Origin of the sequence: Pediococcus damnosus, assembly GCF_001611155.1 — a bacterium.
Classification (GTDB): Bacteria; Bacillota; Bacilli; order Lactobacillales; family Lactobacillaceae; genus Pediococcus; species Pediococcus damnosus.
Map to the genome: position 1 here is coordinate 1,211,100 of NZ_CP012294.1, position 57,671 is coordinate 1,268,770.

At 38.7% G+C, this 57,671-nt stretch carries 50 protein-coding genes, 2 pseudogenes and 1 CRISPR repeat array (1 of these 53 only partly in view); of the genes and pseudogenes, 25 read left to right on the forward strand and 27 right to left on the reverse strand.

The window, feature by feature from the left end:
* Positions 1-2,067 (forward strand): annotated as a pseudogene (locus tag ADU73_RS10725) (glycoside hydrolase family 31 protein); it begins 132 nt to the left of the window's first position.
* A gap of 46 nt (positions 2,068-2,113) precedes the next feature.
* Here ADU73_RS10725 and ADU73_RS05740 read toward each other — a convergent pair.
* From ADU73_RS05740 to ADU73_RS05780, 10 genes are all read right to left on the reverse strand, one after another.
* On the reverse strand, positions 2,114-3,121 hold the full coding sequence (locus ADU73_RS05740; RefSeq protein ID WP_062913269.1) for an amidohydrolase family protein: 1,008 nt from the start codon (positions 3,119-3,121) through the stop codon (positions 2,114-2,116).
* Between the two features lie 16 nt (positions 3,122-3,137).
* On the reverse strand, positions 3,138-4,094 hold the full coding sequence (locus ADU73_RS05745; RefSeq protein ID WP_056986189.1) for an alcohol dehydrogenase catalytic domain-containing protein: 957 nt from the start codon (positions 4,092-4,094) through the stop codon (positions 3,138-3,140).
* Between the two features lie 332 nt (positions 4,095-4,426).
* The gene (locus ADU73_RS10730; RefSeq protein ID WP_258312931.1) at positions 4,427-4,573 is read right to left on the reverse strand and encodes a type II toxin-antitoxin system CcdA family antitoxin; all 147 of its coding nucleotides are present in this window, start codon (positions 4,571-4,573) and stop codon (positions 4,427-4,429) included.
* A 95-nt stretch (positions 4,574-4,668) separates the two neighbouring features.
* A complete protein-coding gene (locus ADU73_RS10605) occupies positions 4,669-4,824 on the reverse strand; it encodes a type II toxin-antitoxin system HicB family antitoxin (protein WP_226996019.1) in 156 nt (51 codons plus the stop codon).
* A gap of 52 nt (positions 4,825-4,876) precedes the next feature.
* Positions 4,877-5,227 carry a type II toxin-antitoxin system PemK/MazF family toxin gene (locus ADU73_RS05755; RefSeq protein ID WP_046872449.1) on the reverse strand — a complete coding sequence of 117 codons (351 nt, stop codon included), beginning with the start codon at positions 5,225-5,227 and terminating at the stop codon, positions 4,877-4,879.
* A complete protein-coding gene (gene mazE, locus ADU73_RS05760; protein ID WP_226996020.1) occupies positions 5,224-5,460 on the reverse strand; it encodes a type II toxin-antitoxin system PemI/MazE family antitoxin in 237 nt (78 codons plus the stop codon). Before mazE ends, ADU73_RS05755 begins: the two co-directional genes overlap by 4 nt.
* 214 nt (positions 5,461-5,674) lie before the next feature.
* Positions 5,675-7,081, reverse strand: coding sequence for a C69 family dipeptidase (locus ADU73_RS05765; RefSeq protein WP_046872450.1), 1,407 nt, complete (start codon positions 7,079-7,081; stop codon positions 5,675-5,677).
* A gap of 94 nt (positions 7,082-7,175) precedes the next feature.
* Positions 7,176-8,723: a DHA2 family efflux MFS transporter permease subunit gene (locus ADU73_RS05770; protein ID WP_226996021.1), complete on the reverse strand. Its 1,548-nt coding sequence runs from the start codon at positions 8,721-8,723 to the stop codon at positions 7,176-7,178.
* Positions 8,724-8,996: 273 nt separating this feature from the next.
* Entirely contained in the window at positions 8,997-9,155 is a 159-nt protein-coding gene (locus tag ADU73_RS10660) for a putative holin-like toxin (protein WP_081036081.1), read from the reverse strand.
* A 564-nt stretch (positions 9,156-9,719) separates the two neighbouring features.
* Positions 9,720-10,517, reverse strand: coding sequence for an HAD family hydrolase (locus tag ADU73_RS05780; protein WP_052694534.1), 798 nt, complete (start codon positions 10,515-10,517; stop codon positions 9,720-9,722).
* Between the two features lie 169 nt (positions 10,518-10,686).
* Between ADU73_RS05780 and ADU73_RS05785 the strand changes: the two genes are divergently transcribed.
* The 3 genes from ADU73_RS05785 to rbsK all read left to right on the forward strand — a co-directional run bounded on the left by ADU73_RS05785 (position 10,687) and on the right by rbsK (position 14,877).
* The gene (locus tag ADU73_RS05785) at positions 10,687-12,063 is read left to right on the forward strand and encodes an NAD-dependent succinate-semialdehyde dehydrogenase (RefSeq protein ID WP_056986237.1); all 1,377 of its coding nucleotides are present in this window, start codon (positions 10,687-10,689) and stop codon (positions 12,061-12,063) included.
* Positions 12,064-12,321: 258 nt separating this feature from the next.
* Positions 12,322-13,818, forward strand: a complete 1,497-nt coding sequence (locus tag ADU73_RS05790) for a zinc ribbon domain-containing protein (protein WP_046871862.1) — start codon at positions 12,322-12,324, stop codon at positions 13,816-13,818.
* A gap of 141 nt (positions 13,819-13,959) precedes the next feature.
* Positions 13,960-14,877 (forward strand): ribokinase, encoded by a 918-nt coding sequence (gene rbsK / locus ADU73_RS05795; protein WP_062913271.1) that lies wholly within the window; start codon positions 13,960-13,962, stop codon positions 14,875-14,877.
* 103 nt (positions 14,878-14,980) lie between these two features.
* Here the strand turns inward: rbsK and ADU73_RS05800 are convergent, their stop codons facing one another.
* Positions 14,981-15,442 carry a GNAT family N-acetyltransferase gene (locus ADU73_RS05800; RefSeq protein WP_052694533.1) on the reverse strand — a complete coding sequence of 154 codons (462 nt, stop codon included), beginning with the start codon at positions 15,440-15,442 and terminating at the stop codon, positions 14,981-14,983.
* Positions 15,443-15,511: 69 nt separating this feature from the next.
* On the reverse strand, positions 15,512-15,688 hold the full coding sequence (locus ADU73_RS10515; RefSeq protein WP_155386982.1) for a hypothetical protein: 177 nt from the start codon (positions 15,686-15,688) through the stop codon (positions 15,512-15,514).
* Positions 15,689-15,810: 122 nt separating this feature from the next.
* On the opposite strand from ADU73_RS10515, the gene ADU73_RS05805 reads away from it, so the two are divergent.
* The gene (locus ADU73_RS05805; protein ID WP_046871860.1) at positions 15,811-16,659 is read left to right on the forward strand and encodes an aldo/keto reductase; all 849 of its coding nucleotides are present in this window, start codon (positions 15,811-15,813) and stop codon (positions 16,657-16,659) included.
* Between the two features lie 56 nt (positions 16,660-16,715).
* Here the strand turns inward: ADU73_RS05805 and greA are convergent, their stop codons facing one another.
* Positions 16,716-17,186 (reverse strand): transcription elongation factor GreA, encoded by a 471-nt coding sequence (greA, locus tag ADU73_RS05810; protein WP_226996022.1) that lies wholly within the window; start codon positions 17,184-17,186, stop codon positions 16,716-16,718.
* A gap of 270 nt (positions 17,187-17,456) precedes the next feature.
* On the reverse strand, positions 17,457-18,458 hold the full coding sequence (locus ADU73_RS05815; RefSeq protein ID WP_046871859.1) for a quinone oxidoreductase family protein: 1,002 nt from the start codon (positions 18,456-18,458) through the stop codon (positions 17,457-17,459).
* A gap of 116 nt (positions 18,459-18,574) precedes the next feature.
* Between ADU73_RS05815 and ADU73_RS05820 the strand changes: the two genes are divergently transcribed.
* Positions 18,575-19,057, forward strand: a complete 483-nt coding sequence (locus ADU73_RS05820) for a MarR family winged helix-turn-helix transcriptional regulator (RefSeq protein ID WP_062913272.1) — start codon at positions 18,575-18,577, stop codon at positions 19,055-19,057.
* A 57-nt stretch (positions 19,058-19,114) separates the two neighbouring features.
* Here the strand turns inward: ADU73_RS05820 and ADU73_RS05825 are convergent, their stop codons facing one another.
* On the reverse strand, positions 19,115-19,360 hold the full coding sequence (locus ADU73_RS05825; protein ID WP_046871857.1) for a hypothetical protein: 246 nt from the start codon (positions 19,358-19,360) through the stop codon (positions 19,115-19,117).
* Between the two features lie 215 nt (positions 19,361-19,575).
* The gene (locus ADU73_RS05830) at positions 19,576-20,088 is read right to left on the reverse strand and encodes a YbhB/YbcL family Raf kinase inhibitor-like protein (RefSeq protein ID WP_046871856.1); all 513 of its coding nucleotides are present in this window, start codon (positions 20,086-20,088) and stop codon (positions 19,576-19,578) included.
* 194 nt (positions 20,089-20,282) lie between these two features.
* Here ADU73_RS05830 and cas9 point away from each other — a divergent pair, with 194 nt between their 5' ends.
* The 7 genes from cas9 to ADU73_RS05865 all read left to right on the forward strand — a co-directional run bounded on the left by cas9 (position 20,283) and on the right by ADU73_RS05865 (position 30,935).
* The gene (cas9, locus tag ADU73_RS05835; protein WP_062913273.1) at positions 20,283-24,440 is read left to right on the forward strand and encodes a type II CRISPR RNA-guided endonuclease Cas9; all 4,158 of its coding nucleotides are present in this window, start codon (positions 20,283-20,285) and stop codon (positions 24,438-24,440) included.
* A 216-nt stretch (positions 24,441-24,656) separates the two neighbouring features.
* A complete protein-coding gene (cas1, locus tag ADU73_RS05840) occupies positions 24,657-25,559 on the forward strand; it encodes a type II CRISPR-associated endonuclease Cas1 (protein WP_046871854.1) in 903 nt (300 codons plus the stop codon).
* A complete protein-coding gene (gene cas2, locus ADU73_RS05845) occupies positions 25,537-25,842 on the forward strand; it encodes a CRISPR-associated endonuclease Cas2 (RefSeq protein ID WP_046871853.1) in 306 nt (101 codons plus the stop codon). The genes cas1 and cas2 overlap by 23 nt, the downstream gene beginning before the upstream one ends.
* Positions 25,839-26,444, forward strand: coding sequence for a type II-A CRISPR-associated protein Csn2 (csn2, locus tag ADU73_RS05850; protein ID WP_062913274.1), 606 nt, complete (start codon positions 25,839-25,841; stop codon positions 26,442-26,444). The genes cas2 and csn2 overlap by 4 nt, the downstream gene beginning before the upstream one ends.
* Before the next feature lie 97 nt (positions 26,445-26,541).
* Positions 26,542-28,822: direct repeats of the CRISPR family, unit length 36 nt; unit sequence GTTTTAGAAGAGTGTCGAATCAATATAGTTAAGAGC.
* A 129-nt stretch (positions 28,823-28,951) separates the two neighbouring features.
* Complete coding sequence (locus ADU73_RS05855) at positions 28,952-29,413, forward strand: GNAT family N-acetyltransferase (protein WP_046872502.1); 462 nt, start codon at positions 28,952-28,954, stop codon at positions 29,411-29,413.
* Positions 29,414-29,505: 92 nt separating this feature from the next.
* Positions 29,506-29,979: a CinA family protein gene (locus ADU73_RS05860; protein ID WP_046872501.1), complete on the forward strand. Its 474-nt coding sequence runs from the start codon at positions 29,506-29,508 to the stop codon at positions 29,977-29,979.
* A 140-nt stretch (positions 29,980-30,119) separates the two neighbouring features.
* The gene (locus ADU73_RS05865) at positions 30,120-30,935 is read left to right on the forward strand and encodes a YoaK family protein (protein WP_081113859.1); all 816 of its coding nucleotides are present in this window, start codon (positions 30,120-30,122) and stop codon (positions 30,933-30,935) included.
* Between the two features lie 487 nt (positions 30,936-31,422).
* Here ADU73_RS05865 and ADU73_RS05870 read toward each other — a convergent pair whose 3' ends face one another.
* Complete coding sequence (locus tag ADU73_RS05870; RefSeq protein ID WP_046872091.1) at positions 31,423-32,334, reverse strand: LysR family transcriptional regulator; 912 nt, start codon at positions 32,332-32,334, stop codon at positions 31,423-31,425.
* A 147-nt stretch (positions 32,335-32,481) separates the two neighbouring features.
* On the opposite strand from ADU73_RS05870, the pseudogene ADU73_RS05875 reads away from it, so the two are divergent.
* The 8 genes and pseudogenes from ADU73_RS05875 to ADU73_RS05910 all read left to right on the forward strand — a co-directional run bounded on the left by ADU73_RS05875 (position 32,482) and on the right by ADU73_RS05910 (position 42,936).
* Positions 32,482-33,957 (forward strand): annotated as a pseudogene (locus ADU73_RS05875) (UbiD family decarboxylase).
* Between the two features lie 22 nt (positions 33,958-33,979).
* A complete protein-coding gene (locus tag ADU73_RS05880) occupies positions 33,980-34,540 on the forward strand; it encodes a UbiX family flavin prenyltransferase (protein WP_056985954.1) in 561 nt (186 codons plus the stop codon).
* A gap of 310 nt (positions 34,541-34,850) precedes the next feature.
* On the forward strand, positions 34,851-36,206 hold the full coding sequence (locus ADU73_RS05885; protein WP_063510346.1) for an MFS transporter: 1,356 nt from the start codon (positions 34,851-34,853) through the stop codon (positions 36,204-36,206).
* A 221-nt stretch (positions 36,207-36,427) separates the two neighbouring features.
* A complete protein-coding gene (locus ADU73_RS05890) occupies positions 36,428-36,889 on the forward strand; it encodes a universal stress protein (RefSeq protein WP_046870605.1) in 462 nt (153 codons plus the stop codon).
* A gap of 43 nt (positions 36,890-36,932) precedes the next feature.
* On the forward strand, positions 36,933-38,303 hold the full coding sequence (locus tag ADU73_RS05895) for an Nramp family divalent metal transporter (protein ID WP_062913275.1): 1,371 nt from the start codon (positions 36,933-36,935) through the stop codon (positions 38,301-38,303).
* Between the two features lie 576 nt (positions 38,304-38,879).
* Positions 38,880-40,628 carry a pyruvate oxidase gene (gene spxB / locus ADU73_RS05900; RefSeq protein ID WP_062913276.1) on the forward strand — a complete coding sequence of 583 codons (1,749 nt, stop codon included), beginning with the start codon at positions 38,880-38,882 and terminating at the stop codon, positions 40,626-40,628.
* Between the two features lie 179 nt (positions 40,629-40,807).
* Complete coding sequence (locus tag ADU73_RS05905) at positions 40,808-42,154, forward strand: FAD-dependent oxidoreductase (protein ID WP_046870608.1); 1,347 nt, start codon at positions 40,808-40,810, stop codon at positions 42,152-42,154.
* A 299-nt stretch (positions 42,155-42,453) separates the two neighbouring features.
* Positions 42,454-42,936 (forward strand): isochorismatase family protein, encoded by a 483-nt coding sequence (locus tag ADU73_RS05910; protein ID WP_062913277.1) that lies wholly within the window; start codon positions 42,454-42,456, stop codon positions 42,934-42,936.
* A 450-nt stretch (positions 42,937-43,386) separates the two neighbouring features.
* Here ADU73_RS05910 and folP read toward each other — a convergent pair whose 3' ends face one another.
* Genes folP through folB form a run of 6 tightly spaced genes read right to left on the reverse strand, consistent with a single transcriptional unit; the run spans position 43,387 to position 47,863 of the window.
* Complete coding sequence (gene folP / locus ADU73_RS05915; RefSeq protein WP_062913278.1) at positions 43,387-44,526, reverse strand: dihydropteroate synthase; 1,140 nt, start codon at positions 44,524-44,526, stop codon at positions 43,387-43,389.
* Positions 44,513-45,118 carry a non-canonical purine NTP pyrophosphatase gene (locus tag ADU73_RS05920; RefSeq protein WP_046870611.1) on the reverse strand — a complete coding sequence of 202 codons (606 nt, stop codon included), beginning with the start codon at positions 45,116-45,118 and terminating at the stop codon, positions 44,513-44,515. The genes folP and ADU73_RS05920 overlap by 14 nt, the downstream gene beginning before the upstream one ends.
* Positions 45,111-46,427: a bifunctional folylpolyglutamate synthase/dihydrofolate synthase gene (locus ADU73_RS05925; RefSeq protein WP_046870612.1), complete on the reverse strand. Its 1,317-nt coding sequence runs from the start codon at positions 46,425-46,427 to the stop codon at positions 45,111-45,113. The genes ADU73_RS05920 and ADU73_RS05925 overlap by 8 nt, the downstream gene beginning before the upstream one ends.
* Positions 46,428-46,436: 9 nt before the next feature.
* Complete coding sequence (gene folE / locus ADU73_RS05930) at positions 46,437-47,006, reverse strand: GTP cyclohydrolase I FolE (RefSeq protein ID WP_046870613.1); 570 nt, start codon at positions 47,004-47,006, stop codon at positions 46,437-46,439.
* Positions 47,007-47,022: 16 nt separating this feature from the next.
* Positions 47,023-47,502, reverse strand: a complete 480-nt coding sequence (gene folK, locus ADU73_RS05935) for a 2-amino-4-hydroxy-6-hydroxymethyldihydropteridine diphosphokinase (protein ID WP_046870614.1) — start codon at positions 47,500-47,502, stop codon at positions 47,023-47,025.
* Positions 47,495-47,863: a dihydroneopterin aldolase gene (gene folB, locus ADU73_RS05940; RefSeq protein WP_080945465.1), complete on the reverse strand. Its 369-nt coding sequence runs from the start codon at positions 47,861-47,863 to the stop codon at positions 47,495-47,497. The genes folK and folB overlap by 8 nt, the downstream gene beginning before the upstream one ends.
* A 209-nt stretch (positions 47,864-48,072) precedes the next feature.
* Here folB and ADU73_RS05945 point away from each other — a divergent pair, with 209 nt between their 5' ends.
* Together ADU73_RS05945 and ADU73_RS05950 are read left to right on the forward strand one after the other, a co-directional pair.
* A complete protein-coding gene (locus ADU73_RS05945; protein ID WP_046870615.1) occupies positions 48,073-48,531 on the forward strand; it encodes a hypothetical protein in 459 nt (152 codons plus the stop codon).
* Positions 48,532-48,656: 125 nt separating this feature from the next.
* On the forward strand, positions 48,657-49,301 hold the full coding sequence (locus tag ADU73_RS05950) for a hypothetical protein (protein ID WP_056985949.1): 645 nt from the start codon (positions 48,657-48,659) through the stop codon (positions 49,299-49,301).
* 709 nt (positions 49,302-50,010) lie between these two features.
* Here ADU73_RS05950 and ADU73_RS05955 read toward each other — a convergent pair.
* Positions 50,011-51,138, reverse strand: a complete 1,128-nt coding sequence (locus tag ADU73_RS05955) for a vitamin B12 independent methionine synthase (protein WP_062913279.1) — start codon at positions 51,136-51,138, stop codon at positions 50,011-50,013.
* Between the two features lie 1,152 nt (positions 51,139-52,290).
* On the opposite strand from ADU73_RS05955, the gene brnQ reads away from it, so the two are divergent.
* Entirely contained in the window at positions 52,291-53,679 is a 1,389-nt protein-coding gene (brnQ, locus tag ADU73_RS05965) for a branched-chain amino acid transport system II carrier protein (protein WP_062913280.1), read from the forward strand.
* 84 nt (positions 53,680-53,763) lie between these two features.
* Here the strand turns inward: brnQ and pepT are convergent, their stop codons facing one another.
* Together pepT and ADU73_RS05975 are read right to left on the reverse strand one after the other, a co-directional pair.
* Positions 53,764-55,008, reverse strand: coding sequence for a peptidase T (gene pepT, locus ADU73_RS05970; protein WP_056985947.1), 1,245 nt, complete (start codon positions 55,006-55,008; stop codon positions 53,764-53,766).
* A gap of 119 nt (positions 55,009-55,127) precedes the next feature.
* Complete coding sequence (locus tag ADU73_RS05975) at positions 55,128-55,991, reverse strand: ROK family protein (protein WP_062913281.1); 864 nt, start codon at positions 55,989-55,991, stop codon at positions 55,128-55,130.
* A 193-nt stretch (positions 55,992-56,184) separates the two neighbouring features.
* Here ADU73_RS05975 and ADU73_RS05980 point away from each other — a divergent pair, with 193 nt between their 5' ends.
* On the forward strand, positions 56,185-56,733 hold the full coding sequence (locus ADU73_RS05980) for a ferritin-like domain-containing protein (protein ID WP_046871173.1): 549 nt from the start codon (positions 56,185-56,187) through the stop codon (positions 56,731-56,733).
* A gap of 166 nt (positions 56,734-56,899) precedes the next feature.
* Here the strand turns inward: ADU73_RS05980 and ADU73_RS05985 are convergent, their stop codons facing one another.
* Entirely contained in the window at positions 56,900-57,571 is a 672-nt protein-coding gene (locus ADU73_RS05985; protein WP_062913282.1) for a Crp/Fnr family transcriptional regulator, read from the reverse strand.
* Positions 57,572-57,671 lie beyond the last annotated feature (100 nt).

Consider the following 57,671-nt stretch of genomic DNA (forward strand, 5'->3'; position numbering starts at 1 on the left):
ACTAAGTTTATCCATCTTTATTACGATGGTGGTAAGTTTACTGCAGATAATTTGTATTTAGATGCTGCATACAGTTATGGAACCTATATGAGTCGATGGTACTTTGGTGAGCCAATTCAAAATAATCTTAAAGGTACAGCTAGGACTTTGGATAAAGCAGATGGTGTGATTCCATTAGAGGATGGGATCATGTCAAAAGATGGATTCTCATGTATCAACGATTCAGAATCGTTTATTTTAAATAATGAAAAGTTTGAAATTCGTGAGCATCCTGAAATTGACTATTATTATTTTGCTTATGGGCATGATTACGAAGAAACCTTGAAAGATTATTATCGTCTGACGGGTTTCACTCCATTGGTTCCTCGGTACGCATTAGGCAATTAGTGGAGCCGTTACTGGAAGTATACGCAAGAGGAGTATAAAGAATTATTTGAACGTTTTACGGATGAAAAAATCCCAATTTCAGTAGCAGTGATGGACATGGATTGGCATCTTGTCCATGGTATTCCTAAACGTTTTGGAAGTGGTTGGACCGGATATTCTTGGAACAAGAAATTATTTCCTGATCATAAAAAATTATTGAAATGGTTACATAATCAAGGAAAACATGTGACATTAAATGATCATCCGGCTGCCGGTATACGAGCGTTTGAGGATGCTTATCCGGCGGTTGCCAAACGACTTGGTTTAAATCAGGAGAAAGAAGAACCGGCACTGTTTGATTTTCAAAATTCGAAATATCGTGACGCTTATTTTGAAGATGTTCATCATCCATTAGAAAAGGACGGAATTGATTTTTGGTGGATTGATTGGCAACAGGGACAGAATCGCAGCGCAAAAAAAGTTGATCCTCTTTGGTTACTGAATTATTATGTGTACAAAGATAATGAACAGCAACATCCAGGTGAGGCTTTAACTCTGTCACGATATGGTGGTCCTGGTAGTCATCGCTATCCACTGGGATTTTCAGGTGATACAGTTTCTAGCTGGAGTTCATTGAAGTTCCAACCATACTTTACAGCAACAGCTTCAAATATTGGGTATACTTGGTGGAGTCATGATATCGGTGGTCATATGAAAGGATCGTATGATAGCGAGTTAGCTGTTCGTTGGTTACAGTTTGGAGTGTTCAGTCCTATTAATCGCCTTCATAGTTCAAATAATCCATTTAAGGGTAAAGAGCCTTGGAATTTTGATGAAAATGCGCGTCAGGTTATGAATGAATTTTTACGTTTAAGAAGTGTACTTGTGCCTTATATTGATACTGCTAATTATTTGACACATACGCAGGGACTGCCACTGGTTGAACCAATGTATTATAAATATCCTGATGAAAACTCAGCCTACAAAGTTTCAAATGAGTATTATTTTGGTAGTGAAATGATTGTGGTTCCTATCACGGAACCAGCAGATGAAATTAGTGGAGAGGGGCAAGTCAAAGCTTGGCTACCTAAAGGAGACTGGTACGATCTGTTTACGGGGCTTAAGTATGTTGGTGACACATATGTAAATGTTTGTCGATCAGAAAATAATTATCCAGTGTTTGTTAAGGCCGGTGGAATTGTACCGATGAACCCTAATTACATGGAGAATGTTGAGAAGCTTCCAGAAAAATTAGATATTCGCGTTTATCCTGGCCGAGATAACCAATATAAGTTAATAGAACATGCAGGAAATTCTGTTGCAAAAACAACCTTTGATTTTGATGGGATTGATAAAATAAGCATTACAGTAGAAGATGCGGATCATATTATTCCAAAGATAAGAAAAATTAATATTTTTGCTTGTGGTAACGTGGCAAATAAAAATGCGCATGCAAAAGAAATTATTTTTGGCTCAGAAAAAGATTCAAAGATTGAAAAAATTAAATTTCAGACAGACAGTAAATTGTCTAAGTCATTAATTTTTGAAAAACTACAACATGCAAAGATTAGCTTTGATTTAAAGAGTGAAATTTGGAAACAGCTTAATAAGGAATCTAGTGTGATTCAAAAGGTAAGTTTTTTAAATAGTTTAGATGATAAAAATTTGGCTAAAATGTTAATTGAACTTGTAATCGCTTAGTAAATAAAAAATCTTCCTTAAATAAAGGGAAGATTTTTTACTTTATTTACAATTTTAACAGCTTCTCTGCGGTTCCATGAGCAATCATTTCACGATCTGTTTCACTAATCTTTGCATCCCGGATGAATGGTTCAATTTGATCAGTAGGCTCAAACGGGTAATCAGTGGCGTACATGATGTGATCAGCACCCATTTGCTCAATTGCCCAGTTCATCATCGATTTTGTATACAAGCCACTCGGCGTTACGTAGACATTATCCTGGAAGTATTCAGAAATTTTGCGATCCAGATTCTTGGCGACGGGCATCAGAGTTTCATCAAGTCGTTCCTGATAAAATGCCGTTAATTCGCCCCAATGACCCATAATAAGTTTAAGACTTGGATGGCGATCGAGGACACCCGCCAACATCATTCGAACGACCTGTAAACCGGCCTCGGCATGCCAGCCAAAACCTGGTGTCGCCAGTGCACCACCAGCTGCGGGAGAATATTGATCACTCAAGTATTGGGATTTAATGATTTCTGGTTTTGGAACTCCCGGATGGACATAAATGGGCACATCTAGTTTTTCAGCCTCAGCAAAAATTGGTTCGAAAAAAGGATCATCCAAATATTTGTTCAAGGTGCGACCATGAATCATCGTACCCTTCATGCCAAGTTCCTTCACAGCACGTTCTAATTTTTGAGCAGAGCCTTCCGGATCTTGAGTGGCAATCGTTGCAAACCCAGCATAACGATCAGGGTGTTTGGCAACTAATTTAGCAGTTTCATCATTTGCTAGTTTGGCGATTGGCAAAGCGATGTTTCCAGGGATGGTTTCTAAACCTTCTGCGGATAAGACTTGCATGGTGATTCCATGGTCATCCATGAATTTTAAACGAGCATCCATATCTTCAAACTTTTCGTCAGGAAAATTATATTGAGCTAAACCACCGCCAAGTGCCTTACCAATTTCAGGATTGCCGGCTCTTTGTGGTTGGGTTGCTTTGTAGGCCTTGAGTTCGCGTTCCACACTCGGAATATTATAGTGCTCTTCGGTTGTAATTAATTTCATGTATTTGGCTCCTTAACTAAGGTAAAACGACAACTTTACCAAAACTATGTTGGCTATCCAAAAAGGCTTGCGCATCCCCAGTGTGATCCAGATCAAAGGTCTTTGTTGGGGAAACATCTAAGCTATGATCTTCAATTAATTTCAAGAGATTGTTAAATTTAGCTTCAGTAATACTGTTGGAACCGAAGCTTGTCAGATAAGTGCCAGAAGGAATTGCACCCATAGGATCAAAGTCTTTTATTGTCCAAATACCACCAAGTTCGCCAGTTAGGCAGAGAATACCACCTTCATTTAATGCACTTGAAGAATTTGTTAATGTCAAACAGCCAATTAATTCCAGAATTTTATCGAAGTGTTTATCACCAACCTGTAATTCGTTATCTTTATCTTCAAACACGCCATCGAAGCCGACTGATTTAAGTTCATCGCTTTTGGCAAGATTGCGAGTGGTGCCATAAACTTTAATGCTAGGGTCCATCGCCTTAGCTAATTTTACGGCGGCAACGCCCACTCCGCTGGTAGCACCACGAACTAACAGAGTATCATTTTTCTGTAATTTTAAATTTAATAGTGACCCATAAGCCGTGAAATAAGTTTCTGGGATAGCAGCTAAATCAGCCCAATCTAAATTAGTTTTAACAGGATAGATATTGTCATTGGGAATCAAAGCATACTCTGCATAACTGCCATCGAAGGCTCGGCCCATACCACCCATTAAGGTAACCACTTTTTGGCCTTTAGGTAATCGTTTCGCATCAGTTGTATCAGCAATTTTACCGACACCTTCAATTCCTAAAATCCGTGGTAATTTTACATCTGGTGACCAGCCATTACGGGTAAAAATTTCGGATCGGTTAATACCAAATCCCTTAATTTTAATTAATGACCAACCAGGCTTTACTTCCGGGGTGGCAACCTCTTTATATTCAAATGTGTTGGCATCTCCTGGTTTTGTTAAAACAACTGCTTTCATAATTGATTTCTCCTTTTTTGATGATTATTTTGTGTTTGCAAGCTTTTGTTCTCGTTACGGTGTTCAATCTTGCTATGTCAGTTAACTTCTGAGTCGGACTAGTTATTTCATTAGAATTCATCGTTGGTCGAAGCTTAAGTATCTGATGAACCAATTATAGTCACAAACTAGGTTAATTAGGACACGTCTCCGACTCATTTAGCGGGTAGCTCATGACATTAGTCTAGGTTTTATTGCCTAAATTGGCCAATAAAATGCACGGATTTCACGATAATAAAAATGCCACTCTCAATCTCGTCTTGTTAACGACTTTGGAAAGTGGCATTTTCTATTTATACTCCTAGCTTATCTTCTAAAGCCTCAGTTAGTGTTTCACTGAAATTGATGCCCTTTTCCTTAGCTGCATTGGCCAGAGACATCGGAATAGTGACATTTTTACGTACGGTAACGTTTTTGGCTTTCCGACGAGCGGCCTTCATGTCTACGCCAATTAAGTTAACAAGTTTTCCTGGATTTTCTAATTGAACTTGATCTATTGGTGTAGGTTTTGGATACTTTGGATAATCGGGAAGTGCTACAGCAACGCGTCAGGGGCATTTTTGATAGCTTCTACCAAAGTTTTGCCATCGGTGGCTGTGTCAGGAATATCGGGAAAGGTAACTGTATAGTAACCATCATTATCTTCATTATCAAAAATTGCTGGATAAACGACGTAATTAGGTTTTGTCATAGTTTCTCCTTCACAAATTAAGTACACAAGGGTACAGTAGCAGATTTTTTAATTAAAAAGGAAAATCAAAGCTAAAAAGTACGTTTTGAGCCACTTGATAAAAAGTTTCTTCATCAAGTTGGCCAAGCATTTCAACGTTGCGGTTAGCCTGAGGGGTGTAATCGAGAGAGAAAATCTGGTTTGTGTTTACTTTGCTGCTATCTGACAGTGATTTATTGTGTACTGAAACCAAAAATGGCCGCTTTTTATCTGTTGAGGTAATTGGACAAACGATTATTAAATTTGTTGCACGATTATAGGATTCACTACTCATTACTAAGGCTGGGCGACGTTTCTTAATTTCATAACCTTTGGATGGATCGAAATCAATATAAATGAGGCTTCTTTGGGGGATGCTTATCACTTGCTGGCCTCGTCTCCAGATGGTATATAATCCACGTTAATTTCTGGTGTATAAAACTCACCAGGCTTGGCATTCTTAAAATAATTTTCAACCTTCGGGATTAATGTGATTGAACCATTCTCCTTTTTAACAATGATAAATTCTTGACCAACACTTACATTTAATTTCTTGGGTAAAGTAATGGCAACTGAGTTTCCTAATTTTCTAACTTTTGAGACATTTTCATCGTTCAAGCTAATTAGCCTCCTTGTACTTCTGTATAACCTAATTATATATGTTAAATTAATAACTATCAATTTCTTTCACTTCAAAACTATTAATGCAATGGGTACTCAACAATTTTGGCTATATAATTAGAATTACGCGCAAAAACGACGAATAATTTTTTTGCAAAAAAAGAGCCTCAAGAAACAAAACGCGTTCCTGAAGCTCAAGCAATTGATTAGTTTAATCGTTTAAAGTAAATTGTAATTTCATCTGAGGTTCACCTAACGCTAACATTTGACCAAGTAATTTGTTAGCACGTGTCATGGCAACGTCTGACATTTGGTTGTTTACTGATTCCAGATAAGCTGAAACATCAGCCTGTTTGCTGTAGGCAGCATCAGCTTTATGTTGCAAGTTACGACAATCAGCAACTGTATTTTCTTCGAATAAGTTTTCCTGATCTTCATACAACCCAAAGTTATGATCACCCATTAAAGCAAGCACATTTGTTAACCAGTACATGTTAGTTGGATCACATTCGCCAGTTGTGCTTTGGTAAGCAGTAGGCGTGTCATTGACATTAGCGTAGAAAGGAACGGGCGCATTAAATGTGTTAGGACCAAATGCGAGCCAATGAATTGCTGCAATTTCAGCGGGGACATCGTTACGAATTTGGAGAATATGCAATTCCTGATTTCGGTTAATCCCGATTGGTCGGAATTGTTTTTTCTCATCTTCAGTACCAGTACCATAAGGATCATAAGGGGTGTTTTGATAATGAGAACTCAAAACAAACTTCATATCTTCAACACTAATTTTCTTTTGAGTGCGACAAATGAATGGTAAGTCTTGATCGATCGGACTTTCGTTACGTTCTGGGTTAAAGTATTTTTGGCCATACCAAGCACGCGGGTTATTATAACGCGTGTCTTTAACGGTAGCACTGCCAAAAATATGACGTAAGTTAACTTGATCGCGGTCAGGATTTAAGTGATTCTTTTCAATCAAATCAGGTAAGTCTGCGGCAAATAAAGTATCTTCAGAATCAAAATCATATTGATCGATGTTGAAACGGTTGGGGGCAATCACGTATGCATCATCAGGGATGCGAATAGCTGCCCAGTGATGACCGCCGATTGATTCGAAATACCAAACCTCATCTTTATCAGAAAAAGCCATCGCGTTCATTTCGTAGGTCCCATATTTTTCTAATAGGGCACCAAGCCGTTTGACGCCTTCACGAGCAGAATGAATGTAAGGAAGGGTAATGGTGGTAATATCTTCTTCACCAATTCCATCATCTACTAGTGGGTCAACACCAAGAATGCGTGAATTAGAAGTGATGGTTTCAGTAGCGGTCATTGCGACGTTTTCACTATTGATTCCAGCACCCGCCCAAACGCCGCGACCGTCTGTTGCATCAGGAGTTGATGTGTAGCGGAGGGGATTATCAGGAAGATCAATCTCAACAGGACTTAAAACAGATTTGTAATGTGTTGGTTGGTCAGCTGGTTTGATTACAACAAACTTCTGAGGATTGAGTGGACCAGCACCGTCTTCGTTACGGGCGATCATTGTGGAACCGTCAATCGAAGCTTTTTTACCGACTAAAATTGTGGTACATGAACCTTTAATACGTTTTGTCATAAAAATATCATCTCACTTAATTATTTCCTTAATTGTAGGTTATTTGAGCGAAAAATGCGAACCAAAAATCAAAATTAACCATATACCATATGTTTTATGATTTTCGTTGCACAAGGACGGCTAATCCACTCACCACTATACAAACGATGAAGACCAGTATGAATTCTGAAGTGGCCCCATTTGCTGTTTGTTGAATTACACTAATGTGTTGAGTTCCGTGGCCTATTAACATTGCCGAAGCAATCGCGGTTCCCATGGATCCAGCGTATTGTTGCAGCGTATTAAAAGTGGCATTTCCGTCACCGATCAATTGTGGTGGAATATTCTGCAATGCTGATGTTAAAGAATTATTAAACATAAAACTGAATCCAATCGCGTAGAGGGCATATAGAATTGCGATTAATCCGACGTTTAGATTGTTATGAAAAACTACAAAACCTAAAGTAGCCATCAAAATGAAGCCACTACCGATTAATAGTGGTTTGCCAATCCCATATTCATCTAAAATTCTGCCAGTAATAGGTGCCAAAATGGACGATGCCAAACTTCCTGCAAATAACATGAAACCAGAAATAAACGTCCCTTGATGTAAGACAAGTTGCGCGTAATTTGGTAGTAAAAATGTGAGGGAAAGCTGAACAAACTGAATGGAAAAATAAATAATTAGCGGTAATGTGAAAGCCCAGTGCTTAAAAATTGATAGATTAATTAACGGTGTTTGGGATCGTTGTGCCAAGTAAACAAAAAGGCCTAAAAAGAGTATTCCAATAATTACGTATCCATAGAATTGGATCGCGTTCCAACCATAATTTCCAGCGTTATTAACTCCCAAAGTAAGCATAATTAAGGCTAAGACAAAACTAACAAATTGACTCCAAGGAAATTTCGATTTTTGCGGTGCTGATCCTTGTTTGATAAATAAAAGGCCCACAACACTTGCGATTATTGCGATTGGTAGAATTAACCAAAAGATAAATCGCCAGGACAAGTTTTGAGTCACAAGGCCGCCATATGTGGGACCGAGCGATGGCGCTAATGCGATCACCATTCCGCCGATTCCCATGTAGCTTCCTTGTTTAGCCAGCGGAATTTCTTGCATAATTTCGGCGATTAACAGGGGCATGGTAATTCCTGTGCTGATGGCTTGAACAATGCGTCCCACTAGCAACATCGGAAAACTAGTGGCTGATCCACAAATAAAAATACCAATTAATATCATGGCCGCGGCGACAAAGAAAAGCTGTTTGAATAAGTACCGGCGTTCCATAAATGCCGCAACGGAAATCACCGCAGCGACTACTAATAGATACGCCGTCGTGATCCATTGGACGGTGTTTAGCGAAACATCGAACTGTTTCATGAGGGTTGGAAACGTGACGTTCATCGAAGTTTCGATTAAAACACCACAAAATGCTAAACCTGCTAATCCAAAAATGGCAAGTTTAGTTGTAAAAGGAACGTGTGACTGACTTGACTGCATAAAAAAACCTCCAATTTCTGAAGAAACACCAGCGATCGTTGCTAATGACAACGTACTTTTTCTCAGAGTTGGAGTTGATTGAGTTTTTGGAAGTTCAATTTCAGCATTCTCAAGAATATAGAAGTATAAGCAATAAAAATTAATGACCCACATGGGTTTCATGTAACTGACTACTTGAGCAATTGTACCAAGAGGTAAAAAAAAATTCAAAGCGTCATTTACAAAAAAATTGGGTTAATTGAGCAAAAAATGCGAATTTAAAAAAATTTGGGATATTTTTCCGATTTCATTGTTTTATTTTTAAAAATGAACATGCTATAATTAACTTACAAAAAGAAGCACTGATTGTAGTCAGTGCTTCTCATGCAGAACCGTTAAAGACGGTGGCACAGACTTAGTTATTTGAAGTAACCGTTACTGGCTAAAGTAAGACGGTTACTTTTTTTGTTGATTTTTAATCAACTCAACAATAAATGTTAACAGAGATAATAAAAATATCCCAAACGTCAACATCAATTGTAACGCATCGATCACCGACACGAGGCTACTCCTTTCGTCAGGATTAGAAACCGAGATTCTTAATCTCATAGGCATCACACCTTTCAGAAAAAGTCGCCACCGTCTTAACTTTTCTACAAATTAAATTATATCATATGAATCTATATGATTCCTTTAGTATCAATGGATAGACAACTTTATAAATGCATAAAAACACAGATAGTTATAATAGTCTGATAAAAAATCTAAGATAAAAACAAACAAGTAATAATTCCTGAATCTTAATTCACCAAAAATAATAACAACATCAAAGGACTCTTGAACGACTAACTCATACAAGTTGGTTTCAAGCGTCCTTTTATTAATTCATTTTTGCTTCCGATAGTGAACAATATTTCTAATGAATATAATTGCAATAGCAATCCATAAAATATCACTAAATTGCCAAAGAATGGCATGAGGATACTCAGAATATATAAATACAGGGGCTGAGGTGAAAACAAGCAGAAAAATAGTTGCGATTAGTCTCCATTTGTTTATCCGCAAAGCTTTGATTTTGAGTAAGGAAAAACCAATTAAAATTGGGATACCAAAAAGGATTATGAAAAATAAGGCATCTCTCAAATCTGACATATAATTCCTCGTTTTGCAGGCGTAAGGTTATTTATTAAAAACGTGTTGCTGCATGCCATTGGCCACGCCATCGTCACTATTACTTGTAGAAATGAATTTGGCATATTGTTTTACGTCTTCAGTAGCATTGGCCACGGCGATTGGGAGGCCAACCTTTTTAAACATGGGGATGTCATTTTCACCGTCACCAAAGGCAGCTAACTGATCACTTTGAAGATGTTCTTCAGCCTGAATTTGAGCGATTGCATTTGCCTTTGTAGCACTAGTATCGGTGACTTCAATATAGGAATCCCCAGAAGTCATGATGTTTACATTGGCCAGATTGAGTTGCTTTAGATAATCTACCAATTGACTAAATAAGACGGGGTCAAAACTAATGAGCATAAATTTATAGATCGTTTGATTTGCATCAGGCAAGTCACTGATCACTGGTTTTTCATGGGTAATGGAAGTTTCAAAATCAGTTTCTTTACAGTTCTTATCAGTATACCAGGCCGTGTCTGAATACCAGTTTAATGAAGAAGCTGGAAATTGTTGGTGAACGACATCAATAATTTTTTGAGCAGTTTGTGGGTCAATCGCCTTTGAATAGACCTGTTGATAGGCTGTTGAAGTTGGTTTATAAATTAGGCCGCCATTAAACGCAACCTGAGTGGTGTGTAAATCTAAATCCTGAATGGCAAATTGCATTTCAAATGGTGCGCGCGCGGATACTAGTGAAACCGGAATTGGACTGTTTTTGATGACGGAAATATTTTTAGTGCTGATTGATCCGTCCGGACTTAACAAGGTATTATCCATGTCTAAAAAAATATGTTGAATCATAATGATTTTCTCCCTCTTTTAGTTGATACTTAGAGTGTAGCATTAAAACGCTACCAGTGGAATGAATTCTATATCCTTTTAATGGGCAAATCGTTCGCATTAACCGATTTGCGCTCGTTATAATTGAGCTACAAATGAATTTAACTCAACTCAAAATAAGGAGACTATTATGGCTTACAAATCAGTTAATCCCTACACGAACGAGACGTTAAACGAATATGAAAACGCAACGAGTAATGAAATTGAAGCTGCTCTTCAAACGGCGACGGATTTGGCCCAATCTTGGGAAACTGTTTCTATCAGTGAACGGGCAACCGTGCTCCATGCAGTAGCCAGCCAATTACGTGATGAAAAACAAGCGATGGCCGAAACAATGACCCGTGAAATGGGAAAATTGATTGGTGAATCTGAAGATGAAGTCGATTCATGCGCCTCAATTGCCGATTATTTTGCGGATCATGCAGAAGAATTCATGCAACCAACTGAAATTGAAACGAAGGACGCCAAGGCAACCGTTTTAAAACAGGCTTTTGGCCCAATTTTGGCGTGTGAGCCTTGGAATTTTCCGTTGTATCAAGTAATGCGGATTTTTGCCCCTAACTTTATGGTCGGCAACCCAGTTATTTTAAAACATGCGTCGATTGTACCGGGTTCGGCACGAAAGATTTCGCAAATTGTGGATGATGCCGGTGCTCCTGAAGGCAGTTTGATTAATCTTTTTTTAGACTATGATCAAATTGCTGATATGATTGCTGACCCAAGAATCGCAGGAGTAGCCTTAACGGGATCCGAGCGGGGTGGTAAATCAGTGGCCAAGGCGGCTGGTGAAAATTTGAAAAAGTCGACATTGGAGTTAGGCGGTAATGACGCGTTTGTCGTTTTAGAAGATGTGGATCGAGAACTTTTATATAAAGTGGCACCAGCGGCTCGTCTTGCCAACTCTGGCCAAACTTGTACAGCATCTAAACGATTTATTGTCCCCGATGCACTTTACGACGATTTTATGGATGCGTTAATTGTGAGCTTTTCTGAAATGAAGATGGGAGACCCACTGGATCGCACCACAACCTTAGCTCCGATGTCGTCTGAACATGGGAAAGAAAAGCTTCAAAAACAAGTTGATGAAGCAATTGCCAATGGTGCAGAAGTTGTCTATGGTAATGAATCCGTGCAAGCGGAAGGGCAATTCTTTATGCCGACGATTTTGACGGATATAACTCCAGAAAATCCCATTTTTGATCAAGAACTGTTTGGACCGGTTGCCCAAGTTTTCCGAGTTCACTCAGAAAAAGAAGCAATTCAGCTCGCTAACAATTCGCAGTATGGCTTGGGAAGTGTGGTCATGTCCTCTGATTTGAAACATGCCGAAGAAGTTGCCAGTCAAATTAAGGCCGGCATGACGTTTGTAAATCACGGTTGGACCAGTTTACCAGAATTACCATTTGGCGGAATCCGCAATTCAGGTTATGGGCGTGAGTTAAGCAAACAAGGATTGATGACTTTTGTAAATGAACATTTAATTTATACAGCAGAAAATAAAGAATAGGATATGGACGATTGCAATAGGTAAACTCGAAGAAAGTAGAGTTTGCCTATTTTTTATTCGAATAATTTAAAAATTACAAATTAATTAATATAACCATAATTAAAATCAATGATCATAACATAAAATTGATGATACTATGATATAATATTTTTAGCTACAGTCATGCAGGCAGTGAGTTAGCCAACTTAAAATGAATTTTTTTGAGTGTGAATAAATTTACTGTGGCAGTAAAGATGTGAAATATAGAGGAGACTAATTATGGATGACAAAAAAATGTTTTGTCCAAATTGTGGCGCAGAAACCGCAAAGAGTGCTCATTTTTGTAAGCAGTGTGGATTCAATATTGCAGATTATCTTGCTAAACAAACAAGTGAAGTACATACACAACCAGAACAATCTGGTGAAACACCAACCAATAAAACTAATGCTGGTACTGACAATGATTCTGTAGGTCAGAAATATAATGAAAATGAGGAACAGACCCGGGCGGCTGCAAATTATCAGACAAAACCGCAAAAAAAATTACCAAAATGGGCAACGATTCTAATTGCGTGTGTTGTGGTTCTCTTAATCGGAGGATATATGTTTGGGTCTGATTACTATCAAAAATCCAAACAATTAGATCGGACAATTTCTGCAATTCAGGGCGACAAAAATGTGGCTCATTACTTTACGACCACGGATCCTAATTTAAAAATCACAAATAAAAACATGGAACCCTTTGTCAAAAGCATGACTGATAACAAACAAAAATTAAGTATCTTAAAGTCCCAATTAGGTAGTATAAGCGGGATGACCACCAATCAGAAATTTATTTTTAAGTTGGACGGAAAAGCATGGTTACTATTTCCAAAGTATCAGGTGTTTGTAAAGCCAGTCTATCCAATCGTCTCAACGAATCACACTGATGTAACTTTATCAGTTGATAAAAAGAAAGTGCTCAACACAACTGCGACAAAATTGTCTAAAAAAATCGGGCCGCTTGTGCCCGGATTGTATAATCTAAAATCAACCGGGACAGTAAATGGGCATGCAATGACCAACAGTGCAGACTATGAAGTTGATAGTAATAAGGCCTATGATCTGTCGTTAAAGACGATTTCTTTTGATGTAAAAGGATATGCAAATTCCAAAATATACTTAAACGATAAATATAAGGGAACGATTGATAGTTCAGGCGTTTACTCTTTTAATAATATTCCTTGGTCCAGTGTGATGAAACTGCAATTGAGGTATAAGACGGGTCAGGGAACAATTTCGTCAACCACAAAATCAATCAGTGAAAGCGATGATGGAACGGAAATTAGTGTTGATTTTCCGGGAATTATGACTAAGTCTGATGCCAGCGATGAGCTGGATAGTATTTTCTCTGGATTTGAAGCAGTAGCTGCAGATGGCGAGGAAAGTGACGCGACTGATTATAATGGGAACAAACTTTCCGAAAGTTTTATAAATGGGTCTTCAAATTCGCAATATCAAGATCTGTTGAAAATGTCTAAAGGCTATTACAAAGATGATGATATTAACAGTGTTAGTTATGATCCTGAAGTGAAGAGTATTGTGCCAAGTGGCCGAAATAGCGCGGATGTAACTTACGATGTAACTTTTGATTTCGATGATTCCGATAATGAACGAGTTCAAATTTATCGGTATGTCGCAACGTTTGTACAAAATTCTGATACAGACGAGGGCTATCAGGTTAAAACAATTACGCCTTCGAAATTGATTAGTGATAAAAAAGAAGACAATGATTAACAGATAGATAATCTTAAAGTGTTGGAAGGGTTTAAACAAACCTTTCAATTCTTTTTTATTAACTTGGGATTATTAATTGACTAATGATTTGTTTTTTGGTTTCATTAGGTTAAATACAAATCAATATTTTAAGGAGTAGCCATGACAAATCAAGTGACGGTTGTTGGCAGTTTGAATATGGATATCCACATTCCGGTTGACCATATCCCTTTGCAGGGAGAAACATTGAGTTTATTAAGGCCAAGTAGTCAAGCTGCCGGAGGAAAAGGAGCTAATCAGGCTGTCGCAGCCCAACGATTAGGTGCTTCGGTTCACTTCATTGGAACAATTGGTAAAGACGATGCTGGTCAGTTCTTGTTGAAAAAATGTCAAAATGAAGGCATTGATATTAGTGGCGTTCGGGAATTATCAGCGGCCAATACAGGTCAGGCGTTTATCATTTTAGAACCAGACGGACATAACTCCATTATGGTGGAGGGCGGTGCCAATAAACTGGGAACGGTTGAAAATGTGACCGATGACCGCGCAAATATTCAAAGCTCACAAATTTTGATTGCCCAATTGGAAACAAATTTGGAACCAGTCATTGCGGCGTTTTCCATGGCTAAAAAAGCTGGCGTCCTGACAATTTTAAATCCAGCACCGGCTTTGCCAAAGTTACCAGAAGAGTTAATCAAGTTAACGGATGTCATCACGCCAAACGAAACGGAAGCGGGGACTTTGACTAATTTGAAGGTGGAAACCAAAGCGGATTGTGAGGAATCTGCAGAAAAGTTTCGTGAAATGGGGATTGCCAATACGGTGATTACCCTCGGATCACGCGGCGTCTTCTATCAAGTTAACGGTAAATCGGATTTGATTCATGCTCACAAAGTAAAACCGGTGGATACAACGGCCGCCGGTGATACTTTTATCGGCGCTTTGGCTGCCAAAATGGTCCCGGACCTAAGCAATATTGCCGAGGCGATTGAGTTTGCCAATTTGGCCTCATCACTAACGGTCCAAAGGGCGGGCGCTATGGATTCAATTCCGGATTTAGCGAGCGTAGAAAACCAGTGAGTAAATTTTGATTTCACGTCAATAACCGTTTTTAAAAATCGAGATAAAAATAGCTAGAGAAAACTGATTTAGTATAATCAAGTTTCCTCTAGCTTTTTAAATTTTATTGAATGCGTGACATTTTGACAAAGGTCACGGGTTTGCCAAATGATTGGCCTTCTCGTTCGCCTGTTTTGTTAAAACCTAGGATATGAAAAAGATGAATAGCACGCTGATTGAAAGAGGCAACTTCTAGCGTGACTTTCCCAAAGTAATGATAATGTTGCTGGGCAAACGCAAGACACTGTTGAACAAATTGGGTACCAAATCCTTTTCCAGTATCTTTCGGGCGAATACCTAAACCAATTTCTAAAATGCCATTATGAAATTGATATTCATAAATTCCAAATAACTGATCAGCATCATCTAAAATGGCATAGTAATCGCTGATCCCTGCGAGCAGTTCGTTAAGAAGATCTATGCGATTAACAGAAGTCGGAAAATTATAAAATGTGTAAGGTTCTGAATATTGCCAATCAAGATATTCATTTGCTTGTTGGGTGGTCATTTTTACAATGCGAGCCATTGCTATCAATCCCTCTTTACACGACAAGCATACGCCATATTTATGGATTTTAATAGCGTTAACGGGTGCTTATACGTGTTCTTGATTACTTTTATGTTGGCCAATTATAATTGTTAGAACAATTAAAGCTGCACCTAAAATAAGACAGAGTGTGTTAGCCCATTGCATTGGAAACGGCCGGCTGATCCCAATAACGATAATTAAGATAGCTGCAGCAATCATACGTTGATACATTTTGCTAGACATTAAATCACAATCCCTTCTAATACTTATATTTTAACAGGTTGAAGCTTATTAATCGACCCATCTAAAGAAAACGCGTACAATTTATTTGAGTGCAATAAAATTAATAGAAATGAGGAAAAACAATGTCAGTTTTAACAGATACATTTGAATTAGCAAACGGCGTCAAAATTCCTAAAGTTGGATTTGGAACTTGGCAAACCCCAGCCGGCGATGTGGCGTATCAAGCAGTACGGAATGCGTTAAAAGTTGGGTATCGGCACATTGATACAGCGAAGGCCTATGGGAACGAAGAGGATGTGGGTCGTGCAGTTCGCGATTCTGGAATTGCCCGGGATCAAATTTTTGTCACATCAAAACTTCCTGCACATAGTAAAACGTATGATGAGGCAATGGCAGATTTTGAAAGTACGTTCAAAAAGCTGAATATTGATTATGTTGATCTTTATTTGGTCCATGCACCATGGCCATGGGATGAGATTGGTAAAGATTGTGATAAAGGAAATGTTGAAGTTTGGCGGGCAATGCAAGATATTTATGCTAGTGGCCGAGTTAAGGCAATTGGGGTTTCAAACTTTAATGTGCATGATCTTAAAAATGTGCTGGCTGATGCAAAAGTAAAGCCAATGGTTAATCAAATTCAGTATTATGTTGGGTATACTGAGCCTAAGATTACAAGCTTTGCGAAACAAAACGGAATCCTAGTTGAAGCTTATTCACCATTGGCAACTGGTGGTTTGCTGAAGAACGATCAAATGTTAGCTTTAGCAAAGGAAAACAAGGTTAGCGTCGCTCAATTGGCGTTACGTTTCTGTTTACAAAATAATATCTTGCCGTTACCAAAAGCGGTTGGTCAATCACATATTGAGGATAATGCCAAATTAGACTTTGAAATTAGTGATGAAGATATGGAGAAGCTTAATGGAATGCCAGATACAGCACCTGAACATTCTCATAATAAAACCCAAGGATAATAGTAAAATCCACGCAGACTTGTTAGCTTGCGTGGATTTTTGTATGAATTGGAAAATTATAAATTAACGGATAAAATTTTCACTTGATAAGTTTCCTCTGGGGCATGGATTGTAACGATATCGCCAACGGTTTTATTTAATAATGCTGATCCCAATGGTGAAACCAGGGAGATTTTGTTTGTCTTGATATCTGCTTCCTGTTTTCCCACTAGTTGATAGTCCATTTGGTCATGATCATCCACAAATTCAATGGTAACTTTTTTACCAATTTCGACAATTTGATTATTAGTTGGTTGGACAATCTTGGAATATTGCAGTTGTTTATTTAAAAAATGAAGTCGACTTTCCAGTTGACGAAGGTCTCGTTTTGAAAAAGTATACTCAGCATTTTCGGAACGATCGCCCAAAGCAGCTGCAGCGGCCAGGCGTTTAGTTAACGCAGGACGTTTAGCTTTTAATTCTTCAATTTCTTTTTCAATTTCATGATATCCAGTTGCAGTAATTTTATTAAAATAAGGTTCTGACATAGTTGCCTCTCTTACTAGTTTAATTGCCTCCATTCTACTATTTTGAGGAGTGAAGAGCTGGTTTTTGGGCAGTTTCTTGAAACAAGCTTAGAGATGTAAACACGTCTAACCGCGGGATGCGATTCCGCTACCGACGCTCTTATAGCTCTATAGCTCCCGTTTCAATCCACTCACTGTTTTTAGGACAGCTTGGCAAAACAAGAGGCCGATCATAAGCACGACTCCTGTGGGATTGCGATCTCGCTTCCGTCACACTTATTTATCACCTTTTTAACGCTTTATCTCACTCACTTTAATTACCGTTCGCACTCCACTTGGAACTGGTTTTTGCCAGTCAATATCTTTGGCCGCGTCTTCTAACGAAATCGTTTTGACAGTCGTTTTAATTTTGCCCGTGCCCAATAATTTCCAGACGGCTTGATAGACAGCTTGTTGATTTTGCATCACTTTTGGTGTTTGCATACCGATGATTTGCAAGCCTGATGTGCGCAAAGCGGTCGACGGTAAGGTGATGTTTTGGCCGGCAATTGCTCCAATGGAAACAAGCGAGGTTGCCCTTTTCATCTCTAAACTAGTGGGGACGATTGATTTTAGAATCAGTTCAATGGGATGGCCCCACAAGTAATCTAAAATAATTAAATCACCTTTGATTTTCATGTTAGACAGGTTATTTAAAATTGTTTCGTCATCGTCAGCTAATGAAATTGTTTGAGTGGCTCCGAGATCTTTCAATGCGGCCAATCGTTCTGGGTTTCGACCAGTGCCAATGATTTCTGCGGCGCCCAACGCTTTGGCGGCCTGAATTGCCAATTGTCCTGCAAATCCAGTTGCACCGTTGATTAAAACGGTGTTTCCAGGTTTCATTTCTAAGCTAAATTGCAGAGGAGCAATGCTGGTTGTTAGTGAAGAAGCTGCGGCCGTGCTTGAATAAATATCAGTATCTTCAGGAATTTCAAAAAGTAATTTTGAATTGGCAACTGTCTGTTCTGCAAATGAGCCGAAGCGTGGTTTCAATGTACGAGCGGGAAAGGCCACTAGCTTACCATTATCCACGCGGCGCCCGATACCACTTGCGCCAGGGATACTTGGAAATGCAGGATGCCAATAGGTACTTGAATAATGGCGGCCAGTCGCATTGGCCTTGTCAAAATTTTCAATTGGCGCTGCTAGGACATCAATTAAGGTATCAAATTTGGTGTCAGCGACGGGAGTAGGAACGTTCAAATCAATCATTGGGGCTGTTTTAAAATCTTTTATTATTAATGCTTTCATAGTTTATTATCCTTTTTTATTTTTTATATTACCGGTAATCAATATTTTAAATATAAAGCAAACCTTTCCTGTTGTCAACTATTAATTACTGGTAATATATAAGTGGAGGTGTAATTATGGACGAAAAGCAGTATCAAACAATTACACAGTTATTAAAACAACTTAGTGCAACCGAAAATCATAATCAACATGAAGTGTGGATTGCCAAACAAGCAGCAATTAAGGAAAATCCACAAAAAAACCATCTGACCCATAATGATTTGGATATTTTGGGTGTTCTGTTACAAGGAGAAAAAACGGTCAGTGAAGTAGTTGAGGCGGTTCAAATCACGCAGGGAGGAACTTCACGACGGATTAATCATTTGGAAAAATTAGACCTGCTAGAAAAATTTAAGCGGCCCACTAATAAAAAAACGGTTTATTTGAAACTGACGGCTGATGGTCAAAAATTGGCAACGGCCCACATTGCCCTTCATAAACATTTGCATGAAGAGACTGTGCAAGCATTGGCAGAGTTTTCGGATTCGGAGCTGGCAGTAGTGACGCGGTTTTTGCGCAAACTGGCGGATGCACAAAAGGATTTTGAGACACGTTACTAAAAACGATAACTATTAGTGGTTCTTAAATTATCGTTCTTATAATCGTTTTTGAAATGTTTAAGTGTTTAAAGGGACTAACCAATCTGAATCGATCAATTGGTTTAACGTTTTGTTGATGGGTAACCAGAGTTTTGCTTTAATAATATCCTTAAGTGATTGCCAAAATAAGGGATCATCTTTTTGAGTTTGAGTGGGATAGACGAAGAGACATTTGCCAGAAATGGTTTTGACCTCAATTTTTGCTTGATAAATACCCAATACTTGAACTTCTAAAACGGATAAGTTTTTACTGTTTAATAACATAATCATCGCTCCTTACTTTCTTTTGAATGAATATTCTAAGTATGCAGGGGTTAGATTAAATCGAATTTAAAAATCTGTGATCATTATGTGGTGTTTAAAGTAAGAAAAACTAAAGGCCTTAACCAAAAGATAAACACAGCTAAATGAAAATTAAATTGCTAAACTAAAACAGGCATAAATTGCGATGTCACACAATTTATGCTTGCTTTTTTGAATTAAGCTCGACTGATAATGCTGAGCCTTTGTTTGCTAATAATATGACCCTTTGCGGCATGGTAAAACTCATTTAACCAGAAACCATTCTGCAAACTAAGGGTGGTATCTAATGCATAAATACTCAACCAGTAATCATGATTTTTGTCTGGTGGCGTAGGACCGATGTAATGACGAGTAGTTAGTGGATCCGTTGCGCCGATTAGTGAACCAGCCGTGCTGTTATTGCCCTGAATAAAGTCAATAACATTGCTCTGACTGGCATTTTCTGGAATTGTGACCGATTTGTCAGCTGGAATGTTGACCGCAGTCCAATGAATCCATGGGAAACCACAAACTGGAACGGCATCGAAATCCAGTAATGTTAACGCCAGCGTTGTAGCATTGTCTGGAACATCCTGAATGTCAATCGGAAATGAAATCGAAGGATTGCCATTGTAAATTTGCTCTGGAGCGGCATGCTTACTGTATTTATCTAGTAATAATCCATTTGATGTCGGAACTGAAATTTTCATTATATAAAACCTCCTCGGATTGCTTGATAGCTTTACTCTACAGCAAAATTAGGGCGATATAAACTCATACGTCTCTTGACGGTAAGAAATCATGTGTTCGCGGACATTTTTGCTTAAAAATTTGCAAAAATATATGAAAGCGCTAAACAAACCTGTATTATATAAATATAGAAGTTTTAAATGGAGGAATAAGAATGACAAATGAAAAATATAGTATCGGTTTAGATATTGGAACAAGTTCAATCGGATTTGCGGTAGTCAACGATAACAATCGAGTAATCCGTGTAAAAGGAAAAAATGCAATTGGGGTGAGACTTTTCGATGAAGGAAAAGCCGCTGCAGACCGCCGTAGTTTTCGAACCACTCGCCGTAGTTTTCGAACCACTCGCCGTCGCTTAAGTCGTCGTCGCTGGCGTTTGAAGTTATTACGGGAAATCTTTGATGCATACATAACCCCCGTAGATGAGGCGTTTTTTATCCGTTTGAAAGAATCTAATTTATCTCCTAAAGACAGTAAAAAACAATATTCAGGAGATATCTTATTTAATGATCGCTCTGATAAGGACTTTTATGAAAAATATCCAACAATCTATCATTTGCGTAACGCATTAATGACTGAGCATCGAAAATTTGATGTGCGTGAAATCTATTTGGCAATTCATCATATTATGAAATTTAGAGGCCATTTTTTGAATGCGACCCCTGCCAATAATTTCAAAGTTGGCAGACTAAATTTGGAAGAAAAATTTGAAGAATTAAACGATATTTATCAACGTGTTTTTCCTGATGAATCAATAGAATTCCGAACAGATAATTTGGAACAAATTAAGGAAGTTCTATTAGACAATAAAAGAAGTAGGGCTGATCGCCAACGTACGTTAGTTAGTGATATTTATCAGAGCTCCGAAGATAAAGATATTGAAAAACGAAATAAGGCTGTTGCAACAGAAATTTTAAAGGCATCTCTGGGCAATAAAGCAAAATTAAATGTCATTACTAATGTGGAAGTGGACAAAGAAGCCGCAAAAGAATGGTCGATTACTTTTGATTCCGAAAGTATTGATGATGATTTGGCAAAAATTGAAGGCCAAATGACGGATGATGGGCATGAGATTATTGAAGTTTTGCGTAGTCTGTACTCCGGAATTACTTTATCCGCAATTGTCCCTGAAAATCATACGTTATCTCAATCAATGGTGGCAAAATATGATTTGCATAAAGATCACCTTAAGTTGTTTAAAAAATTGATTAACGGCATGACAGATACTAAGAAAGCCAAGAACCTTCGTGCGGCATACGATGGCTATATTGACGGTGTAAAAGGCAAAGTTTTACCTCAAGAAGATTTTTATAAACAGGTTCAGGTTAATTTAGATGATTCCGCAGAAGCTAATGAAATTCAAACTTATATCGACCAGGATATCTTTATGCCTAAGCAACGCACGAAGGCAAATGGCTCGATTCCACATCAATTGCAACAACAAGAATTGGATCAGATTATTGAAAATCAGAAGGCTTACTATCCTTGGTTAGCGGAATTAAATCCCAATCCTGATAAAAAACGGCAGCAGCTTGCTAAATACAAATTGGATGAATTGGTTACATTTAGGGTGCCATATTATGTTGGACCGATGATTACGGCCAAGGATCAGAAGAATCAATCAGGGGCTGAGTTTGCCTGGATGATTCGTAAGGAGCCTGGAAATATTACGCCATGGAATTTTGATCAGAAAGTGGATCGGATGGCAACGGCTAATCAGTTTATTAAACGAATGACCACTACGGATACCTATTTATTAGGTGAGGATGTTTTACCAGCACAAAGTTTGTTGTATCAAAAATTTGAGGTTTTAAACGAATTGAATAAAATTCGAATTGATCACAAACCAATTTCTATTGAACAGAAGCAGCAAATTTTCAATGATTTATTTAAGCAGTTCAAGAATGTGACGATTAAACACCTGCAAGATTATTTGGTTTCGCAGGGACAATATTCTAAGCGACCACTTATTGAAGGCTTGGCAGATGAAAAACGATTTAATAGTAGTTTGAGCACTTATAGTGATCTATGTGGAATTTTTGGAGCAAAATTAGTCGAAGAAAATGATCGCCAGGAAGATTTAGAAAAAATTATTGAGTGGTCGACAATTTTTGAAGATAAGAAGATTTATCGAGCTAAACTAAACGACTTAACCTGGTTAACAGATGACCAAAAAGAAAAGTTGGCAACTAAGCGTTATCAAGGTTGGGGCAGACTATCAAGGAAATTATTAGTTGGATTGAAAAATTCGGAGCACCGTAACATCATGGATATTCTCTGGATTACCAATGAAAACTTTATGCAGATTCAAGCTGAACCGGATTTTGCTAAATTAGTGACAGATGCTAATAAGGGAATGTTGGAAAAAACGGACTCACAAGATGTCATTAATGATTTGTATACCTCTCCCCAAAATAAAAAAGCAATCCGCCAAATTTTGTTAGTTGTCCACGATATTCAAAATGCGATGCATGGGCAAGCACCGGCCAAAATCCATGTCGAGTTTGCACGAGGCGAGGAACGCAATCCTCGTCGATCTGTACAACGTCAAAGACAGGTTGAAGCTGCTTATGAAAAAGTGTCAAATGAATTGGTAAGTGCTAAGGTACGCCAAGAATTTAAAGAGGCAATTAATAATAAACGTGATTTTAAGGATCGTTTATTCTTGTACTTTATGCAGGGCGGGATCGATATTTATACTGGTAAGCAACTTAATATTGATCAACTTTCTAGTTACCAGATTGATCACATTTTGCCACAAGCGTTTGTTAAAGACGATTCATTGACTAATCGGGTTTTAACAAATGAAAATCAAGTAAAGGCAGATTCGGTGCCGATTGATATTTTTGGTAAGAAGATGCTTTCTGTTTGGGGAAGAATGAAGGATCAAGGTTTAATTTCGAAAGGTAAGTATCGAAATCTGACAATGAATCCCGAAAATATTTCTGCTCATACTGAAAATGGATTCATTAATCGTCAGTTAGTGGAGACGCGCCAGGTTATTAAGTTGGCTGTAAATATTTTGGCTGATGAATACGGAGATAGTACACAAATCATTTCTGTGAAGGCTGACTTGTCTCACCAAATGCGCGAAGACTTTGAGTTATTGAAAAATCGGGATGTAAATGATTATCATCATGCATTTGATGCTTATTTGGCAGCATTTATTGGAAATTATCTTCTGAAACGTTATCCAAAACTGGAGTCCTACTTTGTTTACGGTGATTTTAAGAAGTTTACTCAAAAGGAAACGAAGATGCGACGGTTTAACTTTATCTATGATCTGAAACATTGTGATCAAGTGGTTAATAAGGAGACCGGTGAAATTCTATGGACTAAGGATGAAGATATTAAATATATTCGTCACTTATTTGCTTACAAGAAAATTCTCGTGTCTCATGAAGTACGTGAAAAAAGAGGAGCTTTATATAATCAAACTATTTATAAAGCAAAAGATGATAAGGGTAGTGGTCAAGAAAGTAAAAAATTAATTCGTATAAAAGATGATAAGGAAACCAAGATATATGGCGGATACTCTGGAAAAAGTCTTGCATATATGACTATTGTGCAAATTACAAAGAAAAATAAAGTGAGTTACAGAGTTATTGGAATACCAACACTTGCGTTAGCTAGACTGAATAAGCTTGAAAATGATTCCACCGAAAATAATGGTGAACTTTATAAAATTATTAAACCACAATTCACTCATTATAAGGTTGATAAAAAAAATGGTGAAATTATTGAAACAACTGATGATTTTAAAATAGTTGTATCAAAAGTTAGATTCCAACAACTTATTGATGATGCTGGTCAGTTTTTTATGTTAGCAAGCGATACTTACAAAAATAATGCTCAACAGCTAGTGATTTCTAATAATGCACTTAAGGCTATTAACAATACAAACATTACCGACTGTCCAAGAGATGACCTTGAACGGTTAGATAATCTAAGATTGGATTCGGCTTTTGATGAGATTGTGAAAAAAATGGATAAATATTTCTCAGCATATGATGCCAATAATTTTAGAGAGAAAATTAGGAATAGTAATTTAATTTTTTATCAGTTACCAGTTGAAGATCAGTGGGAAAATAATAAAATTACAGAGCTTGGTAAGAGAACCGTACTAACTAGAATCCTTCAAGGATTGCATGCAAATGCAACTACAACAGATATGAGTATTTTTAAAATAAAAACTCCATTTGGACAATTACGTCAAAGGAGTGGTATTTCTCTGAGTGAAAATGCTCAGCTTATATATCAATCGCCAACGGGACTATTTGAACGAAGGGTTCAGCTAAACAAAATTAAATAAACGAAAAAAGCTACTGCAGGTTTTAACAATCTGCAATAGCTTTTCTTAAATGACATATGTATGGGCCGATAGCGGCCTCAAAAGATAAAACTCAGCCGAAGCTTTGTTTGATTTTAACTCAGAGCGTCAAATCAATATAGTTAAAATGTTGAGTGTGTCGAACTCAATAAATGAATAATATCATATTAACGCTTTCAAAACAAGGAGGAACCTTTTATGGGATGGCGGACGGTGGTTGTGACCCAACATGCTAAGATTTCCTACTCTGGTCATTGCGTGGTTGTTCAAACGCAAGATAGTACTAATCAGATTCCGGTTAGTGATATCCAGATTCTATTGATTAGCACGACTAGAGCAGTAATAACTAGTGCAGTGATTAGTGAATTGGCCAAGCATCAAAGTAAAGTGATTTTTACGGATAACAGTGGTGAACCGGTAACTGAAACTATGGATTATTATCCAAACAATCGTGACCCACAGTTATTGCAGACACAATTTAATTGGAACGAAGAGCGAAAAACCTCTTTATGGACGAAGATTATTGTGCAGAAAATAACTAATCAAATTTATGTAACTGAGGCTTTAGGTATTAATGCGCAAGATTTAAAAGATGAACTTGCTAAGTTAGAGATCAACGATGTTACGAACCGTGAAGCAGTAGTAGCACGCAAGTATTTTTCGTTATTATTTGAATCTGAATCTTCACGGCGAAATTTCAGTCCGATAAATGCAGCCTTAAATTATGGATATGCCATTATTTTATCGGCTGTGAATCGTGAAATCGCCGCAAATGGTTATTTGACGCAATTGGGCGTTCATCATCATAGTCAAGAAAATGATTTTAATTTAGGGTCAGATCTAATGGAACCCTTTCGACCAATTGTTGATTGGTGGGTAAAACAAAAAAAGTTTAACGACTTTACGCCAGATATTAAATTTGGGTTAGTTGATTTGCTGAACTTAAAAATGAAATATAATGGCCAGAATACTATTTTAAGAAATGCTATTACTAAGCACGTTGATAATTGCTTAAAGTATTTGAGCGGTGAAATCGATAAAATTAAAATTGAGGTGGAAATAAGTGAGGTATCGAATAATGCGATTAATGGTCATGTTTGATTTGCCGGTTGAAACAAGTGAAGATCGACGTAATTATCGAAAATTTCGAAAGGCTTTATTAAACGAAGGGTTTCTAATGGTGCAATATTCAATTTATGTGCGTGTCTGCGTGGATAAGAAGAGTGCTAATTTAATGGAAAAACGAATCGCAACTTTTTCACCAGCCAATGGCTTGATTCAATCTTTGATGGTGACTGAAAAACAATATAATAGTATGAATTTTATTGTTGGAGAATCTAAACAGGATGTTCGAAATTCAGCAGATAGGACCATCATTATATGAATATTACTTATTACCCATTCAAACCAATTATTATCAATACAACAAAGCCAACGTTGATTGAGACCAGTAATCAGAAAGTGTATACCGATTTAATTTCAGGACTTAAAGGATATTCAGATGTTATTAAAATTAGTGATGATGATTTTAAATTAGTAGAATGTGAAAGAGCAGTGAAGTGGGTTGGGGATGCATTTGTTGACGCAGATTTAAATAAAATGTTTCAAGGACAATTACAAAAAAAGATCGTTTCGAAATTAGATGATGATACAAGATTGCAATTAACGGATCTTAATAATAAATTAAAATCACTTATTTTTGATGCTACGTTTTCGTTAGACCTTCCGTTAAAAGTAGATAGTGAATTTGATCCAGTTAAATTAGTTAAATACTGTAATGTTGGGTTTGTAAGTGCTTTAAATAGGGATCCTTATGATATAATTGAAACTGTATTAAAAACTGCTTCTGAATTAAAAGAAACAAAAATATTAATCTTAACTAATGTGCGCAATTATCTCAGTGTCAGCCAATTTAATGAATTGGTGAGTTTAATTAGCACGCTTGATTTGAACATTCTGTTTATCGAATTCTCAGATAACAGATAATCACGAAGAATTCGATAAATGCCGTTATTGCTACGTTGATCAGGATTTTGTTGATTGGCGTTATTAATGTCTATGAGAGTAGCATTATAAAAAAACGGTTTTAGAAGAGTGTCGAATCAATATAGTTAAGAGCAGGTATCGTTTGTAATCCTACGAGTGCAATGTTTTAGAAGAGTGTCGAATCAATATAGTTAAGAGCGTGATACCAGTGCCGTTTAACGCTGACATCGTTTTAGAAGAGTGTCGAATCAATATAGTTAAGAGCCATAAAACATGATAAAGACGTTCAGCATGAGTTTTAGAAGAGTGTCGAATCAATATAGTTAAGAGCTATTATATGCAGATCCTAATGTTGAACTAAGTTTTAGAAGAGTGTCGAATCAATATAGTTAAGAGCCACTGATTAGTTTGGTCTCACAATCCAAGCGTTTTAGAAGAGTGTCGAATCAATATAGTTAAGAGCACGCAAGACCAAATTGATTCTGGCCCAGCAGTTTTAGAAGAGTGTCGAATCAATATAGTTAAGAGCATGGACGTTCATGTATGGCTCATTCTCAAAGTTTTAGAAGAGTGTCGAATCAATATAGTTAAGAGCGCCCGTTTGGGTTTGGCCTTGAACATAATCGTTTTAGAAGAGTGTCGAATCAATATAGTTAAGAGCTGTATTACAGGGCTTACATTGCCTACGCGGGTTTTAGAAGAGTGTCGAATCAATATAGTTAAGAGCAAAAGTTTGTGCTGCCAATGGCAGGAACGTGTTTTAGAAGAGTGTCGAATCAATATAGTTAAGAGCCATTAACAATCGCAAACTCACCATTTCCTTGTTTTAGAAGAGTGTCGAATCAATATAGTTAAGAGCGTTTGTCCGAACCGTGCGTCATGCACATCTGTTTTAGAAGAGTGTCGAATCAATATAGTTAAGAGCTACTCAATCGCAAATTGATTCCGCACCAGAGTTTTAGAAGAGTGTCGAATCAATATAGTTAAGAGCTGTTAGGCCTTCCACAGTAAAGCTAATTTTGTTTTAGAAGAGTGTCGAATCAATATAGTTAAGAGCATTCGACTATCCCGGATTGATTGGAGATTCGTTTTAGAAGAGTGTCGAATCAATATAGTTAAGAGCCTCGGTACGCAATAACCTTGCCGCCACGTCGTTTTAGAAGAGTGTCGAATCAATATAGTTAAGAGCACCCTTCGATTACTAACCCGCTTAATCTGAGTTTTAGAAGAGTGTCGAATCAATATAGTTAAGAGCTATGATGATTGCGTGCAGTAGGTGGTATACGTTTTAGAAGAGTGTCGAATCAATATAGTTAAGAGCAAAACGTTGATTGATAACGGTGTAGCAGATGTTTTAGAAGAGTGTCGAATCAATATAGTTAAGAGTGGTAAGACTGTTTACAGTCCCTCGATAAGTGTTTTAGAAGAGTGTCGAATCAATATAGTTAAGAGCTCATCTCCTCCGATTGCATCTGTATCTAGTGTTTTAGAAGAGTGTCGAATCAATATAGTTAAGAGCTGCCGACATTGCCGAGACCCCAACCAGCTTGTTTTAGAAGAGTGTCGAATCAATATAGTTAAGAGCTTAGCTTATGCCAACATTGGTGGTAATGATGTTTTAGAAGAGTGTCGAATCAATATAGTTGAGAGCTTCGCTTTCTGTTGAATAGTAATATGTGTTGTTTTAGAAGAGTGTCGAATCAATATAGTTAAGAGCGCCATTGGTGTCTAATGACTGTGGTGCTGTGTTTTAGAAGAGTGTCGAATCAATATAGTTAAGAGCCGTGTACATGATGTGGTCGTCCCCAATGTTGTTTTAGAAGAGTGTCGAATCAATATAGTTAAGAGCCTAGATACAGGTAATCTGTGGGTATTGTGTGGTTTTAGAAGAGTGTCGAATCAATATAGTTAAAAGCTTCACCTACAATTAATGTATTACCCTTTAAGTTTTAGAAGAGTGTCGAATCAATATAGTTAAGAGCTAATAACGGAGCGTTAAAGGCTTGGAGTTAGTTTTAGAAGAGTGTCGAATCAATATAGTTAAGAGCCGGGGTCGCTTCCACATATCCTGTGGTCCAGTTTTAGAAGAGTGTCGAATCAATATAGTTAAGAGCCCGTTGGTCCGACAACTTCCGCAGCTCTTTGTTTTAGAAGAGTGTCGAATCAATATAGTTAAGAGCCCGGTCGTCGTCGGTTAAGTACCACTCATGGTTTTAGAAGAGTGTCGAATCAATATAGTTAAGAGCGTGTGGCGTTGGCTAACGTTGTTGAGGGCAGTTTTAGAAGAGTGTCGAATCAATATAGTTAAGAGCTAATGTAAAAAAGCTTGACTGTATACACATGTTTTAGAAGAGTGTCGAATCAATATAGTTAAGGAATCAGGAGCGGCTTGACGCATTGAGGTAAAATAGTTTTAATTATTATCGTATATATAAAATAAATGAACCTCAATTGCACCAAAATCTGAACTTCATTAAAACAGAAAAGAACTACACAAGGAGCCAAGTATGCAAGTAACAGTAAAATCATTTTCAGAGTTATCCAATACAGAACTATTTAAAATCTACAAACTCCGTACCCAAGTCTTTGTTGTTGAACAATTATGTGCCTATCAAGAGGTAGACGATGAGGATCTCATCGCCCAGCATTTACAATTTACAAACGAGGCCCAACAGTTAGTGGCCTATTTACGAATCATCCCTGAAACGAACGAAACGATTGTTCATATTGGTCGGGTGGTTGTTAATCCACTCTTTCGCAAACAAGGGTATGGACGCAAACTCATTACGAGTGGACTTGAAACGATTAAAAAAGATATGCCAAAGGTCACAACGGTAAAGATTCAGGCCCAGGCTTATTTACGATCCTTTTATCAATCGTTTGGATTCAAACCTGTCAGCGATGTTTATCTGGATACAGGTATCCCTCATCTGGACATGATTCTTGAATTACAAGGCAATAAGAAATAATTGTCGCGCATCCTAGCTTATGTTGGGATGCTTTTTCATAAGTGTTTTTCGTGAGACAAGTGTAAAATTGCTTAATAAACGGGGGAATTATAATGGACGAAAAACTAGTTAATTACGTAATCAATACATTAATTGAAGAAAACTTGTCAATTACAGCTGCTGAAAGTTTAACGGGTGGTCTGTTTCAATCAGAAATTACTACAGTGCCAGGCAGCTCAGCCGTTTTTAGTGGCGGTTTTGTGACGTATGCGGATGAAGTTAAAACGCAATTGTTGAGTGTCCCCAAGGAGCTTATTCAACAATACGGCGTGGTCAGCTATGAAGTGGCGGTTGCCATGGCCCAAGGCGCCCAGAAAGTCTTGAAGACCGATTTGGCGATCTCATTTACTGGTGCAGCCGGTCCAACTGGTTTGGAAGGTGAGGACGCCGGAACTGCATGGATTGGTATCACTTTTCATGGCCAGACGGATGCTTATGACCTTCGAAAGCCAGAGTTGGAGCGGAATGCGTTTCGCGAGGCATGCTGTCAATTTGCGTTTCAAAAGATTAGTGATTTGTTGGTTTAAAAAGAGGCGTTTTTTAAGTTTAATTAATGTCTTAAAAAATAATTTTTGTCTTAATGCGGTTCATGATAAACTAGGTAGGTTGATTATATGAACAAGGTTTAAAAAAGATTCAAGCATGAGATGAGAAGGAGGACCATTTTTTGAGAAGACATGTTTATCCTGCCTATCAGCAATTATATTTTGGTGCTTTTTTGGCGGCCATTGCAGGTGGTCTGGATGCTTACACATATTTACAACATGGCGGGGTGTTTGCGGGACTGCAAACCGGAAACTTGATTTTACTGGGGGTTAGCTTGAGCAAAGGACAGTTTGTCAAGGTTGGTTATTATCTGATTGCGATTATCGCGTTTGGATTAGGAACCATTTTTATTCGCCACATGCAGCATTTTTTTAAACAGAATTATTTAAAACGAGCGTATTTTGTATTAGGATATGAATTTGTTTTGATGGTACTGGTAGCAATGATCAGTCAACGGGCTCCTGATGTGATCACCGTGATGTTGCTGGCCATCACTGCAGCGGCTCAGCTACAGGAATTCCGAAAGTTGCAAGATGGACCATTCACATCTCTCATGATGACTGGAAACATTCGGACAACTGCTGAAAACTTGTATACGGGTTATGTGCATCATGATGTAACGGCCCAACAAAAAGCGACGGATACGGGAATTGTGATTGGTAGTTTTGCTGCTGGTGCATTTTTATCCGGAATATTTGTTCCTTGGTTGAAGGATGCCGCAATTTTGGTCCCAACTGTCTTAGTCTTAGGAGCGGTGTTCTATCTAGCCCAACATTCTAAATCTACGCCTAATCGAAAAGATCCACAGAGTGATTCCAACGAAAAAGCTTGGTCAGAAACAACTCGTGCTAGCGTTCATCCTCACACGTCTGAAGATGACACGAAAACTGATTCAGAGCCAGAAACGCGAAGTAGTCGGCGAAGACGTAAATTATAAATAGTGTAAGAGTCAAATATCTGATTTCGGATGTTTGGCTTTTTTGTTTTGCTCACTTTTGAGGACAGCTCCACAAAACAAGCCCAACAAAATAAGTGAACCTCTGAGCGGGATGCGATCCCGCTTCCGGTCCCCTTATTTCATTGGGCTTTACCGTTTTGTTCCACTCACTATTTTAGGACAGCTCCACAAAGCAAGCCCAATGAAATAAGTGAACCTCTGAGCGGGATGCGATCCCGCTTCCGGTCCCCTTATTTCATTAGGCTTTACCGTTTTGTTTTGCTCACTTATTTTTAGGACAGCTACACAAAACAAGCCCAACAAAATAAGTGAACCTCCGAGCGGGATGCGATCCCGCTTCCGGTCCCCTTATTTTGTTGGCCTTTACCGTTTTGTTCCACTCACTCATTTTTAGGACAGCTCCACAAAGCAAACCACAAAATCTAAGTGCGCCTCTGGCGGGATTACGATCCCACCGCCGTCACCCTTAGTTTTTGTGTTTTAATCGCTTTGTTCCGCTCACTTCCATATATCCCACAAATCTTCTTCCCGCCTGGGTTAATTCTCCCTGTGGATACACGAGTTGCAACTTGTTATAAATTGGAGTTTCAAACGAACGACTCACAAACTGATCCGTCATGAAAGGTTCTGCTGATTTTTCGAACAAGAAAGTGACGCGTTCCGATTTGGCAATGATTCCCAACAACGTTTCAATGTGAGTGGAAGTGAAACGAATATTTGGTGTGAATCCCGCTTGTTGATAGAGATTGCCGACCTGTTCGTAAATACCAGAACCTGGATTTAATGAAACGACCTCAATATCCCGCAGATTGTTCATTGAAATCCTCTTTTGTTTTGCAAGGGGGTGCGTAATGGGCAGGATGATTTTAAGTTCATCTTGGTCAATATCAATAAATTGAAACTGGGATTTATTCAAAAGTTGCGACTGCATATTGCGTAAAATACCGAGATCTAACTGCTTTGTTTGCAACATTTCGAGCAGTTCTTCACCTTCCAATTCTTCTAGTCGAATGTTAATTTGCGGGTAGTCAGCCATGAATTGGCTTGTCTTTTCCATTAATCCATATTGTGACATCACTGGAACGCTGCCAATGTGCAGGGTTCCTTTTTTGAGTTCCCGATATTCTGCAAGCTCATTTGTCAGCAAGCCATACTGGGTCAAAATGGTTTTTGCGTATCGGAAGAAGACCTCACCACTTTCGGTAATAACCAGGTGGCGTTTATTTTTGGTTGAAATTAGTTTGGTAGCTAATTCGTTTTCCATGGCCTGGATGCGCTTGGAAAGTGCCGACTGGGTCATCATCAATTCAACCGCGGCATCAGACACATTGCGCGTTTGGTATAAGGTGACAAAATCTTTTAAATCATCAATAGTCATAATGAGTCCTCATTTTCTAATATTCCTGTTAGGCATAATGCTAGTCGAAACGCGATTTGTTCGCAAGAAATCGCGCTTATATAATGAAATTATCGTGTATGAACGTAAGAAACACGCATAGTTACTTGAAATTAGGAGGTCATTATTATGGCAAAAAAAGATGTTTATGATTTGCGTAAAGTTCTTGATGAACTAAAAAAAGAACCTGGTCAATATCATGAAACGAATGTTGAAGTTGATCCTGACGCCGAATTATCAGGTGTTTATCGTTACATTGGTGCTGGTGGAACCGTTCAACGGCCTACTTAAGAGGGACCAGCAATGATGTTTAACAACGTCAAAGGCTTTCCACATACCCGAGTTTTAATGGGATTGATGGCCAGCCGCAAACGCGTTGGGAAGATGTTTCATCATGACTACCACACCCTTGGTCAATTTTTGAATGATTCAGTAGAGAATCCGGTTGATCCTGTGATGGTTAAAGAAGCCGACGCACCCACCCATGAAGTTGTGCATAAGGCAACTGACCCGGATTTTGATATTCGTAAATTAGTGGCAGCTCCTACAAATACACCCCAAGATGCTGGTCCTTACATTACAGTTGGCGTGGTTTACGGCTCAAATCCAGATAAAACCATGAGTGATGTGACTATTCATCGCATGGTCCTTGAAGATAAAGATAAACTCGGAATTTACATCATGCCTGGTGGGCGTCACATTGGGAAGTTTGCTGAAGAATACGAAAAGATGAATAAACCAATGCCAATTACCATTAATATCGGTTTGGATCCAGCCGTAACGATTGGCGCAACTTTTGAGCCTCCGACAACGCCACTTGGCTACAATGAATTAGGTGTTGCGGGTGCCATTCGTCAAGAACCAGTTCAATTAGTTGATGGTTTGACTGTTGATGAAAAAGCAATTGCGCGTTCTGAATATACTTTGGAAGGCTACATCATGCCTAATGAGCGCATTCAAGAAGATATTAATACGCATACTGGTAAAGCAATGCCAGAATTTTCTGGATACGATGGTGATGCCAATCCAGCTCTGCAAGTAATCAAAGTTACGGCTGTTACGCACCGGAAAGATCCCATCATGCAAAGTGTCATCGGACCTTCTGAAGAACATGTCAGCATGGCTGGAATTCCAACGGAAGCAAGCATCTTGTCCTTAACGAATCGCGCAATTCCTGGCAAAGTTTTGAATGTATATAATCCCCCAGCAGGTGGTGGTAAGTTGATGACCATCATGCAAATTCGTAAGGAAAACAAAGCGGATGAAGGGATTCAACGACAAGCAGCCTTATTGGCCTTCTCATCATTTAAAGAATTGAAAACCGTCTTTTTGGTAGATGAAGATGTTGATATTTTTGATATGAACGATGTGGTGTGGACAATTAATACGCGTTTTCAAGCCGATCAAGATATTGTGGTGTTACCAGGAATGCGAAATCATCCATTAGATCCATCGGAGCGGCCTGAGTACGATCCAAAATCAATTCGAACCCGCGGCATGTCATCGAAGTTAATCATTGATGGCACGGTGCCATTTGATATGAAGGATCAATTTGAAAGAGCTCAATTTAAAGAAGTAAAAGATTGGAAAAAATATTTGGAATGATTAAGATTTTTGGGGTGCAGACATGAAAAAAATTATCGTCGGAATCACAGGTGCTTCGGGCACGGTGTATGCAATTGATTTGTTGGAAAAACTGCATCAACTTGATGACGTTGAGGTTCATTTGGTGATGAGTCAATGGGCTAAGAAAAATTTAGAGTTGGAAACGGACTATTCTTTGCAACAAATCAAAGCATTGGCCGATAAAACTTATAACGTTAATGATCAGGGAGCAACGATTGCGAGTGGTTCATTTTTAAATGACGGCATGGTGATTGTACCGGCTAGCATGAAAACGGTGGCGACGATTGCGTATGGAATCGGTGACAATTTGATTGCCCGAGCGGCGGACGTCACGATTAAGGAACAAAGAAAATTAGTGATTGTGCCGAGAGAGACCCCCTTGAGTGTGATTCATTTGGAAAATTTAACAAAGCTCGCCAAAATAGGAGCGCAAATCATTCCACCAATGCCGGCGTTCTATAATCATCCAAAGACAATTCAGGATTTGGTGAACCACCAGACGATGAAGGTGTTGGATGCGTTTGGGATTCCGAATGAGGTGGATGAGAGATGGAAAGAATAGTGCGCGAACGAAGGCGTTAAGCTGATCATAAATAACTGCAACGGAAGCGGGATCGCATCCCGCTGTGAGGTGTAGTTATTTATGATCAGCTGCCTTCGTGAGCGGTCCTGAAGCTCAGCAAAAAGCGTTTAAATCAACAGATTAAATTAACTTATTCAAGGACACGCAGTAAGAAAAAATAATTTCTGCTGTAAGTGTCCTTATGTTTTGAAATTATTGATAAATAAGCAAAAAATTCAGGAGATGAAATACGATCAAGAATGAAGAAAAGATTTCACTTAAAACAAAATTAGCGATTGTATCAGCTGGGATGATCTCCTTTATGGGAATTTTGGTTGAAACCTCGCTTAACGTGACGATGAATACTTTAAGCAACCAATTTGGCGTTAGCGTTGGGACGGTTCAGTGGATTACAACGGCTTATCTGTTGTTGGTTACCATTATGATGGCAGCAATGGCGTTTATTATGCGGCGCTTTAAATTTCGCTCAATTTTTATTTTTTCGGCCGCGGCCTTTATTGTGGGCTCAATTGTATGTGCCATTGCAGATAGTTTTTGGATTTTATTAATTGGGCGAATGATTCAAGCAATTGCAACTGGACTCGCCACGCCGTTGATGTTTCAAATTATTAACGTTAAGATTCCCCGTCAGCATGTCGGCACATATAATGGCGTTGCAAGTATGCTAACTTCTTTATCACCAGCATTGGGACCGACATATGGTGGTATTTTAAACACTTTGATGAACTGGCGATGGATTTTTTGGGTCGTTCTACCTCTCAGCGTGATTGTGCTAATCATGGGAATGATAAATATTGATATTCCGGTCCAACACAAACGGGGTGAAAAATTATCCTTTGATAGTATTGGCATGGTTTGGCTAAGTTTGGTTCTAATTGGTTTTGTTTGGACCTTTAATGAAGCTGGACTGGCTGGATGGACATCTGCAGCTTTTTGGATTTCATTAGTTATTTCAATTTTGCTTTTATTAAGTTATGCGTGGTATAACTCCAAAAGCTCTAAAGAAGTTCTTGATTTTAGTTTGCTAAAAAAGAAATCAGTCTTCCTTCATTTGATAAACTACTTTGTATTAGCCTTTGTTAATATTGGTATTTCCTGGTTACTGCCAATGGTTGCAGAAGTTAATTTGCATCAAACATCTATGGTAGCTGGTTTATTAGTTCTACCTGGTGCCTTAATTGGAGCAATCATTTCACCAAGTACCGGAGCCATTATGGATAAAAAGGGTGCATTTTTACCATTAATGATTGGAAATATCTGTCTCTTAGCATCCGTTGTTTTATTTTTCTTCTTGAATGATGTGATGACTTCAATGATTTTGTTAATCTTGTTTGTGATTCTCAGAGTTGGCGTTGCGTTCAGTTTCGGAAATGTTATGGGAGCTGCTAGTCAACAAGTTGTTCCTGAAAAACGAGGCGACATCAATTCATTGTTTAACATGATGCAGCAATATGCTGGTGCCATGGGAACAGTTATCCTCGCTTCCGTGATTAGTTCGCTAGAATTGCATGGTGGATCAACCTTTTCTCAAGTACGACAAGGATCAAAGATTGATTATGTAATTTTGAGCGTTTTGGCACTTGTGGCGTTAATTACAGTGATTATTAATAAAAGTACACGTAATCACATGACCAAAAACAATTAAATATAGAAAGAAGGCATCCAATCTGCAAAGATCGGGTGTTTTTTTATAGATACCGGTTACAAACTAGATGGTGCCGTAACAAATTGAGGCGTGCCTAAACTTAAATCAAACCAGCATTTAAACTTTTTTTGTTTTTGTTCATTTTTTTGTGGCATTTTTAAAAAGTAAGTGTTACTATCAGTAAGGCGGCAGAGTTTAAGAAAGTTTAAAGGAGGTTTGTTATGCAAGTCGATAAGTTGAAAGAACCACTTGTGTTTCATCGTGTGTTATTGACAGTGGATGCTGATGATCCTAACTCGTCAACGAGAGCCTTTCAGTATGCAACGACAATGGCTCATGATTACCAAGTTGAACTGTGCATTGTGTCAGTATTAGAAGATGATGACATTAGCATTTTTGATGTGATGACCCCTGGTAAAGTTGATAAAAAAGAAGACGTCGTTCGCCAGGCAGTTGAGGACTATACTACAATTGCTGAGGAACTAGGCGTTAAACATGTTACAGGATTAACCGTTGGAGCGAGTGATGTTGACGATGTCATTTTAGACAAGGTTATTCCAAGATTTAAGCCTGACTTAATTGTTTGTGGATCAGATACAGAGGATTCAAAACACAGAGTTCCAGGTGCAGTGGGATTAAGGATTGCAAAACGGGCCCAGGTTTCCGTAATCGTAGTTCGATAATTCAGAGATTGAATTTTGAGAATGATAGAAAAGAGGGAATAGCATGGCAAAGAATAGTAACGAAGAAAAGCATCATATTATTTCATCAACAGATGGCGCAAATAAATCTTTAGATGAAATTAACGGAAGTGTCTCAGTTCCTCAAAATGCTGGGGTGTTTAAAACATTTTTAGCTTACCTTGGACCAGGAGTCCTAGTTTCTGTAGGATATATGGATCCTGGTAATTGGATTACTTCAATTTCTGGTGGAGCTCAGTTTAAGTATCGGTTACTCAGTGTCGTTTTAATTTCAAGTTTAATTGCGATGTTATTGCAAGCAATGGCTGCCCGACTAGGAATTGTAACTGGTCGTGATTTAGCACAGCTTACGCGTGAAAAGACTTCCAAATTTGGTGGTATCGTGTTATTTATTATTACCGAACTAGCCATTATGGCCACCGATGTTGCGGAAATTATTGGATCAGCGATAGCGTTGGAACTACTCTTTGGATTTCCACTGATTGTCGGTATTATCATTACAACATTCGATGTTTTACTGTTGATGTTGTTAATGAAACTAGGATTTCGAAAAATTGAAGCAATCGTAGCAACTTTAGTAGCAGTTATCTTGTTTGTTTTCTTGTATGAAGTTATTTTGGCACAACCAAACATGCCAGAAGTTTTAAAGGGATTTGCTCCCGGTAAAGATTTGATTCAAAACAAATCAATGTTATATATTGGTTTAGGTATTGTTGGTGCCACGGTTATGCCTCATAACTTATACCTTGGCTCATCAATTTCACAAACGCGTAACTTTGATCGTAATGATCATAAGAGTATTAGAAGTGCCATCCGTTATACGGTTGCAGATTCTAATATGCAGTTAACAGTAGCGTTTGTTGTAAACTGTTTACTCCTGATTTTAGGAGCTGCACTGTTCTTTGGTACTAATTCAGATTTGGGCCGTTTCGTTGATTTATACAACGCTCTCGGTGATTCAAAGATCGTTGGTGCAATTGCCAGCCCAGTGCTAAGTACATTATTTGCGGTTGCCTTGTTATCATCAGGTCAAAGTTCAACAATTACAGGAACACTTTCTGGACAAATCATTATGGAAGGTTTCATCCGTTTGAAGATGCCAATGTGGGCTCAGCGTTTAGTTACTCGGCTCGTTTCCGTTTTACCAGTTCTAGCGTTTGCCATTTATTATCATGGCAATGAAGCTAAAATTGAAAACTTACTGACATTTTCACAGGTATTCTTAAGTATTGCGTTACCATTCGCGATGATTCCACTGATTTTGTTTACCAGTAGTAAGAAAATCATGGGTGAATTTGCGAACCGTCCATGGGTTAAGGTTTGTGCCTGGATTGCCGCAGTTGTCTTGGTTATCTTGAATGTCTGGTTAATTATTACAACAGTTTCTGCACTATAAAAACAATTTAAAAATAAATCTGGATTCTTTCATAAAAGTGAAAGGATTCAGTTTTTTTATTTTATAAACTAAAGGTTGGAAGTACAAAACCACATTCAATTGCTTGATACAAAAACTTCCCCAGTTCGGAGGCGTTTTGGCCTCAGGGGTGAAATTTATCTTAGCGATTTTTGCTTAGATAAAGGTCGAATTTGAAGACAAGTGATCTGCTTGGCTTCAAATCGTACCCGCTATTACGCATAAAGGTCGGTTTTCGTACCGAAAACCCGCAATGCTTCATACGCTGTCGATTCTTGTGGCAAAGACAGCCGCAAGAACTCGCACCCCCGTTCCAGGCCAAGTGAGCCGTAGAACGATAATTAACCTAATTTTTATGGATTAAGCCGTTTAATAGCAGTAACTGAGGTCATTTTTGTACTTTCACCCTTTAGTTATAAACATTAATTTTGCGCCTTAAAGCTTAATCAATTAGGAGTGTTTTTTTAGTGAGAGCGTTTTCTTTTACTTTCGACCCTTTCGTGAGATACTATCGCAGTAGTAGTTAACGATAAACATTTCTTGGAAAGAGGGATAACAATGAGTAAGACAATTAATGCTGGTATCGCGATGATGAAGGTTATAGAAGACTGGGATGTTAAGCAAGTTTATGGAATTCCAGGTGGCTCGATTAATAGTACGATGGAGGCCCTGCGAGTCGAACAAGATAAAATTGATTATGTTCAGGTTCGTCATGAAGAAGTGGGAGCATTTGCTGCAGCTGCCCACGCAAAACTGACAGGAAAAATTGGCGTTTGTTTTGGATCGGCTGGTCCTGGCGCAACGCACTTATTTAATGGCTTGTATGATGCTCAGATGGATCATGCTCCCGTGTTGGCAATTATTGGTCAAGTCGGCACGTCTGACATGAATTGGGATTCTTTCCAAGAAATGAATGAGAATCCCATGTTTGCCGATGTTTCGGTATATAACCGTACAGTGATGACTGCCGATAGTTTACCTCACGTGATCGATGAAGCCATTCGCCGGGCGTACAAAGAAAATGGCGTGGCAGTTGTCACGATTCCAAATGATTTTGGGACCAAAGATATTCCGGCCGATTTTTGGTCATCAGGTCATAGTTATGTGAAACCATTACTACCTCAGCCTGATGAAGAAAAGATTAAAGCAGCTTTAAAACTAATTAGTGAGGCAAAACATCCGGTTATTTTTGCTGGAATTGGTGTTAACGGGGCTACAGAAGAACTCGTGACCTTGTCGAAGCATCTAAAGTTACCAGTTGTGATGTCCGCCATTTCAAAGGGAATGATTCCTGATGATTTTGAAGGTAACATGGGATCAGCCTATCGGGTTTCAACTAAACCTGGGAATGAGACCTTGGAGCAGGCCGATTTAATCATGATGATTGGCGCTGATTTTCCGTTTGCCCGTACAAAAGGCATGTTCAATCCGGATGCAAAATTTATTCAAGTTGATATTGATTCTTCCAAAATTGGCAAGCGCCACAACGTTGATGTACCGATTCTAAGTGATGCCAAACAGGCAATGAAACAATTAGTCGCATTGAGTGATGAAGTGGCCCACCGGCGCTTTTATGACGCTTGTGTGGCAAACAGGAAGAACTGGCGCGCTTATTTACAGCAATTAGCCGACAAAACCACCAGTCCGTTGGGAGTGGGATCTGTTTTCAAACAAATTAATCGAATTTCTACTGGCAACGATGTATTTGCCATCGATGTTGGCGATGTGACGATGAATAGTCTCCGTTTCTTAAACATGAACGAAAAACAAAAATTCACAACTTCAGCATTGTTTGCCACCATGGGTTATGGAATGGGGGCGGCTATTGCAGGTAAATTAACTTACCCGGATCGCCAAGTGTTTAATTTGACTGGTGATGGCGCGTTTGCGATGGTGATGCAGGATTTACTGACGCAAGTTAAAGAAAAATTGCATATCATCAACGTGGTCTTTTCTAATGAGAGTTTTGACTTTATCAAGGATGAGCAAGAAGATGAAAAGCAAAAGTATTTTGGTATGGATTTACAAGGTGCTGATTTTGCGATGATCGCACACGGAATGGGTGCCCTAGGCATTTCCGTTCACACTTATGATGAAATGGTCGCAGCATTTGATACTGCTAAACAGGTGGAAGGTCCGGTTGTGATTGATGTGAAAATTCATAACAACCGCCCGCTACCGGCTGAAAAACTACAGTTGGATCCAGCCACTAATTCAGCTGCAGAAATTGCCGCATTTAAAAAACGCTATGACGCAGATATATTGCAACCATTTAGTGTTTATTTGAATGAGTTTGAAGTTGAATAACTGGACTGAATTATGAACTGTTAACCTGTTATTAATTTGTGGTTAACAGTTTTTTTGTTGGTAGGTGTAGCTTTATGTCAGAAGATGAAACCGTTGACATTCAGTAATTTTCTAAATAGACTTAGCGTAATGATAAGTTATTTATTTTAGTAATTAGAAGTTTTTATGGAGGCTATATGATGAAAATAATTGTAATTGGTGCAACCCATGCAGGAACTTTTGCCACGAAACAAATTTTGACTGAACACCCTGACTACGATGTGACCGTCTATGAGCGTAATGACAACTTGTCTTTTCTATCGTGCGGCATTGCCTTGTGGGTAGGAGATCATGTTTCTGATCCTAATAAAATGTTTTATTCCTCACCGGGAGAGCTTACCAAGTTGGGCGCAACCATGAAAATGCGGCATGATGTGTTAAGTGTGGATCCTGATAAAAAAGTAATTCGGGTGAAGGACTTAGTTTCCGGAGAATTATTTCAAGATCACTATGACAAATTAGTGATGACAACGGGATCCGCCCCTGTGATTCCGCCAATTAAAGGTGTGGACAATTCAAAAGTTAAACTATGCAAGGATTGGAACGATGCCAAAATCCTAAAGGAAACAACGCCAGATGCTAAGTCTGCCGTGATTGTTGGGGCTGGCTATATTGGTGCTGAACTTGCTGAACAATTGGCTGTCGCTGGTAAAAAAGTAACGTTGATTGACGGGCTGCCACATGTGTTGGCCAAGAACTTTGATCTTGAGATCGGGTCACGGGTTGAAAAAGATTATGAAGATCATGGTGTCAAACTCGCAATGAATGAGATGGTACAATCCTTTACCGGTAATGACCAGGTCACAGTGACGACCAGTAAAAATAGCTATACAGCAGATTTTGCCGTTTTGTGTGCAGGTTTTCGACCGGCAACCGATTTGTTGAAGGGTAAAGTGAAAATGTTGAAAAACGGGGCCATTGTCATAGATGAGTATATGCGTTCTTCTGATCCTGACATTTTGGCAGCTGGTGATTCGGCAGTTGTTCACTACAATCCAACGGGAAAAGTGGACTATATTCCATTAGCGACTAATGCCATCCGCCAAGGAATTTTAATTGGGCATAACATTGAAAAACCAACCATGAAATATATGGGAACTCAGGCATCTTCAGCCGTTGCTTTGTTTGGCAAAACCCTTGCTTCTTCTGGATTAACAGAAAGTGGTGCGAAGGCGCGCGGAGTGACAGTATCAACAGTGACCCTTGAAGAAAATTATCGTCCTGAATTCATGCTGAGCACAACGCCCATTTTGATGCGTCTGGTCTGGGATCCAAAAAGTCGGGTTGTTTTAGGTGGCGCTTTTTATAGTTCGTATGATTGTGCCCAATCAGCTAATGTTATCTCGCTTGCAATTCAACAAAAAATGACGATTGACGAGCTTTCAATGGTAGACATGTTCTTCCAGCCAAATTTTGATAATCCACTGAATTATGTGAATGAATTGGCGATGGCGGCAATCCATAAGAGTGATGCGAATAGTAAATAATTATCGGCTAAGGTTTGTGAAATGAATTATAAAAAGGTCAAATATCGGTATCTATCCAGCGAGCTATGGGGTGCTTATATTTGATCTTTTTTAACGGGGTTAAGAATCCCTTAAGTAAGACACACAATACTTACCTTATCATTAGAAAGTTGTATGATAATTAGCAAGATGTATATTGTGGGAACAATTTGGCAATTAGTTTTCGCCAGTACTGAATTAGTTGGAGAGTAAGGAAAGTTCAACACTTCCCGGCACAAGAGATATTCGAAAACGACCTGTTTTATGAAAGAGGAAAAATTATGGCAGATGTATTAATTGTAATTGACATGCAAAACGCATTAAAGAGAATGGCTAATTTTGATAAAGTTGTTGCTGGAATTAATGAACGAATCGCGCTGTATCGGCAAGCAAGAAAGGCAATCTTTTTTGTGCAAACTGCCGATGACGAGATTCCAAGTGACACGAAAAAATTTCAGTTGGCCGCAGATTTAGATTTTAATGAACAAAGAGATGAGTTTATTGTAAAAACGACGCCGGATGCTTTTTATCACACGAATTTAGAAGCTTATTTGAAGAACTATAATACAAAAAGCTTAGAGGTTTGTGGTGGTCAGGCTGAATATTGTGTGGACACTACTATTCGAGTGGCGCGCCATTTAGACTATCAAGTTGAGGTCAAACGGGATCTGGTGACCACATTTGATTCTAAGCTTTTAGATGCAGCCACAATTGTGAAGCATCACGAAAGTATTTGGGATGGCACCTTTGCTAAGCTAATTTAATTCAAATAAAGAAGAGTCCTGGAAAAAATTTTCCATGGCTCTTTTTATCTGTTTTCGAATTTTATATCTAAAATTTAGGCAATAGGGCGATAACTATCCGCCACTCGCTTTGAGGACAGTTCCACAAAACAAGCCCAATGAAATAAGTGTACCTCTGAGCGGGATACAATCCCGCTTCCGGTCCTCTTATTTCATTGGGCTTTAACGTTTTGTTCCACTCACTGCTTTAGGACAGCTCCACAAAGCAAGGCTCAAGATATAAGAATCCTTCCCGCGGGATTGCGATCCCGCCTCCAGGACCCTTATATCTTGAGCCTTATTCGCTTTGTTCCACTCACTATTTGAGGACAGTTCCACAAAGCAAGGCCCAAGATATAAGAATCCTTCCCGCGGGATTGCGATCCCGCATCCAGGACCCTTATATCTTGAGCCTTATTCGCTTTGCTCCACTCACTTAAACCAATATCCATTATTGATGGTATTAATCATTTTAACGAGTTGCTTTGTTTCGGTGATATCATGCACACGCAAAATGTTGCCACCGTGCAAATACATATAAGTTTCCGCGATAAGAGTGACTGCCAGCCGGTTCTCTTTTTTTAGTCCGAATAATTTTGCGCCAAATCCTTTTCGTGAAATGGCGATCATAGTTGGTCGGTTAAATTGATTAAATTGATCAATATTGCGCATCATCGCATAGTCCTGATAACCATCCGCTACTTTTGCGTAGCCAATCCCCGGATCTAATGCGATTCTTTCTCGACCAATACCCGCTGCAGTTAATTGCGATAAGTTTTGGGTGAAAAAGTTCTGCATTTCTTGTGTAAGGTTGTCATATTCGACCTCACGGCTGCTGTGCATGGTGAGCAATCCGATATTGGTCGGTGCGAGTAAAGTCAATTTTCGGGGGTCATCCGTAAATCCGTGTACATCATTGATAATTGCAACGTGGCCATTTTTGACCAAATCTGCCATTACCTCATATTTATATGTATCCACTGCCAAAGAAATTTTCGGATAGTTTTTATGAATCCAATCGATAGCTGGTAAAATGCGTTTCAATTCTTCTTTGGCAGAAATTTCAGTGTAGCCGGGCCGGGTGGTTTGACCACCGAGTTCAATGACATCCACACCAGTGGCCACCATATGAGCTACGTGAGATTTAATGATTTGTGGTTTTACATATGCGCCGCCATCGTAGAAAGAGTCAGGGGTAATGTTTAGAATCCCATAAATTAGCGGTGACTGAATCAAATCACGATGTGTATTACCATAATTCCAGTAAACGGCGTGCTGTTCGTATATTTCGTGAAGCTGCTGAGTAGCTGAGTCGGTTGTAATTTTTTGTTCAACCTTAGCTATAAAAAATTGAAAAGCGGCCAAGGGTAAAACAACTTGTATCCAGTTTTCAGTAGTTTGGATAGGTGTATCAAAAGCGGCCAGCAAGGTTTGCATAGTAGATAGCTCAATCTCGTTGAGGTCTTCAAATTTCAAAACCACTTTACGTTGGGTAATCAACATGTCATGAGTAATTTGATCCGAAAATGATTGGGAGTGGGCAAATCGATCAGTTATATCAATAATTTTCATAGTCGTTATTTGCCACCTTTTTAAGAAGATTTTTTACGGCTTTAGTGCGATGAAGATAAGGAAACTTTTTGGAGCTTTCCAATTCAGCCAAGGTGTGAGTTTCACCTTTTGGAATCAGTATTCTGTCAAACCCATAGCCATTCTGACCGCGTTCTTCAAGACTAAATGTGCCTTCAAAGACGCCAAAACCATGATAAATATGGTGAGGTGTCTGTAAAATTAAATCAGTCCGTAATTCGACATCACGTAATTTACCCGCTACAAGCTGAAGTAAATATTGGTTCTTATCAGTATCTGTAGGGTAATCAACTAATTGTCGTGAAGTTTGCACACCAAATTTATTAGGAAATGCGGAAATAATCATGCCAGAATCATCACCCAAAACAGATTCTTGGGGTAACTTTCCTGAGATGAAACGGGTTTTAGTTAGCGCATTTGCGACGTAATCTGTGGTCCCTTCATTAGGAAAAGTAACCCGGGAAATTAGATCTTGGTAGGACCTAGCAGCTACTTGAAATTCTTGCAGGCAGGCAACTAGTTCAGCTGTTTTGTCGAGATTGTTAGACGCAATAATGAGTGGGCGGTTAAACATGCTGGTCACCTTCAAATTGTTTAATAAAATAGAATGATCCGGTAATTACAATGACATCATCAACCTCGGCATGTGCTAATGCTACTTGTAAACTCGTATGGGCATCGGCTTCATTAAAAAGATGATCCTTAGAAAAGCTGAAATGTTTTTGAATAACCTTAGCTAATTCGTCTTTATCCAAAGCACGTTGATGTTGACTAGGTGTGTTTACATAAACTGTTTTTGCCAAAGGTAGATAGCTTTGCAGCATTTCTAGATAGTTTTTATCTGCTAAAAAACCTAATAAGAAAGTTATTTTCTGATTAGGCGCAAGTTGTTGTAAAGATTGAACCAATTGTTTGGCACCGTCTGAATTATGGGCCCCATCAAGGATAACGGTGGGATGTCGCTGAATAATCTGCATCCTGCCTGCAATTTTTAGATTTGCTAAGGCACGCTGCGTCCGCTGTTCATTAAGCTGTACGTCATGCTGGCTTAACCAAGTTACAGCACTTAAAACGGTGGCCAAGTTGTCCAGCTGAAATCTGCCAATTAAGCCTAATTGATAAGTATGATTCGGAATCATAGGGCCACTGATTTGAAGTTTTGTGCCCTCAAAATTATGTGCTAATAGCTTTAAATGAATATTAGTCACAAAATGGATGGGAACTTGTTGTTGATTAGCAGCAGTTCGTAAAACATTTCGAGTCATTTGTTTTTGGTGAGGAGCCACAATGACAGTAGAACCAGTTTTGATGATCCCAGCTTTTTGGGTCGCTATTTTACGAATCGTATGGCCTAAAATGCGCGTATGATCATAATCAATATGGGTGATTAGTGCCAATAAGGGCGCTGAAATCGCGTTGGTCGCATCATTCATGCCACCTAAACCGACCTCTAAAATCACAAAATCGACTTTAGCTTGCTGGAAAGCTACCAAAGCAATTAATGTAAACCATTCAAAAATTGAAAGGGAAGTGGCTGCAAAATCTGCAGATAAGTGATCGTTAATTAGTTGATAGGCTTGCACAAATGCAGTGTAGCTAATCATCTGCCCATCAATTCTAATTTGTTCCCGGTCATCAAGCATTGCCGGACTGGAAAAATGACCAACATGATAGTCATTTTCCTGCAGGATGGCCGCCAACATGGCACCTGTCGATCCTTTGCCATTGGTTCCCGCAATATGGATAATTTTGTAGGCTTGGTCTGGGTGGCCTAGTTTGGCCAAAATCTGGCGAAGAAAGGGAACCCGATTATCATCAGCGACTAACATGTGTTGATTCATATCCGTAATTAATTTTTGATAAACTTGCTGTTCATTACTCATGTTGAAGGCCTACTTCTGACGAGTTTGTTGGAGAAATTCATTTTTTAATTCGTGATCATCTGAAAAAACACCGGAAAACTTATTGGTGTACGTAGATAAGCCGGATTTGTTAATACCACGCATTTCCATGCATAAATGCCGTGCCGAAATCGAAACGGCGACACCCTTTGGATTTAGAATGCGTTGTAATTCATCGGCGATCATGACGGTAATATTTTCTTGAACACTAGGTCGGCGGGCTACAAAGTTTACCAAACGGGGAATTTTGCTTAAACCAATAATCTTGCCGTTTTGTGGAATATAAGCGACATTAACGGTTCCAAAAAATGGAAGCAGATGGTGTTCACACATTGAATAGAAAGGAATGTCTTGAACGACCACCATATCGGCATTTTCGTCGACGTTAAAAATTTTATAGTCTTCGAAATGCTTTTTTCCTGTTGCAGAAAAGATTTCTTCATAAGCAGTTGCGACGCGTGCAGGTGTTTCTTGAATGCTGGCCCGTTCTGGATCATCACCAATGGCTTGAATAATATCAGTGACAGCATTTTTAATTTTCGTTTTATTTTTTTCGTTCATATTAATTAACCTCGTGTTAATGTAAAATTTCCACCCAGTTTTTATCCGTGGTGGTTTTTAATGCTTGTTTAGTTTGGGCAATCAACTCTGGGTCAGTCAACACGTCCAATAAAGGGATGAGCACAAACCGACGATTACCGATTTCAGGATGCGGAATTACAAGTGTTTCATCATGATAAGTTTCATGATTGAAATATAAAATGTCCAAATCAATGGTGCGCGGACCCCAATGAATGAGGCGTTTCCGTCGGAGCATTTGTTCAATCTCGTGAAGATAGTCCAAAAGCTTGTAAGCTGTCAGAGTTGTGGTGAGATGGATGGCAAGGTTTAAAAAATTATCTTGGGGAACCCCACCAACTGGCTGCGTTTGATAAACTGGCGAAACCTTTTCAACAGTAACTTGCTTATTTTGATTCAGGAGGTGTACCGCCTGCGATAAATTATCCTGGCGATCACCAAGATTAGACCCCACACTTAAATAGACTTGATTATTCATGTTTGCGATCTCCAGAAACCTCGATTTCAATGTTGTCGAAAATACCTGCGATCGGCACGCTATATTTGCGAACTTTCAGTTTTACAGCTTGAATTGTCGGGTAATCAGCCAAAATCTTTTTCAGAAGGTGATTAGCCACACTTTCAATTAAATTGTAGTTATTGTTGAGCACGAAATCAGCAATTGTTTGATACACATCAGCGTAACTGACCGTTTCTTTTAAATCATCGTGTTGAACTTTTTCTTCAATTGGATAAGTGAGCTCAACGTCAATCTGTAGGCGTTGACCGAGCTTCTTTTCTTCAGCAAACACACCATTGAATGTATGAAAACTCATATTGTTAATTCGGATTTTACCCATCTGTTTATTCCCCCAAGTCGGTCTGAAGTTTATTGCTCCTTAATAATATCATGTTTGACCGTTGTCGTCCTTTTTGAAATATTTTTTCTAAATAGACACGGCTCTTTACAGAAACCTATTTTTATTTATAATAATTACATAAGGATTAAATAGCTAACCATATTTTAATTTTGTGACTCTCGTTGTTTTAAACTAAAAGGGTGATTTTTATGGAAAACAAACATTATTTTTATAAAATCTTTGAGCAAACTGTCTTTTTCGCAATTTTGCTAGTCTTCTTTAACCTTGATAAGAATAATCATTTTAGAATGACGCTGAATTTTCCAAACGTTTGGTTAGGAATCTCCTGGTTAAGTCAGTTTTATCTTTGTAAAAAGAAATTATGGTCATTAAAAAATATTTCATTTCTGCAAAAGGGAGCTAAAGCTACTCAAATTGAGCATTTAAAAAAACATAAAAAGGATAAGTGGGGAGATAGTAGTTTTGTCAATCAGCACAATAATATGACTATCCAAAGGTATGCCCTGCAAGACAGTAACTTTGATTCAATGGCCAATTTATTTATCCGAATTGGTTATGTTTTATTGGGTCCGCTTGTGTTTTTGTTTTATTTAATTCGAGAGTTAAGTAATAAATATTCGAGTTCAAAACCAGGTAGTTCTAATTAAGGGTAGCAAACTCCATAAATGAAATAAGAACAATCCTAAAGGCTACTTGATTTGCCCCCCCAAAAAAAAATAGTACTACAATTAGTTTGTGATACAGGGCAACAAAAATTTAGGGGGAATTTCTTTTGAGTAAATTTAGCAAGTTAAGTAAGTTTTTACCGATTGTTGGGATCATGGTATTTGGATTATTATTTGGTGCCGAAAACAGTGTTTCTGCCAAAACAGTTTCTGCACTGAATGGGGTTCGGACCAGCTACAATGCATCAAAGAAAGTTGCAACGTTTAGTGGTAGGACTTCATCCAAATTCGCTATTAACCGGGTGGCTTTGACTTATAACAATGGTAAAAAAGTTTATGTGAATGTCCATAAGGGAACGTTTAAGATTTCAGAGAAGTTTCAAGGTTATAAAACTTTCACACTTTATGGGACAAATAAACGCAACAAGCGGGTTACTAAGGTTTACAAATTAGGTTCTAACAAGTACGCTTCACAAGCACCCGTTATTCTTAAACTGAATCACGGAAACAAAAATGGCAATGTGGCCTTGAGCGTTCGGGCTCAAAAGAACAGCGTCGTTCATGTTTACAATGGTTCAAAAAAGGTTGGTACTGTAAAAGGTAATGGAAAAACACAAACTTTACAGATTAAGAACTTAAAGAATAAAACGGCTCATTTACGTTTGAATGCCAAAATGAACAAGCTTAAAACTAGCCAAGATACTTATACACCACGTATTAAACAAGGGATTATTTACCAAGTTAGTTTTTAATAAGTAACAAAATTTTGTACTTATGTTTATTCCCTGTGTGAATGTAACTATCAAGCTGAAATGGTTTCAAAAGGCGGGTTATTACCACTTTTTGAAACCTTTTTGTATAGAAGCTAAAGGTTGAAAGTACAAAAATGACTTCAGTTATTGCTATTAAACGGTTTAGTTCACCAAAATTAGGTTAATTATCGTTCTCCGGCTTCCTTGGCCTGGAACGGGGTGGGCACGATTTGAAGCCAAGCAGGTCACTTGTCTTCAAACTCGACCTTTATCTAAGCGGCAAGCCACTAAGATAATTTCACCCCTGAGGCCAAAACGCCTCCAAACTGGGAAAGTCGTTGTCTTTAGATAGTTCACATGAACGACACCATAATAACCATTACGTTAGATATAATTAGTTTGAAAACTTTAATCAGGCTGGAAGAAAATGGGCTCAGTAGTGTTATTTATCTTAGCGATTCTCGCTTAGATAAAGGCCGATCTTAGAGACGTGTATTTCGGCTCTAAGTCGTGCCCACTACGTTCCAGCCCGGAGTTGCTGGAAGACGGCATTTTAATCTAATTTTGTTATCATGAGCGTTTTTATATCAAGCAATTGGATGTGATTTTGTACTTTCAACCTTTAGATAGAAGACTACACCTATAAATAAAAACCAGAGACTAACCGCAATACGGTTTTAATCTCTGGCTATATTTTTGTCAGAGGATGCTATTCAGCATCTTTCCAGACCTTTTTAGCAGTATCAATAACTAGGCTTAGTTTTGCCCATTGTTGATCAGCCGTTAAATTATTACCTTCTTCAGTTGATGCAAAACCACACTGGGTAGAAAGAGCTAGGTTTTCAAGTGGTACTTCTTGCGTAGCTTCGTGAATGCGGGCAATGACCTGGGATTGGTCCTCTAATTCTGGGAACTTGGAGGTAACTAAGCCTAATACAATCCGTTTGTGAGCATCGTGATTCCAAATTTTTGCAAGGGGCTTGAAGTCGCCAGCGCGATCATTGTCATATTCAAGGAAAAACCCATCATAGTTGAGTTGACCAAGGTAATCTGCGACCACATCGTAACCACCAGAAAATAGGAAAGTCGAACGAAAGTTACCGCGACAGATATGCGTGGTTACGGTTAAATCGGTTGGCAAGTTCTCCAATAATTTATTAATGACATAAACGGAATCTTCAGCGAGTTTACGGAATGGCTTTTGGGTCTCTGGATCATCTTTAGTATTGTCTAATTGGTTAATTAAGAAGGCCCAAGTAGTGTCGTCTAACTGAATATAACGACAACCCAAATCATAGAAATGCTGAATGGTTTCGTGGTAGGCCTTGGCGAGATCATCTAAATAATCCGTATGGTTCGCATAAAACTCTGAGGCCTTATCACTCCGATTGTCCCGGAATAACAAGCTTGGTGACGGAATCGTTTGCTTGGGTTGCACACCATCAGGCACGATCGATTTTAAATAGGTAAAAGCTTTGAAGAAGGGATGGTCGGGATTGTAACTAATTTTTCCCGTTAAATAGGCATTATCGGTACGTGTTTTTTTACCATGAAATTTGTAACTTTTTTCATAGTCATATTTACCAACACCATTTAAGCCCCAGAGAAAATCTAAATGCCACCATGAACGACTAAATTCACCATCGGTTACGGCGTGGAGGCCGAGGAAAACCTGTTTATCAACGATTTTTTTGATTTCTTGTTGTTGCACAGTCTGTAATTGTGCTGCAGTAATTTTTTCTTCGGCAAAATCTTTGTGAGCGGTCTTTAGTTCGGGACTTCTAAGTAAACTACCAACTTGATCAAAACGATAGGGTGCTTTTAAATTTGCTGTCATATTGTTGTACTTCCTTTTTTAGTTTAAATTTAGACACAAAAAAACTCGTCCTCAACGTATTAACGTCAAGGGCGAGCATTCATTAAGAAATGATCACGGTACCACCTTGGTTTGAAACAAAAATTACTTGTTTCCTCAAAAGAGCACCTTAGAAAAACGATGCTCCGGCGCTGTAATGGGCGCTCCCATCTATATCTTGCCAAACGGTTTACTATAGATTGTTCTCCAAGACCATGTTCAGACTCACTGCTTTACCTCATTCACACCAACCGAGGTTCTCTTTAAAAGTGGGGGATCTTACTCATCTCTTCACTGCTTTTTAATTGTTATCTAATTTAGATCTAGTTTAGCGCCTGAAGGTTGAACTGTCAATAAGAACTAAAAAGGCAATGTTATTTTTTTCATTGTAATAAGTCTTTACTTTTGTAGGGTTTTGTTATATCACTAAATAAGTTGAAGCACGCTATGGGGGAGATTTTTTATGAAAAAATTGTTTAGTACTAATAGCAATAGGAATATTTTATTAAGAAATTTCATTTTGGGATTGAGCGTAGCGGTAGTCTGCGCGTTAATAACTCTTTTTGAACATAGTTTCTCGATAAGTGATGTCTTTTTAATTTTTGTGGACTTGTTTGTTCTTCTTAGTGTGGGTGATTTTGCTAGAAATAAGACGAATAATAAATTTATACAAGTTCTGCTGGTACTTTTAGCTGGGGTAATAATAATGATTAGTATTTTTATAAGTGCTATAATTTTTCATTTTTAGTCTAAAATTTAGGGTTGACATCTTTTTTTAACGGCCCTATAATGAAAAACATTAAATACGAATGAGAAACACGTGTTGATATTTCCGTGGAAGATAAACTAGCGAATTTCTAGAAAGTGTTTGGTGCTGAAAAAACACAGTTCCTGGTTTAAAAAGACGGTTATGAGCGGAATCATTGTTCAGATGATTATGGGTGCACCCAATATCGTGCCAATGTATTAACTATTTTTGGCGAAAAATAGGACGTACATGGTAAGGCGAGTTTTGTGAAAGACTCGTAAATTGAGGTGGTAACACGTGAAAGCGTCCTTTGGATATTTATATCTGAAGGGCGCTTTTTTTGTATATTAAGCTTTGAGATGCAAAATAGAGAGGAAGTTTTATAAATGGAAGAAACACATAAGTTTACTTGGAAAGAATTAATTGTCGTGGCTTCAATGTTGTTTGGCATGTACTTTGGTGCCAGTAATTTAACGTTCCCTGTCCAAATTGGTCAGCAGTCAGGATCAGCATTTTTTAGTTCAATTATTGGATTTATCATTACCGGAACGATTTTGCCATTATTAGGGGTTACGGCCATTGCGGTTACGCGAACGCATGGTGTTTATGAATTGGCACAACCAATCGGTAAAACGTATGCATTAATCTTTACCGTCATGTTGTATATCTTCATTGGTCCCGCATTTGCAACGCCACGGACGGCAACGGTTCCCTTTGAATTCGGAATTGCTACTCATGTGAGCGCAGCAAGTGCGCCCATGTGGTTGTTCATTTACTCGGCTTGTTTCTTTGCAGCAGTTATTCTTTTTTCGCTTAATCGCCATAAGGTTGTTGATTATGTAGGTCGCTATTTGAATCCAGCCTTTATCATCATGGTTGTCATTTTGATTGCAGTTGCCATTTTTAAGCCAATGGGAACTACTGCTGGCCGCGCAGTCACAGGTGCTTGGCGTCATGGCTCAGTTCAAAATGGAATTATTCAAGGGTATCAAACGATGGATGCATTAGCTTCCGTTGAATTTGGAATTGTTGTGATTACCGCAATTAAAGCATTTGGCGTTAAAAAAGAAGGAACAGTTGCTAAATTAACAGTAAAGGCCGGGGTTATTGCTGCCAGTGCAATGGCGGTCATCTACGCTGGCTTGGCATATGTTGGTGCAACCAGCTTGGGCCATTTTAAAATTGCCGGTGATGGCGGAATTGCGCTTGGCCAAATTACCCAGTATTTCTTTGGCAATGCCGGTGTTTATATTCTAGCAATCATGGCTACCATCACTTGTATGACGACGACGGTTGGGGTGACAACCTCATTTGCTACAGCTTTTAGCAGTATGTTTCCACGTTTTGGTTACAAAACTTATGTGGTAATTGTCGCTGTTCTTTCGTTCGGAGTATCTAATTTTGGATTTGAAACAATTATTAATGCGGCGGTTCCATTCCTAATGTTTATTTATCCACTTTGCATTACGTTGATTTTGCTTTCACTTGCGTCTCCATTATTCCATCGCACACGAGTCGTCTATATTTGGACAACGATCTTTACCCTCGTCCCAGCCGTTGTGGATGGCTTAAATGCAGCTCCAGCAGTTGTTGCTAAATCTGCATTTGTGCAAAGCTTAACCGGTTTTGAAAGCAAATATGTACCATTCTTCTCCCAAGGATTTGCCTGGTTGGTGCCATCAATCATTGGATTTATCATTGGTATCACAATCTATATCGTTCAGCGGGTTCGTGGTAATAACAGCGAAACGGTTAGTGAATCGGATTGGTCGTAAAAACTTTATAAACAATAAAAAGCGTTAGTTCCTGATTCTGTTATTGAACAGATTCAAGCACTAACGCTTTTAATATTGGAAAAATTATTTACTTTGGTCACTATTCAGTTTATTAATTTCGAGAATCAAATCAACGGCTTTTTCCATTGTTTGGGCCGAAACAAATTCATAACGACTATGCATGTTTTCGCCACCGGCAAAGAGGTTAGGGGTTGGAATCCCCATGAAAGAAATCTTCGAACCATCTGTCCCACCACGAACGGGATAAATGTTAGGTTTGATATCTAAGTTTTCCATTGCCGCTTGTGCCAATTTAACGGGTGTCATATCTTTTTCGAGAATTTCCCGCATGTTGTAATACTGATCATGCGTTTCGATTTTCACGCGTTCTTCTCCAAACTCAGTGTTGAGTTTATCAGCAATGTTTTGGAGTTCTTGTTTGCGTTGTTCAAATACTTTGCGATCATGGTCACGAATAATGTACACAAGTTTGGCATGATCTGGGGTGCCAGACATTTTGAAGAGGTGGAAGAAACCTTGCCGGCCATCAGTAAGTTCAGGACGGTCACCAGCTGGAATAAGATTGTGATAGTCAATCCCAACTTGGAGCGCATTTACCATAACGCCCTTTGCGGTTGCCGTATGCACTTCATTACCCTGAATCTCTACAGTTGTTTGAGCGGCGTTAAAGGTTTCGTATTCAAGCTCACCTAGGGGACCGCCATCAACGGTATAAGCATATTTTGTGTTAAAGTCTTTGGCATCAAAGTGGTCAGCACCGGTACCAGTTTCTTCATCGGGGGCAAACCCAACCCGAATTTCACCGTGTTTAACTTCTGGGTGAGCCATGTAATATTCCATGGCAGTCATGATTTCGGCTGCCCCAGATTTATCATCAGCCCCTAAGAGGGTAGTGCCATCGGTGGTAATTAAAGTTTGTCCCTTATAGTCGTGTAATGCTGGAAAGTCTGAAGTCTTTAAAACCCATTTGCCATCCTTACTCAACGGAATGTCGGATTCGCCGTCATAGTTTTCGTGAATCTGGGGGTCAATATTTTCAGCGTTAAAATCGGCCGTATCAATATGGGCAATGTAACCTAAAATCGGGGTCTTACCGTCATCATTAGCTGGTAAAGTGGCCACAACATAGCCGCTTTGAGGTTGGGTGTGGACATCTTGTAAACCAAGATCAGTTAATTCTTGAGCCAAAGTTTTTAAAAAAGCGACTTCCTTTGGATCAGTTGGAATTGTTTTTGAATCAGGATTTGAACGCGTATTAGTTTTGACATATTTTAAAAATCTAGGTAATAATGTTTCATATTTTGCCAATTAAATCACTCCTCATATTTTTAGTTGTTACATGTATTTTATCCTAATTACGAAAGAAGGGGAAGCAGACAGTCTGCAATCAAAAAAGCTCTGAACAAGTCAGAGCTTTGAACGCGATCCTATTTAAGTGCCTTCTTTGCCAGCATTAAGGCACCCGTAATTCCGGCATCATCACCCAACTCAACGTGAATAATGTAATCCGAAATTTCTGGCGTATCTACGTAATCTGCCAATTGTTTCACAAATGAAGCCTGAATTTGTGGGAATAACTGGGTTTGTTTCATAACGCCACCCCCGAAGATGATGACATCTGGGCGTAAAATCAATGTGGCGTTGACGCAAGCTTGGGCAATATAATTCGCCTCGATTTCCCAGAACTCATCACTAGGATCTAATTCGAAACCTTTTTTGCCGAAGCGCTTTTCAATGGCCGGACCAGCTGCTAAGCCTTCAAAACAGTCGCCATGATAAGGACAAACGCCTTCGAAATCGTGATCACGTGGATCATGTCTTAATAAAATATGGCCCATTTCTGGATGGCTAAATCCCTGGAGAAATTTACCATTTTGAATGTAACTAGCACCCACACCGGTTCCAACTGTCCAGTACAAAATATTCTTTTTACCGCGGCCAGCACCAGCTTGATATTCGCCATAAGCTGCGACATTGACGTCGGTTGTGAAGTAAAACGGAATATCAAAATGGGTTTTCATTGCGCCAAGAAAATCATAGTTCTTCCAAGCTAATTTTGGGGTGTTGGTAATAAAACCAAAATCAGCAGCGTCTTCGTTTAAAGAAACGGGGCCAAACGAGCCAATCCCAATGGCATCGACAGGATGTTGATCAAAATAAGCAAAAACTTGTGCCATGGTTTCATCTGGGGTTGTGGTAGGAAACTGGGTTCGGTCCTCTACATTAAAATCGCCATCGCTAACCGCACATACAAATTTGGTTCCACCAGCTTCAATTGCACCTAATTTCATAAAAATTCTCCTCCTATGTAACTTGTTATATTTATTTTTTGTAATCGCTAACATAATGATTATAGCATAAGAATGTCGCCAAAAACGATATCTAGTAGGTCGTCGCTATTTACAAAACTTGATCTCAGTCAATTTAATTTTTAAAAAGACTAGATACAATACAAGTATATTAAGAAATTAGGAGGAATTAAAAATGTCAAAAACTCCAGAAGAATTATTTGCAGCAGAACAAAAACAGGCCGATATTGATCATCATGTTCCAACCGCTGGTGCCATGGTTAATCATATTGTTTCAAACTTTACGGTGTTAGACGCCAAACTCCATCAAACAACTTGGTATGTGAAGGGCTTAAGTGCGCCAGCTATTCGCCAGGTATACCAAGCTTTGATTGAAGACAATCGCCGTCACTATGATGAAGTTGGCGAATTATTACTAGATGAAAATGAAAAACCATCCTCAACAACCGCAGAATATAGTGAATATTCCATGATTGGTGAAAATGGCAAGAATAAATATTTTTCTGCTGACGAAATGGTAAGCGAAACTGTGCAAGATTTTGTTACCCAAAACTTGTTTGTTGATCGGGCCATCAAACTTGCAGAAAAAGAAAATCGTCCCGCATTACGTAGTTATATGGAACAATTACGTGGGGACGATAATCATGCAATTCGTGTTCTTCAAGGATTAGTTGGTAATGCTGCTGGCGATGGCCTAGAAGAAGATGATGAGGACGATGACTAGAGAGTGTCGTAAAAGACGGTAAGCTTCCGAGCATACTGCCGTTGTCCAAAGAACTAAAGTTGCTAAAGCAACAAGTTCTCATGGCAGCCTAAATGACCGAAAGATTCGCACTTGGAATCGTTTGGTCATTGTAGCTAAGCGGAGGAAGTTGTCTTTTTAAGCACGTTTAGTCTAGTAAGACCAATGCATCCTTATCCAATAATTTAATTTGTTTTTGAGGACCTTGTGAGATCCAGCCCTTACTTTCAAAATCGGTTAGTTTTCGACTAACTGTTTCGGGAGTAGTGCCGAGATAAATTGCGAGGTCCTTTTTTTTGATGGGCAGTTTAAAAGTATCTTTATCGAGACTAGCTCCAGTTTCAACTAAATAGCTACCAATCCGTGCTTCGACACTTTCTGTCGCGGCTTCGGTCGTTCTTTTCTCGAGGGACGAGATACGCTGACCGAATTCATTAATCAGATTCATGCTGATACTTGGAGATTGTGACAATAATTTTTGAAAATTTTTCCGACTAATTTGGCAAACTGCTGTGGGAATTAAAGCCACCGCAGAAGAAGTGTGCGTTTTGTCCTGGAAAAGGGCGCCTTCGCCATCGAAATCACCAGTTTGTAAGAGGTAGAGAAGTTGTTCGCGTCCATTTGCAGCAATTTTTGAGACTTTAACTTGCCCGTTTGCGACAATCATTAAGGTATTCAGATCATCACCGTCAAGAAAGAGTGATTCACCGGCCGCATAGTGTTTGTGGGTGATGATGGCCTCAATTTTATCAACATCTTCATCTGGTAAGTGGTCAAAGAGGGGAACCAACTTAATACAATCGTGTTCAGATTTTTGCATAACGTGACCTCGTTCATAGATTTAAGTACCTACAGAATAGCATGAAAGTGTAGTTGAGTGAAATGAAACGGTTACTTGGCACTTAATTGCTCTAATAGCC

Bases quoted from the DNA above. Each gene is read 5' to 3' on its own strand.
- ADU73_RS05740 (WP_062913269.1), bottom strand. From the start codon at position 3,121: ATGAAATTAATTACAACCGAAGAGCACTATAATATTCCGAGTGTGGAA.
- ADU73_RS05745 (WP_056986189.1), bottom strand. From the start codon at position 4,094: ATGAAAGCAGTTGTTTTAACAAAACCAGGAGATGCCAACACATTTGAA.
- ADU73_RS10730 (WP_258312931.1), bottom strand. From the start codon at position 4,573: ATGAAGGCCGCTCGTCGGAAAGCCAAAAACGTTACCGTACGTAAAAAT.
- ADU73_RS10605 (WP_226996019.1), bottom strand. From the start codon at position 4,824: ATGACAAAACCTAATTACGTCGTTTATCCAGCAATTTTTGATAATGAA.
- ADU73_RS05765 (WP_046872450.1), bottom strand. From the start codon at position 7,081: ATGACAAAACGTATTAAAGGTTCATGTACCACAATTTTAGTCGGTAAA.
- ADU73_RS05770 (WP_226996021.1), bottom strand. From the start codon at position 8,723: ATGAAACCCATGTGGGTCATTAATTTTTATTGCTTATACTTCTATATT.
- ADU73_RS10660 (WP_081036081.1), bottom strand. From the start codon at position 9,155: ATGCCTATGAGATTAAGAATCTCGGTTTCTAATCCTGACGAAAGGAGT.
- ADU73_RS05780 (WP_052694534.1), bottom strand. From the start codon at position 10,517: ATGATTCAACATATTTTTTTAGACATGGATAATACCTTGTTAAGTCCG.
- ADU73_RS05785 (WP_056986237.1), top strand. From the start codon at position 10,687: ATGGCTTACAAATCAGTTAATCCCTACACGAACGAGACGTTAAACGAA.
- ADU73_RS05790 (WP_046871862.1), top strand. From the start codon at position 12,322: ATGGATGACAAAAAAATGTTTTGTCCAAATTGTGGCGCAGAAACCGCA.
- rbsK (WP_062913271.1), top strand. From the start codon at position 13,960: ATGACAAATCAAGTGACGGTTGTTGGCAGTTTGAATATGGATATCCAC.
- ADU73_RS05800 (WP_052694533.1), bottom strand. From the start codon at position 15,442: ATGGCTCGCATTGTAAAAATGACCACCCAACAAGCAAATGAATATCTT.
- ADU73_RS10515 (WP_155386982.1), bottom strand. From the start codon at position 15,688: ATGTCTAGCAAAATGTATCAACGTATGATTGCTGCAGCTATCTTAATT.
- ADU73_RS05805 (WP_046871860.1), top strand. From the start codon at position 15,811: ATGTCAGTTTTAACAGATACATTTGAATTAGCAAACGGCGTCAAAATT.
- greA (WP_226996022.1), bottom strand. From the start codon at position 17,186: ATGTCAGAACCTTATTTTAATAAAATTACTGCAACTGGATATCATGAA.
- ADU73_RS05815 (WP_046871859.1), bottom strand. From the start codon at position 18,458: ATGAAAGCATTAATAATAAAAGATTTTAAAACAGCCCCAATGATTGAT.
- ADU73_RS05820 (WP_062913272.1), top strand. From the start codon at position 18,575: ATGGACGAAAAGCAGTATCAAACAATTACACAGTTATTAAAACAACTT.
- ADU73_RS05825 (WP_046871857.1), bottom strand. From the start codon at position 19,360: ATGTTATTAAACAGTAAAAACTTATCCGTTTTAGAAGTTCAAGTATTG.
- ADU73_RS05830 (WP_046871856.1), bottom strand. From the start codon at position 20,088: ATGAAAATTTCAGTTCCGACATCAAATGGATTATTACTAGATAAATAC.
- cas9 (WP_062913273.1), top strand. From the start codon at position 20,283: ATGACAAATGAAAAATATAGTATCGGTTTAGATATTGGAACAAGTTCA.
- cas1 (WP_046871854.1), top strand. From the start codon at position 24,657: ATGGGATGGCGGACGGTGGTTGTGACCCAACATGCTAAGATTTCCTAC.
- cas2 (WP_046871853.1), top strand. From the start codon at position 25,537: ATGCGATTAATGGTCATGTTTGATTTGCCGGTTGAAACAAGTGAAGAT.
- csn2 (WP_062913274.1), top strand. From the start codon at position 25,839: ATGAATATTACTTATTACCCATTCAAACCAATTATTATCAATACAACA.
- ADU73_RS05855 (WP_046872502.1), top strand. From the start codon at position 28,952: ATGCAAGTAACAGTAAAATCATTTTCAGAGTTATCCAATACAGAACTA.
- ADU73_RS05860 (WP_046872501.1), top strand. From the start codon at position 29,506: ATGGACGAAAAACTAGTTAATTACGTAATCAATACATTAATTGAAGAA.
- ADU73_RS05870 (WP_046872091.1), bottom strand. From the start codon at position 32,334: ATGACTATTGATGATTTAAAAGATTTTGTCACCTTATACCAAACGCGC.
- ADU73_RS05880 (WP_056985954.1), top strand. From the start codon at position 33,980: ATGAAAAAAATTATCGTCGGAATCACAGGTGCTTCGGGCACGGTGTAT.
- ADU73_RS05885 (WP_063510346.1), top strand. From the start codon at position 34,851: ATGATCTCCTTTATGGGAATTTTGGTTGAAACCTCGCTTAACGTGACG.
- ADU73_RS05890 (WP_046870605.1), top strand. From the start codon at position 36,428: ATGCAAGTCGATAAGTTGAAAGAACCACTTGTGTTTCATCGTGTGTTA.
- ADU73_RS05895 (WP_062913275.1), top strand. From the start codon at position 36,933: ATGGCAAAGAATAGTAACGAAGAAAAGCATCATATTATTTCATCAACA.
- spxB (WP_062913276.1), top strand. From the start codon at position 38,880: ATGAGTAAGACAATTAATGCTGGTATCGCGATGATGAAGGTTATAGAA.
- ADU73_RS05905 (WP_046870608.1), top strand. From the start codon at position 40,808: ATGAAAATAATTGTAATTGGTGCAACCCATGCAGGAACTTTTGCCACG.
- ADU73_RS05910 (WP_062913277.1), top strand. From the start codon at position 42,454: ATGGCAGATGTATTAATTGTAATTGACATGCAAAACGCATTAAAGAGA.
- folP (WP_062913278.1), bottom strand. From the start codon at position 44,526: ATGAAAATTATTGATATAACTGATCGATTTGCCCACTCCCAATCATTT.
- ADU73_RS05920 (WP_046870611.1), bottom strand. From the start codon at position 45,118: ATGTTTAACCGCCCACTCATTATTGCGTCTAACAATCTCGACAAAACA.
- ADU73_RS05925 (WP_046870612.1), bottom strand. From the start codon at position 46,427: ATGAGTAATGAACAGCAAGTTTATCAAAAATTAATTACGGATATGAAT.
- folE (WP_046870613.1), bottom strand. From the start codon at position 47,006: ATGAACGAAAAAAATAAAACGAAAATTAAAAATGCTGTCACTGATATT.
- folK (WP_046870614.1), bottom strand. From the start codon at position 47,502: ATGAATAATCAAGTCTATTTAAGTGTGGGGTCTAATCTTGGTGATCGC.
- folB (WP_080945465.1), bottom strand. From the start codon at position 47,863: ATGGGTAAAATCCGAATTAACAATATGAGTTTTCATACATTCAATGGT.
- ADU73_RS05945 (WP_046870615.1), top strand. From the start codon at position 48,073: ATGGAAAACAAACATTATTTTTATAAAATCTTTGAGCAAACTGTCTTT.
- ADU73_RS05955 (WP_062913279.1), bottom strand. From the start codon at position 51,138: ATGACAGCAAATTTAAAAGCACCCTATCGTTTTGATCAAGTTGGTAGT.
- brnQ (WP_062913280.1), top strand. From the start codon at position 52,291: ATGGAAGAAACACATAAGTTTACTTGGAAAGAATTAATTGTCGTGGCT.
- ADU73_RS05975 (WP_062913281.1), bottom strand. From the start codon at position 55,991: ATGAAATTAGGTGCAATTGAAGCTGGTGGAACCAAATTTGTATGTGCG.
- ADU73_RS05980 (WP_046871173.1), top strand. From the start codon at position 56,185: ATGTCAAAAACTCCAGAAGAATTATTTGCAGCAGAACAAAAACAGGCC.
- ADU73_RS05985 (WP_062913282.1), bottom strand. From the start codon at position 57,571: ATGCAAAAATCTGAACACGATTGTATTAAGTTGGTTCCCCTCTTTGAC.